The sequence below is a fragment of the Pectobacterium sp. IFB5596 genome (assembly GCF_021432585.1).
Lineage (GTDB): Bacteria > Pseudomonadota > Gammaproteobacteria > Enterobacterales > Enterobacteriaceae > Pectobacterium > Pectobacterium punjabense.
Genome location: NZ_LXFY01000001.1, coordinates 647,232 through 704,549, shown reverse-complemented (window position 1 = coordinate 704,549; position 57,318 = coordinate 647,232). Strand labels below are relative to the sequence as shown.

The 57,318-nt window shown below is 51.6% G+C and carries 56 protein-coding genes and 2 tRNA genes (1 of these 58 cut by a window edge); 36 read left to right on the top strand and 22 right to left on the bottom strand.

Annotated elements, in window-relative coordinates; translation table 11 throughout:
• Positions 1–109 precede the first annotated feature (109 nt).
• Together A6301_RS03350 and pykF are read right to left on the bottom strand one after the other, a co-directional pair.
• A complete protein-coding gene (locus A6301_RS03350; RefSeq protein WP_005970385.1) occupies positions 110–346 on the bottom strand; it encodes a major outer membrane lipoprotein in 237 nt (78 codons plus the stop codon).
• Between the two features lie 314 nt (positions 347–660).
• Positions 661–2,073, bottom strand: coding sequence for a pyruvate kinase PykF (gene pykF, locus A6301_RS03345; protein ID WP_107167649.1), 1,413 nt, complete (start codon positions 2,071–2,073; stop codon positions 661–663).
• Positions 2,074–2,724: 651 nt separating this feature from the next.
• Here pykF and licT point away from each other — a divergent pair.
• The 6 genes from licT (at position 2,725) to A6301_RS03315 (ending at position 11,914) form a co-directional block, all read left to right on the top strand.
• Positions 2,725–3,588 (top strand): BglG family transcription antiterminator LicT, encoded by an 864-nt coding sequence (gene licT, locus A6301_RS03340; RefSeq protein ID WP_234257099.1) that lies wholly within the window; start codon positions 2,725–2,727, stop codon positions 3,586–3,588.
• A 567-nt stretch (positions 3,589–4,155) separates the two neighbouring features.
• Complete coding sequence (gene bglF / locus A6301_RS03335; RefSeq protein ID WP_234257098.1) at positions 4,156–6,057, top strand: PTS beta-glucoside transporter subunit IIABC; 1,902 nt, start codon at positions 4,156–4,158, stop codon at positions 6,055–6,057.
• A gap of 35 nt (positions 6,058–6,092) precedes the next feature.
• Positions 6,093–7,487 carry a glycoside hydrolase family 1 protein gene (locus A6301_RS03330; RefSeq protein WP_215484148.1) on the top strand — a complete coding sequence of 465 codons (1,395 nt, stop codon included), beginning with the start codon at positions 6,093–6,095 and terminating at the stop codon, positions 7,485–7,487.
• Between the two features lie 389 nt (positions 7,488–7,876).
• Positions 7,877–9,517, top strand: a complete 1,641-nt coding sequence (locus A6301_RS03325; protein WP_234257097.1) for a carbohydrate porin — start codon at positions 7,877–7,879, stop codon at positions 9,515–9,517.
• 86 nt (positions 9,518–9,603) lie between these two features.
• Positions 9,604–10,794 carry an esterase family protein gene (locus tag A6301_RS03320; RefSeq protein ID WP_304622711.1) on the top strand — a complete coding sequence of 397 codons (1,191 nt, stop codon included), beginning with the start codon at positions 9,604–9,606 and terminating at the stop codon, positions 10,792–10,794.
• 106 nt (positions 10,795–10,900) lie between these two features.
• Positions 10,901–11,914, top strand: coding sequence for a nucleoside hydrolase (locus tag A6301_RS03315; RefSeq protein ID WP_234257096.1), 1,014 nt, complete (start codon positions 10,901–10,903; stop codon positions 11,912–11,914).
• 144 nt (positions 11,915–12,058) lie between these two features.
• Here the strand turns inward: A6301_RS03315 and A6301_RS03310 are convergent, their stop codons facing one another.
• Positions 12,059–12,355, bottom strand: a complete 297-nt coding sequence (locus tag A6301_RS03310) for a hypothetical protein (RefSeq protein ID WP_234257095.1) — start codon at positions 12,353–12,355, stop codon at positions 12,059–12,061.
• 486 nt (positions 12,356–12,841) lie between these two features.
• On the opposite strand from A6301_RS03310, the gene nrfA reads away from it, so the two are divergent.
• The 16 genes from nrfA to ccmI all read left to right on the top strand — a co-directional run bounded on the left by nrfA (position 12,842) and on the right by ccmI (position 26,564).
• Complete coding sequence (gene nrfA, locus A6301_RS03305) at positions 12,842–14,275, top strand: ammonia-forming nitrite reductase cytochrome c552 subunit (protein ID WP_304622710.1); 1,434 nt, start codon at positions 12,842–12,844, stop codon at positions 14,273–14,275.
• Positions 14,276–14,321: 46 nt separating this feature from the next.
• Positions 14,322–14,891: a cytochrome c nitrite reductase pentaheme subunit gene (gene nrfB / locus A6301_RS03300; protein ID WP_107167640.1), complete on the top strand. Its 570-nt coding sequence runs from the start codon at positions 14,322–14,324 to the stop codon at positions 14,889–14,891.
• Positions 14,888–15,559 carry a cytochrome c nitrite reductase Fe-S protein gene (nrfC, locus tag A6301_RS03295; RefSeq protein WP_107167639.1) on the top strand — a complete coding sequence of 224 codons (672 nt, stop codon included), beginning with the start codon at positions 14,888–14,890 and terminating at the stop codon, positions 15,557–15,559. Before nrfB ends, nrfC begins: the two co-directional genes overlap by 4 nt.
• Positions 15,556–16,518: a cytochrome c nitrite reductase subunit NrfD gene (gene nrfD / locus A6301_RS03290; RefSeq protein WP_234257094.1), complete on the top strand. Its 963-nt coding sequence runs from the start codon at positions 15,556–15,558 to the stop codon at positions 16,516–16,518. The genes nrfC and nrfD overlap by 4 nt, the downstream gene beginning before the upstream one ends.
• Positions 16,519–16,539: 21 nt before the next feature.
• Positions 16,540–18,414, top strand: coding sequence for a heme lyase CcmF/NrfE family subunit (locus A6301_RS03285; RefSeq protein ID WP_234257093.1), 1,875 nt, complete (start codon positions 16,540–16,542; stop codon positions 18,412–18,414).
• Entirely contained in the window at positions 18,407–18,808 is a 402-nt protein-coding gene (gene nrfF / locus A6301_RS03280) for a heme lyase NrfEFG subunit NrfF (protein WP_234257092.1), read from the top strand. Before A6301_RS03285 ends, nrfF begins: the two co-directional genes overlap by 8 nt.
• Positions 18,805–19,632 carry a heme lyase NrfEFG subunit NrfG gene (nrfG, locus tag A6301_RS03275; protein WP_234257091.1) on the top strand — a complete coding sequence of 276 codons (828 nt, stop codon included), beginning with the start codon at positions 18,805–18,807 and terminating at the stop codon, positions 19,630–19,632. The genes nrfF and nrfG overlap by 4 nt, the downstream gene beginning before the upstream one ends.
• 322 nt (positions 19,633–19,954) lie before the next feature.
• A complete protein-coding gene (ccmA, locus tag A6301_RS03270; RefSeq protein ID WP_205542744.1) occupies positions 19,955–20,575 on the top strand; it encodes a cytochrome c biogenesis heme-transporting ATPase CcmA in 621 nt (206 codons plus the stop codon).
• Positions 20,575–21,231: a heme exporter protein CcmB gene (gene ccmB / locus A6301_RS03265; protein WP_080641343.1), complete on the top strand. Its 657-nt coding sequence runs from the start codon at positions 20,575–20,577 to the stop codon at positions 21,229–21,231. The genes ccmA and ccmB overlap by 1 nt, the downstream gene beginning before the upstream one ends.
• 68 nt (positions 21,232–21,299) lie before the next feature.
• Positions 21,300–22,040 (top strand): heme ABC transporter permease, encoded by a 741-nt coding sequence (locus A6301_RS03260; RefSeq protein ID WP_205542743.1) that lies wholly within the window; start codon positions 21,300–21,302, stop codon positions 22,038–22,040.
• A complete protein-coding gene (ccmD, locus tag A6301_RS03255; protein WP_107167633.1) occupies positions 22,037–22,258 on the top strand; it encodes a heme exporter protein CcmD in 222 nt (73 codons plus the stop codon). Before A6301_RS03260 ends, ccmD begins: the two co-directional genes overlap by 4 nt.
• Positions 22,255–22,737 carry a cytochrome c maturation protein CcmE gene (gene ccmE / locus A6301_RS03250; RefSeq protein ID WP_107167632.1) on the top strand — a complete coding sequence of 161 codons (483 nt, stop codon included), beginning with the start codon at positions 22,255–22,257 and terminating at the stop codon, positions 22,735–22,737. Before ccmD ends, ccmE begins: the two co-directional genes overlap by 4 nt.
• Positions 22,734–24,689, top strand: a complete 1,956-nt coding sequence (locus A6301_RS03245) for a heme lyase CcmF/NrfE family subunit (RefSeq protein WP_234257090.1) — start codon at positions 22,734–22,736, stop codon at positions 24,687–24,689. The genes ccmE and A6301_RS03245 overlap by 4 nt, the downstream gene beginning before the upstream one ends.
• Positions 24,686–25,243, top strand: a complete 558-nt coding sequence (locus tag A6301_RS03240; protein WP_215483103.1) for a DsbE family thiol:disulfide interchange protein — start codon at positions 24,686–24,688, stop codon at positions 25,241–25,243. The genes A6301_RS03245 and A6301_RS03240 overlap by 4 nt, the downstream gene beginning before the upstream one ends.
• Complete coding sequence (locus A6301_RS03235; protein ID WP_107167629.1) at positions 25,240–25,698, top strand: cytochrome c-type biogenesis protein; 459 nt, start codon at positions 25,240–25,242, stop codon at positions 25,696–25,698. The genes A6301_RS03240 and A6301_RS03235 overlap by 4 nt, the downstream gene beginning before the upstream one ends.
• Positions 25,695–26,564, top strand: coding sequence for a c-type cytochrome biogenesis protein CcmI (gene ccmI / locus A6301_RS03230; protein WP_234257089.1), 870 nt, complete (start codon positions 25,695–25,697; stop codon positions 26,562–26,564). The genes A6301_RS03235 and ccmI overlap by 4 nt, the downstream gene beginning before the upstream one ends.
• Before the next feature lie 474 nt (positions 26,565–27,038).
• On the opposite strand, the gene napC is transcribed toward ccmI, so the two are convergent.
• From napC to napF, 7 genes are read right to left on the bottom strand one after another with little or no spacing between them, the layout of a single operon-like run.
• A complete protein-coding gene (napC, locus tag A6301_RS03225; protein ID WP_010276503.1) occupies positions 27,039–27,641 on the bottom strand; it encodes a cytochrome c-type protein NapC in 603 nt (200 codons plus the stop codon).
• A gap of 8 nt (positions 27,642–27,649) precedes the next feature.
• Positions 27,650–28,087, bottom strand: a complete 438-nt coding sequence (napB, locus tag A6301_RS03220; protein WP_107167626.1) for a nitrate reductase cytochrome c-type subunit — start codon at positions 28,085–28,087, stop codon at positions 27,650–27,652.
• Positions 28,084–28,947: a quinol dehydrogenase ferredoxin subunit NapH gene (napH, locus tag A6301_RS03215; RefSeq protein ID WP_205542734.1), complete on the bottom strand. Its 864-nt coding sequence runs from the start codon at positions 28,945–28,947 to the stop codon at positions 28,084–28,086. Before napH ends, napB begins: the two co-directional genes overlap by 4 nt.
• Entirely contained in the window at positions 28,934–29,626 is a 693-nt protein-coding gene (napG, locus tag A6301_RS03210) for a ferredoxin-type protein NapG (protein WP_107167624.1), read from the bottom strand. Before napG ends, napH begins: the two co-directional genes overlap by 14 nt.
• Positions 29,627–29,631: 5 nt before the next feature.
• Positions 29,632–32,118, bottom strand: coding sequence for a nitrate reductase catalytic subunit NapA (gene napA, locus A6301_RS03205; RefSeq protein ID WP_234257088.1), 2,487 nt, complete (start codon positions 32,116–32,118; stop codon positions 29,632–29,634).
• Positions 32,115–32,435 (bottom strand): chaperone NapD, encoded by a 321-nt coding sequence (gene napD / locus A6301_RS03200; RefSeq protein WP_107167622.1) that lies wholly within the window; start codon positions 32,433–32,435, stop codon positions 32,115–32,117. Before napD ends, napA begins: the two co-directional genes overlap by 4 nt.
• The gene (gene napF, locus A6301_RS03195) at positions 32,432–32,968 is read right to left on the bottom strand and encodes a ferredoxin-type protein NapF (protein WP_205542728.1); all 537 of its coding nucleotides are present in this window, start codon (positions 32,966–32,968) and stop codon (positions 32,432–32,434) included. Before napF ends, napD begins: the two co-directional genes overlap by 4 nt.
• 239 nt (positions 32,969–33,207) lie before the next feature.
• On the opposite strand from napF, the gene narQ reads away from it, so the two are divergent.
• Both narQ and narP read left to right on the top strand, forming a co-directional pair.
• Complete coding sequence (gene narQ / locus A6301_RS03190) at positions 33,208–34,926, top strand: nitrate/nitrite two-component system sensor histidine kinase NarQ (protein WP_234257184.1); 1,719 nt, start codon at positions 33,208–33,210, stop codon at positions 34,924–34,926.
• An 86-nt stretch (positions 34,927–35,012) separates the two neighbouring features.
• Positions 35,013–35,645 carry a nitrate/nitrite response regulator protein NarP gene (gene narP, locus A6301_RS03185; RefSeq protein ID WP_107167619.1) on the top strand — a complete coding sequence of 211 codons (633 nt, stop codon included), beginning with the start codon at positions 35,013–35,015 and terminating at the stop codon, positions 35,643–35,645.
• A 372-nt stretch (positions 35,646–36,017) separates the two neighbouring features.
• On the opposite strand, the gene A6301_RS03180 is transcribed toward narP, so the two are convergent.
• Positions 36,018–37,004 (bottom strand): LysR family transcriptional regulator, encoded by a 987-nt coding sequence (locus A6301_RS03180; RefSeq protein ID WP_205543366.1) that lies wholly within the window; start codon positions 37,002–37,004, stop codon positions 36,018–36,020.
• A gap of 85 nt (positions 37,005–37,089) precedes the next feature.
• Between A6301_RS03180 and A6301_RS03175 the strand changes: the two genes are divergently transcribed.
• From A6301_RS03175 to A6301_RS03165, 3 genes are all read left to right on the top strand, one after another.
• The gene (locus A6301_RS03175) at positions 37,090–37,752 is read left to right on the top strand and encodes an alanyl-tRNA editing protein (RefSeq protein ID WP_234257087.1); all 663 of its coding nucleotides are present in this window, start codon (positions 37,090–37,092) and stop codon (positions 37,750–37,752) included.
• Positions 37,753–37,815: 63 nt separating this feature from the next.
• A complete protein-coding gene (locus tag A6301_RS03170; RefSeq protein ID WP_107167616.1) occupies positions 37,816–38,586 on the top strand; it encodes a 2OG-Fe(II) oxygenase in 771 nt (256 codons plus the stop codon).
• A gap of 1 nt (position 38,587) precedes the next feature.
• Positions 38,588–39,238, top strand: coding sequence for a LysE family translocator (locus A6301_RS03165; RefSeq protein ID WP_107167615.1), 651 nt, complete (start codon positions 38,588–38,590; stop codon positions 39,236–39,238).
• A 366-nt stretch (positions 39,239–39,604) separates the two neighbouring features.
• Here A6301_RS03165 and A6301_RS03160 read toward each other — a convergent pair.
• Positions 39,605–39,681 (bottom strand) — tRNA-Val (locus A6301_RS03160).
• Between the two features lie 341 nt (positions 39,682–40,022).
• Between A6301_RS03160 and A6301_RS03155 the strand changes: the two genes are divergently transcribed.
• Both A6301_RS03155 and A6301_RS03150 read left to right on the top strand, forming a co-directional pair.
• Positions 40,023–40,337 (top strand): multidrug efflux SMR transporter, encoded by a 315-nt coding sequence (locus A6301_RS03155; RefSeq protein ID WP_205542724.1) that lies wholly within the window; start codon positions 40,023–40,025, stop codon positions 40,335–40,337.
• Between the two features lie 416 nt (positions 40,338–40,753).
• Positions 40,754–41,545, top strand: a complete 792-nt coding sequence (locus tag A6301_RS03150; protein ID WP_234257086.1) for an HAD-IIB family hydrolase — start codon at positions 40,754–40,756, stop codon at positions 41,543–41,545.
• 33 nt (positions 41,546–41,578) lie between these two features.
• Here the strand turns inward: A6301_RS03150 and A6301_RS03145 are convergent, their stop codons facing one another.
• Positions 41,579–42,352, bottom strand: a complete 774-nt coding sequence (locus tag A6301_RS03145; RefSeq protein ID WP_205542722.1) for a DeoR/GlpR family DNA-binding transcription regulator — start codon at positions 42,350–42,352, stop codon at positions 41,579–41,581.
• A gap of 253 nt (positions 42,353–42,605) precedes the next feature.
• On the opposite strand from A6301_RS03145, the gene A6301_RS03140 reads away from it, so the two are divergent.
• Positions 42,606–43,736, top strand: coding sequence for a metallophosphoesterase (locus tag A6301_RS03140; protein ID WP_234257085.1), 1,131 nt, complete (start codon positions 42,606–42,608; stop codon positions 43,734–43,736).
• Positions 43,737–44,173: 437 nt separating this feature from the next.
• Entirely contained in the window at positions 44,174–46,348 is a 2,175-nt protein-coding gene (gene katG / locus A6301_RS03135; RefSeq protein WP_107167610.1) for a catalase/peroxidase HPI, read from the top strand.
• A gap of 84 nt (positions 46,349–46,432) precedes the next feature.
• Here the strand turns inward: katG and A6301_RS03130 are convergent, their stop codons facing one another.
• The gene (locus A6301_RS03130; protein WP_234257084.1) at positions 46,433–46,696 is read right to left on the bottom strand and encodes a DUF3861 domain-containing protein; all 264 of its coding nucleotides are present in this window, start codon (positions 46,694–46,696) and stop codon (positions 46,433–46,435) included.
• Between the two features lie 81 nt (positions 46,697–46,777).
• Here A6301_RS03130 and A6301_RS03125 point away from each other — a divergent pair, with 81 nt between their 5' ends.
• Entirely contained in the window at positions 46,778–47,191 is a 414-nt protein-coding gene (locus tag A6301_RS03125) for a MarR family winged helix-turn-helix transcriptional regulator (RefSeq protein ID WP_234257083.1), read from the top strand.
• Between the two features lie 25 nt (positions 47,192–47,216).
• A complete protein-coding gene (locus A6301_RS03120) occupies positions 47,217–47,741 on the top strand; it encodes an AEC family transporter (RefSeq protein WP_234257082.1) in 525 nt (174 codons plus the stop codon).
• Between the two features lie 17 nt (positions 47,742–47,758).
• On the opposite strand, the gene A6301_RS03115 is transcribed toward A6301_RS03120, so the two are convergent.
• Complete coding sequence (locus A6301_RS03115; RefSeq protein ID WP_234257081.1) at positions 47,759–48,613, bottom strand: LysR family transcriptional regulator; 855 nt, start codon at positions 48,611–48,613, stop codon at positions 47,759–47,761.
• A 102-nt stretch (positions 48,614–48,715) separates the two neighbouring features.
• Here A6301_RS03115 and A6301_RS03110 point away from each other — a divergent pair, with 102 nt between their 5' ends.
• Both A6301_RS03110 and A6301_RS03105 read left to right on the top strand, forming a co-directional pair.
• Positions 48,716–48,922, top strand: a complete 207-nt coding sequence (locus tag A6301_RS03110; protein ID WP_234257080.1) for a 4-oxalocrotonate tautomerase family protein — start codon at positions 48,716–48,718, stop codon at positions 48,920–48,922.
• A 41-nt stretch (positions 48,923–48,963) separates the two neighbouring features.
• Positions 48,964–49,662, top strand: coding sequence for an aspartate/glutamate racemase family protein (locus A6301_RS03105; protein WP_234257079.1), 699 nt, complete (start codon positions 48,964–48,966; stop codon positions 49,660–49,662).
• 115 nt (positions 49,663–49,777) lie between these two features.
• Here the strand turns inward: A6301_RS03105 and A6301_RS03100 are convergent, their stop codons facing one another.
• From A6301_RS03100 to A6301_RS03075, 6 genes are all read right to left on the bottom strand, one after another.
• A complete protein-coding gene (locus tag A6301_RS03100) occupies positions 49,778–50,473 on the bottom strand; it encodes a lactate utilization protein C (RefSeq protein WP_107167601.1) in 696 nt (231 codons plus the stop codon).
• Complete coding sequence (locus A6301_RS03095; protein WP_234257078.1) at positions 50,473–51,894, bottom strand: LutB/LldF family L-lactate oxidation iron-sulfur protein; 1,422 nt, start codon at positions 51,892–51,894, stop codon at positions 50,473–50,475. The genes A6301_RS03100 and A6301_RS03095 overlap by 1 nt, the downstream gene beginning before the upstream one ends.
• A gap of 9 nt (positions 51,895–51,903) precedes the next feature.
• Positions 51,904–52,623, bottom strand: a complete 720-nt coding sequence (locus A6301_RS03090; RefSeq protein WP_205542708.1) for a (Fe-S)-binding protein — start codon at positions 52,621–52,623, stop codon at positions 51,904–51,906.
• Positions 52,624–52,668: 45 nt separating this feature from the next.
• The gene (locus A6301_RS03085; RefSeq protein ID WP_205542706.1) at positions 52,669–54,222 is read right to left on the bottom strand and encodes an L-lactate permease; all 1,554 of its coding nucleotides are present in this window, start codon (positions 54,220–54,222) and stop codon (positions 52,669–52,671) included.
• Between the two features lie 300 nt (positions 54,223–54,522).
• A tRNA-Val gene (locus A6301_RS03080) sits at positions 54,523–54,599 on the bottom strand.
• 302 nt (positions 54,600–54,901) lie between these two features.
• The gene (locus A6301_RS03075) at positions 54,902–56,275 is read right to left on the bottom strand and encodes an MATE family efflux transporter (protein ID WP_205542703.1); all 1,374 of its coding nucleotides are present in this window, start codon (positions 56,273–56,275) and stop codon (positions 54,902–54,904) included.
• Between the two features lie 248 nt (positions 56,276–56,523).
• Between A6301_RS03075 and A6301_RS03070 the strand changes: the two genes are divergently transcribed.
• Complete coding sequence (locus A6301_RS03070) at positions 56,524–57,159, top strand: riboflavin synthase subunit alpha (RefSeq protein WP_107167595.1); 636 nt, start codon at positions 56,524–56,526, stop codon at positions 57,157–57,159.
• Positions 57,160–57,220: 61 nt separating this feature from the next.
• On the opposite strand, the gene cfa is transcribed toward A6301_RS03070, so the two are convergent.
• Positions 57,221–57,318, bottom strand: partial view of a cyclopropane fatty acyl phospholipid synthase gene (gene cfa / locus A6301_RS03065; protein WP_234257183.1) — the final stretch only. The gene runs 1,054 nt beyond the window's last position; 98 of the gene's 1,152 nt are visible here — the last part of the coding sequence; its start codon lies off the right edge, out of view — the gene reads right to left on this strand; it ends in the stop codon at positions 57,221–57,223.

Genomic DNA, 57,318 nt, shown 5'->3' with positions numbered 1-57,318 from the left:
ACTTGGTAACGTGGGAAAGAAATGAACAGCGAAGGTTGATAAAACGAAAAACGAAGGCAAAAAAAATGGCGCACAATGTGCGCCATTTTCACTACTTAAACCAGCTCGATTACTTTTTGTAAGTACGAACTTGGTTGTCCAGACGCTGGTTAGCACGAGCTGCGTCATCTTTAGCAGCTTGTACGTCAGAGCGGATTGCGTTCACGTCGTTGCTCAGTTGGTCAACTTTAGCGTTCAGAGTCTGAACGTCAGAAGACAGCTGATCAATTTTAGCGTTGCTTGAACAACCAGCAAGCAGAGTAGAACCCAGAATTACCGCGCCCAGTACCAGTTTAGTACGATTCATTATTAATACCCTCTAGATTGAGTTAATCTCCATGTAGCGTTACAAGTATTACACAAACTATTTTCTAATGAGAATAAATTTTTGATGAGAACATGCTTAATTTTGATCGTTCGCTCAAAGAAACAGCGAGTTTTACCTGTTCATTAAAAAAGTAAGGAAAACAGCGCTATTTTTGTCAGATAACTCCGAAGCTTAAGGCTATTAAAACGGCGTGTTACGCAAAGGCATTAATTAGGTTATCGTGCTGTAGAAAGTCGTTTCAGAATATAAAAAAAGCGCCATTAAGGCGCTTTTTACCGATCTGATTGTTAGGATCAGATACGATGTACGGAAACGGTATTGGTTGTGCCGCTAGAAACCAGCGCACCAGATACCATCACTACAACATCGCCCGCTTGCGCGTAGCCGCTATTCAGCGCGGCTTCTTTACCGATGCGGTAGAAATCATCCGTAGAGGCAATTTCTTTCACCAGCAGCGTATCAATACCTTTGCTCAGCAGCAGTTGGCGTGCGGTGACATCGTTAGTCGTCAACGCCAGAATACGGGCATTTGGGAAGTATTTACGGATAGATTTGGCCGATTTACCGCCGCTGGTCGCAACCACAATCAGCGGTGCATCCAGTTTTTCTGCGGTTTCTACCGCACCGCGGCAGACCGCTTCAGTGATGCGCAGAATTCCAGGCGTCTTGATGGTATCCAGACGGCTTTTCATCACGGAATCGGTACGCTGACAGATCGTTGCCATGATGGTAACGGATTCCAGCGGGTATTTACCTTTCGCACTTTCGCCAGACAGCATAACGGCATCGGTGCCGTCGATGATGGCGTTAGCGACGTCGCCAGCTTCAGCGCGGGTAGGGCGCGGGTTCTTGATCATTGAATCCAGCATTTGCGTTGCGGTGATAACCACTTTGCGTGCCAGGTTACATTTTTCGATCATCATCTTCTGCGCGAAGATCACTTCTTCAACGGGGATCTCAACACCCAGGTCACCACGGGCAACCATGATGCCGTCAGAGGCTTCCAGAATCTCGTCGAAGTTGTTCAGACCTTCCTGATTTTCGATTTTGGAGATGATCTGAATTTGCTCGCCACCGTGTGCTTTCAGGTGAGCGCGAATTTCTTCAACGTCGGAACGCTTACGAATAAAAGAGGCAGCAACGAAATCGACGCCTTGTTCGCAACCGAAAATCAGGTCGCGTTTGTCTTTTTCAGCCAGAGCAGGCAATTGGATGGAAACGCCTGGCAGGTTAACGCCTTTGTTCTCGCCCAGATCGCCATTGTTCAGCACTTTACAGACGACATCGTTGCCGCTGATCGCCGTAACCTGCATACCGATCAGGCCGTCATCAACCAGAACGGTGTTACCGACGCTGAGGTCTTCGGTGAAACCTGCGTAGGTGACAGCAACGCGATCCTTGTTACCCACGATGCTTTGATCGGTGGTGAACGTGAAGGTTTGACCTGCGGTCAGCGTGACATCCGCACCGTTTTCCAGCTTCATGGTACGAATTTCTGGACCCTTGGTGTCAAGCAGGATAGCGGCTTTCTGACCGGTTTTTTCCATGACGGCACGCAGGTTCTTGATGCGTTGGCCATGTTCTGCGTAATCCCCGTGAGAGAAATTCAGGCGCATAACATTCATGCCGGCAGACAGCAGGTTGCCAAGCACTTCTTCTGACTCTGTTTTCGGCCCGATGGTACAAACAATTTTTGTCTTTTTCATACGATAGTTTCTACAAGTTGTGATGGATAAAAAAACGAGTGAACCAGTGGCTGTGGCCGTGTGAGGCAAGCCGCTGGAAAGAATGCATGAGGGAACGGTGTAAAAGAGGTAAGTATAGAGGGTCGTAGCGAATGGGTGATGAAGTGCGCAACCGCTCGTCGCATGGGATTCGCGGGGGCTAGCGTTGGCGATGCCGTTGATAATAATGTTATTGATAGTGGCACGTTGTTTAGCTGAAACCATTCAATTGAAACGACGTTTCGTATTATAGTTATTAAGCGACGAGAAACAAGGTGGTAAAAGGTCAGAAATTGAATATTTCAGTGCGTTTACGCAAAAAATTGAGCGATTTGGTGTTTTTACCTAACTTTGTTGCGCAACTGCCTAAGAAATCCGTTGTATAAATACGCTATTACGGTGAGTCATGGCAAGTCGTTGATTCTTGTAACAGCCGACAATAAATAAAGAAAGTGCGTGTAAGCAACATGCTTTTCTATCGATCCGTATCACGTTTTTGTGTCATGCTCCTTGAGAAGATGAATGCAAATGGTAGTTTACCAGCCATTGCGGATTGTTACTGCGTAAGCAGGCAAAACCAGATGCTCGTTCTTGCTACGGGTGTCTGGTTTTTTTGTTTCCAGGGTTTGAAAAATGAAGATTGCCAAAATACTCAACAATAATGTCGTCACCGTAATCGACGAAAACAATAATGAGTCGGTTGTGATGGGACGCGGGCTGGGCTTCAAAAAGCACTCTGGCGATCTGCTGGATGAAACGCTGATTGAACGCGTGTTTGTGATGAAGTCAGGAGAACTGACCTCACGCCTACAGGAGCTGCTGTCAGAGATTCCGATGGATGTCATCACAACGGCAGACAAGATCATTCTGCTGGCAAAAGCGCGGTTGCCCGGAAAACTGCAAAACAGCGTCTATATCTCGTTAACGGATCACTGCCATTTTGCGATAGAGCGCCACAAGCAAGGCGTGGATATCCGCAATGTGCTGTTATGGGAAATCAAGCGCCTGTATCCAAAGGAATTTGATATTGGGTTGGAAGCGCTGGATATTATTGAGCAGCGTTTGTCCGTACGGTTACCGGAAGATGAGGCGGGGTTTATTGCTCTGCATTTGGTGAACGCGCAACTTGACAGCGAAATGCCAGAAGTCTTGCAAATTACCAAAATCATGCAGGAAATACTAAATATCGTAAAATATCAGCTTAACCTGGATTATAACGAACAAGCGTTAAGCTATCATCGTTTTGTTACGCATTTAAAGTTTTTCGCGCAACGATTAATAGGGAAAAGCACCGTATTTAGTGATGATGAATCACTGCATGATGTCGTGAAAGAAAGATATCAATTGTCTTATCGCTGTGCGGAAAAAATACAAGCACATATTGTGCAAAAATACGTTTACACGTTAACGAAAGAAGAATTAATGTTCTTAACGATTCATATTGAACGCGTGCGTACGGAAGGTCAGGAGAAAATAGAACCAGGCGATGGAGAATAATTTCTGCTAATTTGCTTTTCGTCACAAAATAGCAGTGTAGCAAGATAAATACCTTGCTTACGATGAAAGTGAAAGAATAGAGTATGTGGAAAGTAAGTTATCAAATGAAGTAAAGTTTTATTGTCAGGGCATGAGTTGTGCTGGCATAGACCCTAAATAATTCAAGTAGCGTAGCCAACGCACAGGCAACTTGAAGTATGACGGGCATACAAGCAGGATTGTTACTGTCAGGCTAGTCTAGGCGGGCAGGCAAAACCTAAATCGTTTTCTCAATGTTTATTGGGAAAAGCGATTTAGGTTTTTTTTTGTCTCAAACAGAGCTGGCAATCTTAAATTATTGATATTTAAGTCTGTTTATATCCTAAGTAATTCGAGTTACAGGACAAAACGTTAACGTTTTGAACAACGCGAAGCGTTAGCCCTTTAGGGCGATGCTCAGTGATGAGCATCGTAACGCGGCAAGAAAGTGAATCCGATGAGCTTACTCGGGTAAGTGATTCGGGTGAGCGAACGCAGCCAACGCACATGTAGCTTGAAGTATGACGGATATAGCATTAAGGATAGACGATGGAATACAAAGCATTAGCAAGTGAGATACTCGATGGTGTCGGTGGACGTAGCAACGTCATTAGCGTGATGCACTGTGCAACCAGACTGCGTTTTAAACTAAAAGACAGTAAAAAGGCGGATGCCGCTGCGCTGAAGAATAATTCAGGCGTGATCATGGTGGTTGAAAGTGGCGGACAATTTCAGGTCGTCGTAGGAAATCATGTCAGTGATGTATATCGCAGTTTACTGAATGTTTCTGGATTGACCGACCACAGTGATTCCGAAAATAACGGGGGAGATGATGAGAAAAAAGGAAATGTTTTCTCTCGCTTCATTGATATTATTTCTGGAATATTTACGCCATTAATTGGTGTGATGGCGGCTTCCGGTATTTTAAAAGGTTTTCTGGCGCTCAGTCTGGCCTGTGGCTGGATGGTCGACACCAGCGGAACATATAAAGTGTTATTCGCCGCGAGCGACGCACTCTTCTTTTTCTTCCCTATTGTTTTAGGTTATACCGCAGGGAAAAAATTTGGCGGAAATCCATTTGTTACCATGGTGATTGGTGCAACGCTGGTTCATCCATCAATGATTGCTGAATTTAGTGCGATGCAGAACGCCGGTTATCAACAGCTTTATTTCCTCGGCATTCCGATTACCTTCATTAATTATGCCTCTTCGGTCATTCCGATTATTTTCTCGGCCTGGCTAGCTTCACGTCTGGAAAGACCGCTGAATGCCATCTTGCATATTAATATCCGTAATTTCTTCACGCCGCTGTTCTGCCTCTGTATCACCGTTCCGGTCACGTTCCTGCTGATTGGCCCGGCTGCAACCTGGCTTGGACACATGCTGGCTAGCGGTTATCAACTGATTTATGGGTTGAACTCCATGATTGCGGGCGCATTGATGGGGGCGTTGTGGCAGGTGTTTGTTATTTTTGGTCTTCACTGGGGGTTAACGCCGCTGATGATCAACAATCTCAGCGTGTTGGGACATGACACCATGATGCCTCTGCTGGTTCCGGCGGTATTAGGACAGGCGGGTGCGGTACTGGGCGTATTGCTGCGTACTCGCGACATGAAGTTGAAAGGTATTTCCGGTTCAGCTTTCTCAGCGGCAATCTTTGGTATTACGGAACCTGCGGTGTATGGCGTTACGCTGCCTCTGAAACGTCCTTTCATCTTTGGCTGTGTTGGTGGCGCAATGGGCGCCGCCATTCTGGGGTATTTCCATACCACCATTTATTCCTTCGGCTTCCCGAGTATCTTTACCTTTACTCAGGTTATCCCACCGACAGGTGTCGATAACACGGTCTGGGCTGCCATTATTGGTACAGCAATCGCCTTTACCTTCGCGGCGGTGGCTACCTGGGCCTTTGGGATTCCAGCGCAAGAAGATACGACAGCAGTAAACGCGGCTACTGCGGCACCGCAAGCCACGCAGAACCCGAGCGATGCAACGCGTAAACAAGCAATAAACAGCCCGATTGAGGGAACAGTGCTGCCGCTTGAGCAGGTCGGTGATGAAACGTTTGCTAGTGGATTAATGGGAAAAGGTATCGCGATTAAACCGCTGGCCGGGCGTGTGGTTTCTCCTGTCAATGGCACGGTTGCTTCGCTGTTTAAGACCAATCATGCCATTGGCCTCGAATCGGAAGACGGTGCCGAGGTGCTCATCCATGTCGGTATCGATACGGTGAAGTTGGATGGTCAGCATTTCACTGCACACATTAAGACGGGGGATGTTGTGAAGCAGGGCGATCTTCTGGTGGAGTTTGATTATCAGGCGATCGAAAAAGCCGGTTATGACACGACAACGCCCGTCATTATCACCAATAGCGAAGATTACGTTGATGTTCTGCCTACCGCCGGAAACACCGTGCAGGAACAGGGCGCACTATTGACGTTAATCCGCTGAAATTGACCTTTACGACCCAATTGGGAGGAGAAAAAATGAGCCATCAGTTTCCGAAAGAATTCTTATGGGGCGGCGCGATTGCAGCCAATCAGGTTGAAGGTGCGTATTTAACGGACGGCAAAGGGCTATCAACGTCTGATTTACAGCCACAGGGTATTTTTGGCGAGATCGTTACGCGTACCCCGGGCGACAGCGGAATTAAAGATACGGCGATCGATTTTTATCACCGTTATCCCGAAGATATCGCGCTCTTTGCTGAAATGGGCTTCAAATGTCTGAGAACCTCAATCGCCTGGACGCGCATTTTCCCGCAGGGCGATGAAACCCAGCCGAATGAAGCAGGACTGGCATTTTACGATCGCCTGTTTGATGAAATGGCAAAATACGGCATTCAGCCGCTGGTGACGCTGTCGCATTATGAAATGCCGTTCGGCCTGGTGAAGAATTACGGCGGCTGGGGAAATCGTGAAACGATTACGTTCTTCGAGCGCTACGCTCGTACGGTATTCCAGCGCTATAAAGATAAAGTGAAATATTGGCTGACGTTTAACGAAATTAACTGCGCATTACATGCACCATTTACAGGCATTGGTTTACCTACCGAGAGTAGTAAGCAGGATATTTATCAGGCGATTCATCACCAGCTTGTTGCCAGCGCTAAAGCGGTGAAGGCGTGCCATGACATCATCCCTGATGCCAAAATTGGCAATATGATGTTGGGTTCCATGTTCTATCCATTAACCTGCAAGCCTGCGGATGTACTGGAAACGATGCAGCAGAATCGCGACTGGTTGTTCTTTGGTGATGTACAAACCCGAGGATATTACCCGGCGTACATGAAGCGCTTCTTCGCACAGCACGGCATTACGCTGTCGGTAACCGAAGACGATCGCCAGTCTCTGAAGGAAACCATCGATTTCATCTCGTTCAGCTACTACATGACGGGCTGCGTAACCACCGATGAAGAAGTGAACCAGAAAGCCCGTGGCAATATTCTGAATATGGTGCCGAACCCGCATCTGGAAAGCTCGGAATGGGGCTGGCAGATCGACCCAGAAGGGCTGCGCTATATCCTGAACTACCTCTATGACCGCTATCAAAAACCGCTGTTCATTGTGGAAAATGGGTTGGGAGCGAAAGATACACTCGAAAGTGATGGCAGCATTAACGATGACTATCGCATCAAATACCTGAACGATCACCTGTATCAAGTGGGCGAAGCGCTGGAAGATGGCGTTGAGGTGATGGGTTACACCTGCTGGGGGCCTATCGATCTGGTCAGTGCGTCGAAAGCTGAAATGTCAAAACGCTACGGTTTCATTTATGTCGATCGTGATGATGAAGGGAACGGCACATTAGAACGTCGGCGTAAAAAAAGTTTCTATTGGTATAAAGATGTTATTTCCTCTAATGGAGAAACGTTGAAATAAATCGGCGTATCAATATACCCTAAATAATTCGAGTTTCAGGACAAAACGTTAACGTTTTGAACAACGCGAAGCGTTAGCCCTTCAGGGCGAGGCCCACGACGGGCCGAGTATTTGAACGCAGCCAACGCACATGCAACTTGAAATATGACGGGTATAAACTCTTTACGCATTCATTCTCAGAGAGATTATCTCTGGAATGAATGCGGTATCATTTTTTACTCTTTATAAGAAAGAAGATGAGGAGTCAATAATGAGAGGTCGGAATAACCATTAAATTCTAATAGACGATTATTTTTTACAAATAGCTGTTCATAAATAGACGAGCCCTCGGCTGGCGTCGAAAGGGCTTCGTTTTAAATTTAATAATGTACCCTACTCGGATAATAATCATGCGTAAAAAATTCCCTGTAAAGATGATGGTATTACTGATGTCGTCAGTGTTTTTGTCTAATGGTGCTATGGCCGCAAAATTGACCGTAGAAGAAAGGCTAGAGCTATTGGAGAAGGAGCTGGCAGCAAATAAAGCTGAATTGCAGTCAACCAAAAAAGAGTTTCGTGAATATAAGACAAATGCAGAAAATAAAGCACGTCTGGCAGCGAACTCTGTGGCAAAGGATAAACCACTGGTTGTTGCCTCTTCTGGTACATCATCGGTTAATCAGGTTGTTCTTGCGTCTGCCGCTCAACCAGCCGTAAATACGGCTGATGATGCTACGAATGCACCACAAAAACCATTAACGCTAGCTGAAGTGAGTAAGTTCGTTAAAGATGATATTGGCTTTAGCTATACAGGGTATTTCCGTTCTGGATGGGCAACGGCCGATCATGGCGCACCAAAATCGTATGCGATTGGTTCATTAGGGCGTTTTGGTAATGAGCACAGTGGTTGGTTCGATCTCATACTGAGTCAAAAAGTTTATGCAGAAGGGAATAAGCGTGTCGATGCTGTCATCCAATTGGATGGCAACGTGGGTATGCAGTATAACAGCGCCTGGTTTGGCGAAGACGCCGATAATGAAAATAAACTGCAATTCTCCCAGATGTACGTCAATACAAAAGGGTTCTTACCCTTCGCCCCAGAGGCTGATTTTTGGGTAGGTAAAAATACCCTGCCAGTCTATGAAATCCAGATGCTGGACTGGAAAAGCCACCGTTCAGAAGCGGCGGGCGGTGTCGGTATTGAGAACTGGCAGTTGGGTGTGGGTAAACTTGATGTCTCTTTGAACCGTGAAGACGTTAACGCGCGCCGATTCGTATATAATGACCCGAAAAAAGATAAAAATCAGGTCAATACCAATGCGGTTGATGTTCGCTATAAAGGTATTCCGCTGTGGGATGATGCAACACTGTCTCTGATTGGTAAATATGCGCAAGCCAATAAGAGTAATGTACAGAATAATAATGAAATTGATGGTTTATCGTATAAATTGAAAGATGCCTGGACTGCGGGTGTCATTTTACGCCAAGGATTATATAATGGTGGATTTAATGAATTCACCGTGCAAGGCGCGAGTAATTCTATTGCCAGCGGTTTTGCTAATATATCTGATGCTAACCCGACGTATAGCCGTAATGGTGACTACTATGGCAATCATTCAGGCAATGCCTTCCGCGCGATCTCGCAAGGTGAAATGTATTTGCGTGATGATGTCATTATGGCGAATGCGCTGGTTTATTCACAAGGTAATGATATATACAGTTATGACATGGGAGCGCATACCGATTTCAACAGCATCCGTGCGGTATTACGTCCTGCTTATATTTGGGATAAATTCAATCAGACCGGGGTCGAATTGGCGTATTTTAACCAAACCAATAAAGCCAATGGTGTGAATTATCACGAGTCAGGTTATAAAACCACGCTGTACCATGCGCTTAAAGTTGACACGAGTATCTTGAATTCTCGTCCAGAGATTCGGTTCTATGGTTCTTACCTGAAAATTGAAGATAACGATATCAGTCAGGCTACATTTAACGACAGCAAGAGCGATCAATTCTCCTTGGGTATTCAGGCGGAAGTCTGGTGGTAATACCTGTCATCACGTCGGCACCGCTGAGGCGGTGCTGTCACATTTAGCAAAAACAGACTCGATTACGTGATAGTCGGGATGGGATTATGCGAATGAACATGAAGAAAATATCTTTATCATTATTGACCCTGAGTATGCTGGCTGGCGTTTCTATCAATGCGTCTGCGCTACCGGCCGATTTCCCTGTTATGCCAGCGGCAACCGTTCCTGTAAGCCAGTATGTCACCGCAGTTAATGCCGATAGCAGTATCTCTTTCCGCCTGTTTGCACCCACGGCGAAGCAGGTCAGTGTTTTTACCGGTTCGACGCCCGATAGCATCGTGTCCCACGCGATGACGAAAGACGAATCCGGTGTGTGGTCGTTCAAAACGCCGGTGCTGGCACCGAACCTGTATGAATATTTCTTCAGCGTCGATGGTTTTCGTACCATCGATACCGGCACGGCGTTTACCAAGCCACAGCGTCAGGTGAATACCAGCCTGATTCTGGTGCCAGGGAGCATTCTGGATGTGCGCCAGGTACCGCACGGTGAACTGAGAACGCTAACCTATCACTCCAACGCATTGAAATCAGAGCGTCAGATGTATGTCTGGACGCCGCCGGGCTATAGCGAATCGTCAAAACCGTTACCCGTGCTCTATTTCTATCATGGCTTTGGCGACACGGGCGCGTCTGCTGTGGTGCAGGGGCGGATACCGCAGATGATGGATAACCTGCTGGCGGAGAAAAAAATTGAGCCGATGCTGGTTGTCATTCCTGATACGGAAACCGACGTTCCCGGGATTATCCCAGAAGAATATCCACCGCAGGAGCGGCGCAAGGTGTTCTATCCGCGTAACGCGTTAGCAGCGGACAGGGAACTGATTCATGACATTATCCCTGAGATCGGCAAACGCTTTAACGTTCGTCAGGATGCCAATGGCAGGGCGCTGGCTGGGTTGTCTCAGGGCGGCTATCAGGCACTGGTATCGGGTATGAGCCATCTGGATCATTTCGGTTGGCTGGCGACGTTCAGCGGCGTTACTACCGAAACGGTGCCAAACTCGGCCGTTGCTGCACAGCTTGGTCGACCTGAGCAGATTAATCGGCAACTGAAGAACTTCACGGTGGTGATTGGCGAAACTGACAACATCACGGGTAAGGACATCGCGGGTTTGAAAGCGGTACTGGAGCAGAAAAACATCCAGTTTGATTATCGCCATTATCCGAATCTCGGTCATGAAATGGATGTCTGGCGGCCGGCCTACAGCGAATTTGTCCAGAAGCTTTTTAAATAGTGTCTGCATGCTGCGGGTTGAAGGTTCGTAGGCCCGCTTTCTCTGATGGCAGCTTGAGTCATCGGGCTGCCATATCAACGACTGCCCATCATAGTTAAGGATAATCATGTCTATTCACAGATATTTTTCCCGATGTGCCATGCTGATCGTGGCATTGCCCTTCCTCAGCGCGCTCACTGCGCAGGCGCAAACGTCACCTTTCGATGTTGCCGATCATAAACAGATTCGTGTCATTATTAGCGCCGATGCGAAAAACGAAGCTGACGATGATTTTGCCGTTGCGCATGCGGTACTGACACCAACGATGCAGGTGAAAGGGTTGATTGCCGCCCATTATTCGCGTACCGAACCGTTGATGAAACGCGATGGCGAAAACAGCATGATGGAAAGCTATCATGAGCTCCAGCGTCTAATGAATGTAATGGGAAAGACGGACATTCCCGTTTATCGCGGTGCGACGCAGGCGCTGAAGGCTGACGGTGGCGTGCCTGTGTTGAGTGAAGGCGCGCAAATGCTGATCAAAGAGGCGTTAAAAGACGATTCTCACCCCCTGTTTGTGTTAGTTATGGGGCCGATTACGGATATTGCTGCTGCGTTGCAGGCTGAACCGAAGATCGCCAACAAAATGACGGTGGTGTGGATTGGCGGCATGCCTTACCCGAAAGGCGGCTGGGAATACAATATGTTCAACGATCCGGTTGCGGCGAACACCGTATTCAAGTCCCAGGTGCCATTGTGGCAAGTCCCACATAATGTCTATATGTCCGTACGCGTTTCGCTGTCTGAACTTGCCGTGCGCGTTAAGCCGCAGGGGAAAGTCGGAGAGTATCTGTGGCAACAGCTAATTGAGTTTAATCGTGCAATTTCTGAAACCATCAAAGAGGTTCCCTGGCCGAAAAGCGAAGTCTGGGTATTGGGTGATAACCCCTCGGTTTCTCTGCTGTTGGACGATCACGAATACCATTACACGCTGGTCAACGCCCCACAGTTAAACGACGATCTGACCTATGCGCCTCAGGAAAATGCGCGCCAGATTCGGGTGTATAACGCTGTTGATGCCCGCTTCACGCTGGAAGATTTCTACGCCAAGCTGGCGTTGGCCTATGGAAATAAAAAATAGGATCGCGACGGAGTAGTGCGGAGAGCAAACCGATCGGCCACTCCACGGGGTGGCTTGCTACGGCGAATACGTTTCCTGTGATGACCTCAGGATGAGTAAAGTGACAGGCATCAATATGGTGCCTATTGCTGAGTCCATCTGGCGTTATTGCTGTTTAGTGGTCGGGCGGGTGACGTCCCTATAACGCTTAATACCCAATGCCACCGCTAGCAAGGTTAGGATGATAAAAAATACGGTGGGGCAAAGGAACGTACTGGCTGATTCATGGTAGACGACATTATCTTCCTCATCAAAATACCGACCCAATTCATTGAATTGATTGCGATATGGCCAGTAAAGCATAAAGTAAAGCGCACCGAACAGGCTGGCCATCATGGCTGAAAAAATGGCTGCGATGGCAAGCAAAATTTGTGAAAAACGCGGCATTCCCTTTTTGCGCACAACAGACTCCTTAATGCGCCCAATTGGGCTACAGTCGTACAGTAAAAACGCGTAATCTATCAATCGATTAAATTGGTCTTCCCCCCTTCCTTTACCGTGGGAGAGGAAAACAATGCCTTCCTCTGAGGCGATTGACAAGTCCTTAGCTCTGCATTTCAAACCATGTGCTGAAAGTTTGTTCTTTTGATGGTATCCCGATGAAAAATAGTCAATTAACTCTTTAGTGTGATCTGACGTGCTCCGATGTTGGGATCTTGTTAAGGCACTAAAGAGTCATGATCTAACCATTAGTGGGAAAATGGGACAGCCTTCATACATTCTTCGATACGAATCATTACTTTTCTTTACCTTTGATCAAAAACAATATTTTGAATGCATCTTTTTGCTATTTATAGCACCGAGCAATGTCACGACAGTTGGTGTGGTTTCTGTCGAATGGATAACGAAAATGACCGCCAGTAGGCGGCTTAATGTGGACACAAACGCATGGTCAGGATAAGCATGTCAGTCTCCTATCTGTGGGGCATGGTAGCCAGTCTCTTTTTACTGATGCCAGCCTACTCCGCTGATGTTCCGGCGCCTTCTTCTCCCGCCCCAATAGAAGCAAAAAATTCAACCTTCATCAATCAACACCCCGATCAGTTCAACTCGTGGAAAGCGACCAGCGAACAGTCTGAACGTCATGACGCGCTGGCAGAAGATCCGTATATGGTCATTCTTTGGGCCGGTTACCCCTTTTCCAGAGACTATAACAAGCCGCGCGGCCACGCTTACGCAATAACGGACGTGCGTGAAACGCTGCGCACCGGTGCCCCGAAGACGGCAGAAGATGGCCCGCTGCCAATGGCGTGCTGGAGCTGTAAAAGCCCGGACGTCGCCCGATTGATCCAACAGGAGGGCGAGGAAGGCTACTTCAAAGGCAAGTGGGCGCGAGGTGGACCGGAGATTACTAACGATCTCGGCTGTGCAGATTGCCATGATACCGCATCACCGGATTTTGCTCAGGGCAAGCCCGCGTTGACGCTGTCCCGTCCCTACGCGGAACGTGCAATGGAGGCGATTGGCAAGCCGTTTGATCAAGCCAGTCGGTTCGGACAGCAGTCCATGGTCTGTGGACAATGCCACGTTGAGTATTATTTTTCCGGCAAAGATAAAGCGGTGAAATTCCCGTGGGATAACGGTACGAAAGTCGAAGATATGGAGAAATACTATGATGCTATTTCTTTCTCCGACTGGACCAACACCCTTTCCCGCGCACCGATGCTGAAAGCTCAACATCCAGAGTATGAAACCTGGAGCATTGGTATCCACGGTAAAAACAACGTGACCTGTATCGACTGCCATATGCCGAAAGTGAAAAACGCAGATGGCAAGCTGTACACCGATCACAAAATAGGTAACCCCTTCGATAACTACGGCGAAACCTGTACCAATTGCCACACGCAGGATAAAGCGGCGATGCAGGCGGTGGTTGCTGAACGCAAAACAGCGATTCAGGAATTAAAACTGAAAGCAGAAGAGCAACTGGTTCATGCGCATTTTGAGGCTAAAGCAGCCTGGGATGCTGGTGCAACCGAAGCAGACATGCAGCCGATTCTTATGGATATCCGCCATGCGCAGTGGCGTTGGGATCTGGCGGTCGCGTCTCACGGTATTCACATGCATGCGCCGGATGAAGGCTTACGGATGCTCGGCACTTCGCTGAGTAAATCCGCCGAAGCGAGAACCAAGCTGGTGCGTTTGCTGGCACAGAAAGGGGTGACTGGCGAAGTCAAACTGCCGGATATCTCGACAAAAGAGAAAGCGCAGCAGGCGATTGGGCTCAACATGCAGCAAATAAAAGCCGAGAAACAGGATTTCCTGAATACGGTGGTGCCGCAGTGGGATGAGCAAGCGCGTAAAGCTGGACGACTGAACTAATAACCCCATCGCCCGTGGACGCGGGCGATCATAGAGTGGAGTGGATATGAGCGTATTACGTTCGTTATTGACTGCCGGGGTGCTGGTATCAGGCATGCTTTGGGCCTTGCCAGGGCTGACGCAGCCCGCACCTCAGGCGGAAAAAGGAGAGCGGTGGGAAGTAATACCACAGCGCAATCCCGATGAGGCTTGTCTACAGTGCCATAAACCGGACGAGGATGGCATGAAAGGCAAACATGCCTCCGCAGTCAATCCGCATAATCAAAAGCAGGTGACCTGTACGAACTGTCATGGCAAGCCGTCGCTGCTGCACCGCGAAGGCGTTAAAGATGTCATGCGCTTTAACTTCCCGATGTATAAGGTGGAAGAGCAAAACAGCGTCTGTATGTCATGCCATACGCCGGAGCAGTTGCAGAAATCGTTTTGGCCACATGATGTACATGTGGCCAAAGTGGCCTGTGCCAGCTGTCATCAACTGCATCCTACGCAGGACAGTATGCAGACGCTGAACGATAAAAGCCGCATCAAGCTGTGTGTGGATTGCCATAGCGATCAGCGCAATAACCCCGATTTCAACCCAGCCTCAGTGCATCTGGGTAATAAGAGGCAGCCATGAGTTGCTCTCGTCGTCAATTTATTGCCCGTATGGGCGGGCTGATCGCCATCACCAGCACGGCGGGGCAGGTTGTCGCACAGACGCTGAATATCAACGGCGTCCGCTACGGCATGATCCACGATGAATCGCTCTGTATCGGCTGTACGGCGTGCATGGATGCCTGTCGTGACGTCAATCAGGTGCCGGAAGGCGTATCGCGCCTGACGATCATTCGCAGCGAACCGATTGGGACCTTCCCTGACGTGAAATACCGTTTTTTCCGTCACTCCTGTCAGCACTGCGATCATGCGCCCTGTGTTGACGTGTGTCCTACCGGGGCGTCATATCGCGATGCGGCAAGCGGCATTGTCGATGTCAATCCCGATCTGTGCGTAGGCTGCCAATACTGTATTGCTGCCTGCCCTTATCAGGTGCGCTTTATTCATCCGCAGACGAAAACGGCGGACAAGTGTGATTTTTGCCGCAAGACCAACCTGAAAGCAGGAAAACTACCCGCCTGTGTGTTGTCTTGTCCCACTCAGGCGCTGACATTCGGTAACCTTGACGATCCTGACAGCGAGATTTCCCGCCTGCTTCGTCAACAGCCGACGTATCGTTACAAAATTGCGCTCGGCACCCGGCCTAAGGTCTATCGCGTACCGTTTAAATACGGGGAGGTTCATCAATGACGCCCGTGTCTTCAAGCGCATTCCATTTTGATTCGTTAGTCTGGGACTGGCCGATTGCGATTTACCTGTTTTTGGTAGGCATCTCTGCGGGGCTGGTCACGCTGTCGGCCTTGCTGCGACGCTACCATCCCGAGCAGGCAACCGCAGACAGTACGCTAATGCGCACCACGTTGGTTCTCGCGCCGTGCACCATTATCCTGGGATTGCTGATTCTGGTCTTCCACCTGACGCGGCCCTGGACGTTCTGGAAGCTGATGTTCCATTACAGCTTTACCTCGGTGATGTCTGTTGGGGTCATGCTGTTTCAGGTTTACATGGCGGCGCTGGCGGTCTGGTTAGTCAACATTTTTAGCGAGCAGGCTATCGTACTGCAACAGCGCTGGCTGCCGAAGCTGAGTATTCTACCCAAGGTGCTTGGTTGGCTGGCACCGATGCAAAAATCGCTGGATATCGTGATGTTGCTGCTGGCGGTGATGTTAGGGGCTTACACCGGGTTTTTACTCTCCGCGCTGAAGACCTGTCCGCTGCTGAATAACCCGATTCTCCCCGCGTTATTCCTGTTTTCGGGGATATCCTCCGGCGCGGCAGTGGCGCTGATCGCCATGGCCTGCCGTTATCGTCGCAATCCGCATAGCGAAGAGGCGCACTTTATCCATCGCGTCGAAACGCCTGTTGTGTGGTTGGAGATCTTCTTGCTGTTCGCGTTCTTTATTGGCCTCGCGTTAGGGGACGATGGGAAGCAGCGAGCGCTGGCGGCGGCGTTGGGCGGTGGATTTTGGGCCGTGTGGTTCTGGCTGGGTGTTGTAGGGGTTGGATTAGTCATTCCCTTGCTGCTCAAGTCATGGGCTAACCGCTTGCATTCACCTTATGGCGTGCTGGCGGTTTGTGGCATGAGTCTGGTGGGGGTCTTGCTGCTGCGTTTCTTTATCCTCTATGCGGGGCAGTTAACCGTTGTCTAATTCCCCGCAAGAGGCCCGTTGATGTTGTTATTGCCAGAATTCGGGTATGTGGCGCTGTCGCTGGCGGGGTGTGTTGGCGTGGCGACAGCGTTGCTGACTTTTTCAGGCTACTCCTTGCGCTGGTCGGGTACTTACCGACTGGCGCGGTGTTGGACGCTGGTGCTATTTGGTCTTGTGCTGTTCGCGTTCGGCGCGCTGACGCTGAGCGTGGTGCTGGATGATTTCTCCGTTAATTATGTCGCACAGCATAGCCACTGTGATTTACCCCTTGGGCTAAAAATAGCCGCGGTTTGGGGCGGGCATGAAGGGTCGCTGCTGCTGTGGCTGTTGTGTTTGTCCGGCTGGAGCGCGGCGTTTGCCTGCCGCTATCGCAAAGCGACGAGTGCACTGTTTCCGCTGACGCTGGCGATGCTGGCCGTGATAGCGACCGCGCTGCTGGTGTTCATTGTGTTTTTTTCCGATCCTTTTGTGCGTCTCTTCCCGCCAGCGGTGGCGGGAAGAGATCTCAACCCGATGTTGCAACATATTGGCCTTATTCTCCATCCGCCGTTGCTCTATCTGGGCTATGGCGGGTTAACCGTGAGTGCGGCACTGGCATTAGCCTCCCTGATTCACGGCGAGTTTACGGCTCCGACCGCCTGGATTTGCTGGCGCTGGACGCTGCCTGCCTGGAGCCTGTTAACGCTGGGCATCATCCTGGGATCGTGGTGGGCCTATAACGAACTGGGCTGGGGGGGATGGTGGTTCTGGGACCCGGTAGAAAATGCCTCATTGCTCCCGTGGTTAACGGCGAGCGCACTACTCCACAGTCTGTCTGTCACACGCATGCGCGGTATCTTCCGCCATTGGTCGCTGATATTGGCGCTGTTGACCTTCATTTTATGCCTGCTGGGTACGCTGATCGTGCGCTCTGGGATACTGGTTTCGGTTCACGCTTTCGCCCTCGAACATGACCGCGCAGTGCCTTTATTTATCCTGTTTTCTTGTTTAAGCATGGCAGCGCTAGCCGTTTATGGCTGGCGCGCCCAGTTTGTTCATTCTGCTGCCCGTTTCTCTGGCTGGTCGCGGGAAATGGCGATACTGTTGGTGCTGCTGTTATTCAGCGCTGTCGCACTGGTGGTACTGCTCGGCACGCTTTACCCGATGATCTATGGGCTGTCGGGCTGGGGGAAAATCTCCGTCGGCGCGCCTTACTTTAACCGCGTGCTTTTGCCTTTCGGTGGCCTGATGCTGCTGCTGATTGGGATTGCTGCCGGAGGTTACTGGAAGCGCAATACGCGGTGGCCTTCCCGGCGTTTAGCCATAACGCTGGCAATTGGTGTTGTCACCACTCTGGCCTTATGGCCGTATGGGTACGCTGTTGCACTGGCTACAGGCCTGATCGGCTGGGTGATGGCGGCACAATGGCTACAGCCGCTGTCGGCGATACGCCAGCAGCTTCCTGCGCTACTAGCACATACGGGCGTGGCACTGTTTGCTTTGGGCATCGTGTTTTCTGCGGGCAGCAAGCAGGAAATCAGCGTCAATGTCGGTCAGGGAGAACAGGTCACGTTGGGCGACTATCATTTTCGATTTTTACAGCTGGATTTAGTGGCAGAGCAGAATTACACCGCAGAACAGGCTGTGATTGCGATCTATCGTGGTGATTCGCCAATCGCCCACGTCATGCCGGAACGCCGTTATTACAACGCACGCAAGCAGCAGATGATTGAGCCGGGCATTGCCTGGGGACCGATCAGAGAATGGTATGCCGTGATGGGCGAGAAAACCGGCGAAAACCGCTATGCGATGCGTTTCTATGTGCAGACCGGCGTTCGCTGGGTATGGGGTGGTGGCATGTTAATGGTCGCGGGCGCACTGCTGGGGTGGTTCCGAGGGAGAAGGGTCTATGACTAAACCCCTTGCGCTGCTTCTCATGCTACTGGTTTTTTCTGTGCAGGCTCAGGTGGTTGATACCTGGGTATTTTCGAGTCAGGCGCAGCGTCAGGACGCGCTGGCGATTGCTGGAGAATTACGCTGTCCGCAATGCCAGAACCAAAGTCTGCTGGAATCAAACTCACCTGTAGCAGTCAGCATGCGCCATGAGGTCTTTTCCATGGTGGAGCAGGGCAAGGACAAGTCAGAAATTATCGCGTTTATGAATCAGCGCTATGGCGATTTTGTTCAGTACAACCCACCGATGAAAATACAAACCGGCATACTTTGGTTAACACCGTTGCTCTTGCTGTTAGCGATTGTGGTTATTGCGTGGCGAGTGATACGGCGACAGAATCGAGGGGCACGCCCATGAGCCTGTTAGAAGTATTGATCGCCGCTGTCGCCATTATCCTGATTGCCGGGCTGCTGTGGCCGCTCTTGCCCCAGCACAAGCCGGAGGACGATGGCAAGTTACAACGCTTAGCGAAGCGCATCTGGCATTTTCAGTGTGAACAAGCCAGGAAGCATCTATCCGAGCATGAGGCAAAGATGCTGGGGCGCGAACTGTCTCACGACCTGCCACTAACGTCACTTCCTTCTTTCACGCAGCGTCCGATACCAACCCTTGCCGTTGTGGCTGCGGTCATCGTTATTTTCTTGAGTAGCGCGGTGCTCTACGCGCTAAGCCCGCGCAGTGAGCTCGTTCAAGCGGAGCGCCAGCGGCTTGCCGATCCGTTACACGATTTTAGCGATGTACAACAGCAGGAAAAACAGCTTGCTACCTTGCAGGGTAACATTCGTAAAACGCCGGGCAACAGCGTCCTCTGGGCTGAGTTAGGTGAATATTATCTTTACCGTAACGCCTATGACAATGCGTTGCGCGCTTATCGGCAGGCGATCGTACTGAAGGGTGACAGTGCAGAGCTGTATTCGGCGCTGGCAACGGTGCTGTATTACCAGGCAGGCCAAACCGTCACGCCTACGATGCAGGAAATGATCGATAAAGCGCTGGCGCTGGATGCCAATGAAGTGACGGCGCTAATGCTGCTGGCGTCTGATGCGTTCTTGAAAGCGGACTATGCGCGCGCGATTGCGATTTGGCAGCGCCTGCTGGATACGTACAGCCCACGGGTGAATCGCGTCCAGTTGATCGAAGCAATCAACACGGCAACGTTGCTAAAGAACAGCCAGAAATAGTGCGTGATACGTTTTGCTTTAGTGCCTTTGGGGAGTGCTTGTTGTCCGGCGCGTGCTAAGCGGTTGCATAAAATGACGGTCTTGTGGCGCACGAAACGCTCTCGGCGGCTGCATAAAAATATGCCCAATAGATTTCCGGTGTAGGCGTGTCGGCGTGGTTTTCGATACGACTCGATGATAGGGATAACCGGAATCGCCGACTTTATTGATCTCAATAAAAAAGATTAACTCTTTATGGTTACGCCCCCCGAGAGGGGGAGTAAAGGCGCCATGTTATTCTATACCCAGGGTATATGGCATTAGAAAGTAGGAGTACACCCCGATGTTAGAAGCGCGCGATGTGGTTTGCATACGCGATGAGCATGTGCTGTTCAGCGCGTTGTCGTTTACCGCCAGCCCGGGAGAAATGGTGCAGATTGCCGGTGCCAACGGGGTAGGAAAAACATCGCTATTGCGCATCTTAAGCGGTCTGGCGACGCCTGAGTCGGGAGACGTCTGCTGGCAAGGGCAGCGAATTAACCGCATACGTGAACATTTTAATCAGCAGCTTCTGTGGCTAGGCCATCAGCCGGGCATCAAGAGCGTTTTGACTGGTGAAGAAAATCTGCGCTTTTTCTCTCCGCAGCAGCATCAGGATGCCCATTGGCAGGCACTCGCTGCCGTCGGGCTGGCTGGATATGAAGACGTGCCCGTGGCGCGCCTTTCGGCGGGGCAGCAACGCCGTGTCGCACTGGCTCGTTTGTGGCTCACCGACGTGCCGCTGTGGATTCTGGATGAACCGCTTACCGCGCTTGACGTGGCGGGCGTTGAAATGCTGACGCAGCGTATGGAACACCATATTGCGCGCGGCGGCATCATTATTTTAACCACGCATCAGCCGCTACGCCCGTTCGCTCAACGCATCCGCTGTATTCAGCTCACACCGACTGAGGAAGCACCATAATGCGGCGCCTGATTGCTAGGGAATTACGCGTCGCGTTACGCAATAACGCGGAGATTCTTAACCCGCTGTGGTTTTTCCTTATCGTCATCATCTTATTTCCTCTGGCTATTGGACCTGAGCCGCAACTATTGATGCGTGTGGCACCGGGCGTGGTGTGGGTGGCGGCATTGCTGGCTTCTCTACTGGCGATGGATCGTCTTTTCCGTGATGACTATCAGGATGGTTCGCTGGAACAGCTGACGCTGCTGCCGTTGCCGCTGCCGTTAGTGGTGCTGGCGAAAGTGGTGGTGCATTGGATGGTTAGCGGACTGCCGCTGCTACTGCTTTCGCCGCTGGCGGCGTTGCTGTTTGGGTTGGACAGTCACGGTTGGTGGGTGATGGCGTTAACGCTGTTACTTTGCACGCCAACGCTCAGTTTTCTTGGCGCCATTGGTGCGGGATTAACGGTTGGGCTGCGCCGCAGCGGCGTGCTGTTAAGCCTATTGGTATTGCCGCTGACCATACCGCTGCTGATTTTTGCAACGGCGGCAGTAGAGGCCGCGATGATGCAACTGCCGGTAGGCGGGTATCTGGCGATCCTCGGTGCCTTTCTGGTGGGCAGCGCGACCCTAAGCCCGTTTGCCACGGCGGCCGCGTTGCGGGTGAGTATTCAATAATTTTCCGATCTTAGGATCGCCTTTATCGTCCCGTTGGGATGAGTTTTACGCAGAGTGAGCACACGATTATGTTGAGAAAAAACTATCAGCTTACGCAGCCGGATCGCCTTTATGGCCTTTGCGGCAGGCTTATCCCTTGGGTTGCCCTGATCAGCGTAGCGCTGCTGATTGGCGGTTGCCTGTTAGGGTTTGGGTTTGCGCCTGCGGATTACCAGCAAGGGCAAGGATATCGCATCATGTACCTACACGTGCCAGCCGCCGTGTGGTCGATGGGTGTCTATGCCGTAATGGCAATATTTGCACTGATCGGGATGATTCGGCAGTCAAAAACAGCGGAGCTTGCCGTGGCGGCGATGGCACCGGTCGGCGCGGTGTTTACCTTTATTGCGCTGACGACGGGAGCCACCTGGGGCAAACCGATGTGGGGGACCTGGTGGGTGTGGGATGCGCGCCTGACGTCCGAACTCGTTCTGCTGTTTCTGTACGTCGGTATCATCGCGCTCTACAACGCATTTGACGATCGCCGTCTTGCTGGCCGTGCGGCAGCCATTCTGGTGCTGGTTGGCGTGGTGAATTTACCCATCATCCATTTCTCGGTCGAGTGGTGGAATACCCTACATCAGGCATCGACAAAAATGCAGAAAACTATCGATCCCGCTATGCGCCTGCCGCTACGCATTATGATGCTAGGGTTTATGAGTTTGTTCGTGACGTTGTCACTCATGCGGTTGCGTAATCTGATACTGGTGCAACAGCGTCGCGCCCCTTGGGTTGCTGCGCTGGTCAATAAAGGAGGAATAGCACGATGAACATCGCCTTCACAAGCTGGCAGGATTTTTTTGCGATGGGTGGCTATGCCTTGTATGTCTGGCTGGCAGTGGTGTTAACACTGTTACCGCTTAGCGCGTTGATCGGACATACCTTCTGGCGTCGCCGTGCTTTATTAAACGACATCCGCCGCCAGCAGGCACGCGAGCAGCGTAAGAGCACGGCGCGTCAGCCGGCAGCAATGGAGGTGGTGCAATGAGTGCCCCGCGTAAAACCCGCCTCTATGCCATTCTGGCCGTTGTTTGCGGCACGGTGTTGACGGTAGCACTGACGCTCTATGCATTGAGTTCAAATATCGATCTCTTTTATACGCCCAGTGAAATTCTTTATGGCAAGAATGAAACGCAGGAAAAACCTGCCATCGGGCAGCGCCTGCGCGTGGGTGGCATGGTGATGCCGGGCAGCGTGCGCCGTGACAGCCAAAGTCTGGAAGTCCGCTTCACCGTTTATGATGCACAGGGTTCAGTTGATGTGACTTACAACGGGATGTTGCCCGATCTCTTCCGTGAAGGGCAAGGGGTTGTGGCGCAGGGTATTCTGGATAGCGACGATCATATTGCCGCGAAAGAAGTGCTTGCCCGCCATGACGAAAATTACACGCCACCGGAAATTAAAGCGGCGATGGAAGGGCAGAACGGCCATGCCTCTGCGGTAGCGACAGAGGGTAAACCGTTATGATGCCTGAAGTAGGCAACTATCTGCTGTGTCTGGCGCTGGGTGTTGCGCTGTTGCTCAGCGTGTATCCACTATGGGGGGCGTCGCGTCAGGATGCACGACTGATGGCACTGGCTCGTCCCCTTTCCTGGGTACTGTTCGCATGCATTTTGGCTTCCTTCCTCGTGTTGGTACATGCGCTGGTGATCAATGATTTCACCGTCCTTTATGTCGCAAACAACTCAAACCGTGCACTGCCGGTGTGGTATCGCGTGGCGGCGGCATGGGGTGCACATGAAGGATCGCTGCTGCTCTGGGTGCTGCTGATGAGTGGCTGGACCTTCGCCGTGGCGGTCTTCAGCCGGGGAATGTCGCTGGATGCGGTCGCCCGCGTGTTAGCCGTTATGGGGATGATTAATGTCGGCTTCCTGCTATTTATCATCCTGACGTCGAATCCCTTTACGCGTACGCTACCGGACTATCCGATTGATGGACGCGATCTCAATCCGCTGTTGCAGGATGTCGGGCTTATCTTCCACCCACCGCTGCTTTACATGGGTTATGTCGGGTTTTCCGTGGCGTTTGCGTTTGCGGTTGCCTCGTTGCTGGCGGAACGACTGGACAGCGCGTGGGCTCGTTGGTCTCGGCCGTGGACACAGGCGGCCTGGTCGTTCCTGACGCTGGGTATCGTGCTGGGTTCAGGTTGGGCCTATTACGAACTGGGTTGGGGCGGCTGGTGGTTCTGGGACCCGGTGGAAAATGCCTCATTGATGCCGTGGCTGGTGGGTACGGCGCTGCTGCATTCGCTGTCGGTTACCGAGAAACGCGGCAGCTTCAAGGCCTGGACGGTACTGCTGGCTATCGGCGCATTCTCGCTCTGCCTGCTGGGAACGTTTTTGGTGCGCTCCGGCGTACTGGTGTCGGTGCACGCGTTTGCCTCCGATCCGGCGCGTGGCATGTTTATTCTCGCATTTTTGGTCATTGTTATCGGTGGTTCGTTGCTGCTGTTCGCCATCAAAGGCAATCGGGTGCGGGCGCGGGTCACGAATTCGCTCTGGTCGCGTGAAACGTTCCTGCTCGGTAATAACCTGATCCTGATGGCGGCCACATTGGTTGTGCTGCTGGGAACGCTGTTGCCGCTGGTGCATAAGCAGTTGGGGTTGGGCAGCATTTCGATTGGCGCTCCGTTCTTCAACATCATGTTTACTCTATTAATGGCTCCTTTCGCCCTGCTGCTGGGCGTGGGGCCGCTGGTTCGCTGGCGGCGTGACGAGCCGCAAAAGCTGCGTAAGCTGTTACTGGTAGCAATGGCCGTCACTGCTGTGTTGTCGCTGCTGCTTCCCTGGCTGTTGCAGGATTCCCTTGTTGCCATGACGGTGGTCGGTCTGTCGATGGCGCTGTGGGTATTTTTCTTAACGGTGTACGAACTGCACACCAATTCCACTCGACGTCACGGCCTGCTGCGTGGTTTGGCCACACTCTCACTGAGCCAGTGGGGCATGGTGTGCGGCCATATAGGGTTGGCGGTGACGGTGGTGGGTATCGCCTTCAGTCAGAATTATAGCGTTGAGCGAGATGTGCGGATGCGGGCAGGCGACAGCATACAGATCCATGATTACCGCTTTACGTTTCAAGGCGTGCAGGATGTGGTGGGGCCGAACTGGCACAGCGGTAAAGGGACGATCGAGGTCACGCGTAACGGCAAGCCGGAGGCGATCCTGACGGCGGAAAAGCGCTTCTATAACACCAGCGGTGCGATCATGACGGAAGCGGCGATTGATGCGGGTGTGACGCGCGATCTCTATGCGGCTTTGGGTGAAGAGTTGGATGACGATAGCTGGGCGGTACGACTGTATTACAAACCCTTTATCCGCTGGATTTGGTATGGCGGTGGGCTGATGGCGTTGGGTGGCATTCTGTGTATGTTCGACCCGCGCTATCGTCTGCGTCGGGCTGTGAGGGAGACATCGTCATGAGTCGTAAGATTTTGTTAATCCCGTTAGTGCTGTTTTTACTGCTGGCTGTTGCCTTGCTGTGGCAACTGGTGCGGAACAGCGGCGGCGACGATCCGATGCGGCTGGAATCTGCCTTGATTGGTAAGCCAATCCCTGAATTTCGTCTCGAATCTCTGGATCAGGCGGGAAAGGTGTATAGCCAATCTGAGTTGAGCGATGGCAAACCGCTGTTGCTAAATGTCTGGGCGACCTGGTGCCCAACGTGTCGGGCGGAGCACCAGTTCCTCAACACGCTGGCGGCGCAGGGAATCCGCGTCGTGGGCATGAATTATAAAGATGAGCGCCCCAAAGCGGTTGAATGGTTGAAGACGTTAGGCAATCCCTATGCGATGAGCTTGTTTGATGGCGACGGTATGTTGGGGCTGGATCTGGGCGTGTATGGTGCGCCGGAAACCTTCCTGATCGACGGGAAAGGCATCATTCGCTATCGCCATGCGGGCGATCTCAATATGCAGGTGTGGCAAGAAACGCTGCAACCGCTGTGGGAAAAATACAGCAAGGAGGGCGGCGCATGAGAGTGTTTAGCTTACTTGGTGCATTGCTGCTGTCGTTCGGCGTCCTGGCGTCATCCGAGGTATTGCGTTTTGACAACGACACACAGGAGCAACAGTTCCGCGAGTTGACCATGCAACTGCGCTGCCCGAAATGCCAGAACAACAGTATCGCTGATTCCAATTCGATGATTGCCTCAGATATGCGGCAGAAAGTGTATGAACTGATGCAGCAGGGGCAAACGAAAGAGCAGGTTGTCGATTACATGGTGGATCGTTACGGCTACTTTGTGACATATGAACCACCGATCACGCCTTTCACGATCTTATTATGGCTACTGCCTGGGCTGTTTCTGGCGGCGGGGGCAGTGATAATTATTCGGCGCGCGCGTCGTATCAAGAGTGCCAAAGAACCGATGAGCGAACAGGATAAAAAGCGTTTGCAGACGTTGTTGGGACATGAGGGGAAATCGGAATGATGTTACTGACAACCATCATTGTTTTATCACTGATTGCATTGTCTGCGCTGCTGCTTGCGCCATGGTCGTCACGAGGCGAATACGATCGCGATACGATCAATCAGGCGTTGTATCGCGATCGTCTGCGCGAGCTGAATGGCGATGTTGTCAACGAGCGTGAACGAGCGCAACTGGTTGAAGAGCTCCAGCATACGCTGTTGCAGGATATTCCTGGCGGGGCGAAGGCCGTGCAGCGTCCGCTGAGCCGTTGGGTTTTGCTGCCGGGGGGCCTGCTGCTGGTCATCGTCAGCCTCGGCGTGTTTTGGAAGACTTCTGCGGTTAATCGGGTGCAAGAGTTACAGCAGGTCGTTGCATTAACGCCGGACCTGATGACGCGAGCGCTAGATGCGGATGCAGAACCACTGACCATCGAAGAGGTGGCACGCCTCGGATTGGGGTTGCGCAGCCAGTTGGAGGCACAGCCAGACAATGCACAAGACTGGTGGATGTTGGGACGCATTGCGGGCTTGCTGAGTAACTACGACATGTCTGTACAGGCCTTTGCCAGAGCGTTTCAGCTCGATCCGAAAAATACGGATCTGGCGCTGGATTATGCCGATCTGCTGTCTCGATCCACCGATCCTCGTGATAGCCAACGCGGTGGAGAAATGCTGCGTGAACTAATGAACTCCGGCTCGACCAATGTGCGCGTGCTGAGCCTGCTGGCTTTTAATGCCTATGAAGCCCAGCGTTATCAGGACGCGATTGACGCCTGGCAAACGATGCTAAAACTGTTACCGCAAAACGACACGCGCCGTGCGGTCATCGAGCGCAGCGTGGCGCAGGCGAAAGCGTCACTGTCGGTGCAGGCGACCACGGGGAAGTAGATCCTTTTTATCTTCATCATCAATAACAAAAGGGCGATATATCGCCCTTTTTTCGTTTCTGTTGTTACGGTGAAGGTTTCGTGCGCAATAAGCAGGGTAACTCTTTGCAATTGTTGCAGTGAAGATTTCGAGCGTAAAGAATTGCGCTGAGGTGAGCGTGGCCGCCGGATGAGCGGCATGGACGCCGCGAAAGTCTGCGCCGTGCTGGGAGCACGTCGCAGGCGGTTCGATCAGCGGATACGAGCGCCGAAGGCACCGCGAAGCGGCGTAATTCCCCGCGAAAAGCCAGGGGTCGCGGGGCGACGGTAATTGAGCCGCCCCGCGTCGGGCGCGTGCGACGCGAGTTGCAGAAAATCACGTGGCTTACTGCGCACGAAACCTTCGCTGTAATTACAAAATTATTTGAGAGGAACGGATACTTCCGCTTGTGTTGAGGACGGCATACGCCGTCCCGAGTGTTACGAAGGGGGCGGGTTATAACCCGCTTTTGACGCCGTGCATGTCCGGCAGTTTGTGTGCGATGCCCTTGTGGCAATCGATACAGGTTTGGCCGAGTTTTATCGCTTCGCTGTGTTTTTCCGCCGCGACTGTTTTTTGCCCTGAAAAATCCATGTAGTCAAAGTTGTGGCAGTTGCGGCATTCCTGAGAATTGTTATTTTTCATGCGCCGCCATTCGCTTTGCGCCATCGTCAGTCGGTGTGCTTCGAACTTTTGTGGCGTATCAATGGTACCCATTATTTTGCCGTACAGCTCTTTGCTGGCTTGAATCTTACGTACCATTTTGGGCACAAATTCATGCGGAACGTGGCAATCCGGGCAGGTGGCGCGCACGCCGCTGCGGTTGCTGTAGTGTGCGGTTTCCATATATTCCTGATAAACGGTATTGCGCATTTCATGACAGCTGATGCAGAACGCCTCGCTGTTGCTCATTTCCATGCCTTTCTGGGACGTCGCCAGAAAGAAAATACCGCCTGCGAAGCCGATAATCAGCAGCGTTCCCAATGCTAACCGACTTGGGCGGCGCCACCATTGCCACAGTTGGCGCAACAACCGTCCTACTTTTCCTGGTTGTTTCATAGCAAACCTCACTGTCCAAAGCCTTTAGAAGGGGTGAACGTGTTGCCGGTAATCGGCGAACTATCCGCCTGTGGCACGTGGCATTGCAGGCAGAAATGGCGTGCAGGCGCCACATTGCTCAGCACTTTGCCATCTCTATCGACAAAATGGGTTGGGCTGACGCGGGGAGCGCTGGTGGAACGGTAGCTCTCTACGCCGTGGCACTGTAAACAGCGGTTAAAAGTTGGAGTGACCTGATAACCATCCACGCTATGCGGGATCATCGGCGGTTGGTTGACATAGTTGAGCGCCATACGCTCCTGCTGCTTCGGCATTCGGCTATTTCCCGGCTGTGTCGCGGCGACTTCCGGCGATTGGCTTAAATCGACCTGTGCAGTGGCTATCGCACTGCACATTATCGCTAGGGCGGTGATCCAACGAAACCATCCCATTCTCAGGCTTTTCATGACTTTGCTCCCGATTTCCATCTAAGGGTTATTTTAAAAACGTCTTCAGCGCAGACATCAATACAGCGTCCGCATGTTATGCAGTCACGGTCAGCGATCTGTACCGGACTGTGTTTATCGAGCAAGGGCGCGCGCAGCACCTGCGGCTCTGGACAGACATGAAAGCAGTCCATGCAGCGCGTACAGCGTTCACGCTCTGCGGCATCCACAACCAGTGCGCCTTTCGCACCAAGCGCACCATACAGCGCGCCAGTCGGACAGAGGTGCCCGCACCAGCCGTGTTCCACGACCAATAAATCAAACAGAAACAGCGCCAGCAGCAGCCAGATACCCGCACCAAATCCGAAAATTAGCCCACGACCCGCCAGTGAGACGGGGTTGACCCATTCCCACAGCAGCCCACCCGTCAGTGCACTCCCTGCCAGAATAAATATCAGCAGCAGGTAGCGCAGGTTGCGGGGGAGTGTTGCCGAGGCGGTGATGCCGAAACGACGACGTAGCCAGGCGGCTAAATCGGTGAGTGGATTCACAGGGCAGACCCAGCTACAGAACAGACGCTTACCCGCCAGCGCATAGCTCAGGGCAATAATCAGCGCCCCGATCAGCGCAAGAGCGGCGGGCAGATGACCGCTAGCCAGACTTTGCAGCACCATTAGCGGATCGCTAAGTGGCACGGTATCGAACAATCGGCTGGCGCTGTAGTTACCGCGCAAAATCCAGAACCCTAACAGTGGGCCACTGAGGAACATGAGCAGCACAAGAGATTGGATCAGGCGGCGCAGTACCAGCCATTGATGGCTGCGCCACCAGCCTTTTTTCGCCCGAGCTTCTTGTCCGGCGTCTTGCTTACGATTTGCCATCGCGTGCCTCCAGCCAACTGAAACGGTAGTGGTGTCCGAGTTCGCCTTTTGCCAACGCACGCGGCAAGACCTTTATCGCAGGTTGTTCCAGCACGCAGGCCTTTTCACACTTTCCACAACCTGTACAGATATTGCTATGTACCGTGGGTAGAAAACGGGCATGTTTTCCGGTTCGGGCATTGCGCTCTGGTTCCAGTGTGATGGCGCTGTCGATGAGAGGGCAGACGCGATAACACACATCGCAGCGTAACCCCTGATAGTTCAGGCAGTTTTCCTGATCTAACAACACCGCCAATCCCATGCGGGCATCATCGATAGTATCCAGCGGCTGTAACGCACCGCTGGGGCAGGCGACGACGCAGGGAATGTCCTCGCACATCTCACACGGGATATCGCGAGCGACAAAATAAGGGCTACCGGCTGCGGGGCCGGAGACCAGCGTCGCCAGCTTCAGCGTATCGTAGGGGCAGACCTGAACACATTGCCCACAGCGGATGCAGGCACCGGAAAACGCCGCTTCAGGCAGCGCACCCGGCGGCCGCAGCCGGAGTACGTCAGCCTGAGCGCGTCGCTGCTGAATGCCGAGTATCGTCACCGCTGCGGATAAACCCGCTACGGCACGAACAGCGTCACGCAGAAAACGACGGCGAGCGGGTGGTGAATTCTCCGGGCGTGCCATGTTCTCTACACCTTAGCCAGCTTGACGGCGCATTTCTTAAAGTCCGTTTCTTTCGACAGCGGATCGGTGGCATCCAGCGTCAGAACGTTGGTCATCTGCGCGGCGTCGAAGAACGGCATATACACCAATCCGCGCGGCGGTTTGTTACGGCCACGCGTTTCAACAACGGAAACGACTTCACCACGGCGCGAGATAATGCGGACTTTTTCACCGCGACGCAGATCGCGCGCTTTGGCATCCTGCGGGTGGATAAACAGCACGGCCTCGGGAAAGGCGCGGTGCAGTTCCGGTACGCGACGCGTCATGCTGCCAGTATGCCAGTGCTCCAGCACGCGGCCAGTGGAGAGCCAGAGATCGTACTCTTCATTTGGCGCTTCGGCGGCAGGTTCGTACGGCAGCGCGAAAATCACCGCCTTGCCATCTGGCTTACCGTAAAAACGGTAGGCTTCTCCTGCTTTCACGTAAGGATCGTGTCCTTCGCTGTAGCGCCACTGCGTTTCCTTACCGTCAACCACCGGCCAGCGTAGCCCGCGAACCTTGTGATAGGCATCGAACGGCGCCAAGTCGTGGCCGTGTCCACGGCCAAACGCGGCATATTCTTCAAACAGGCCTTTTTGCAAATAAAAACCAAATTCGCGCGATTCATCGTTCAACTGATTTTCCGCTAATTCACTAAGCGGGAAGCGCGTGGTGACATCGTTCGCAAACAGCACGTCGTAGAGCGTCTTGCCGCGATAGGCGGGTTTCTGCGCCAGCAATTCTTCCGGCCATACTTCCTCTACGGCGAAACGCTTGGCAAAGCTCACGACCTGCCACAGATCCGATTTTGACTCACCCGGCGCTTTAACCTGCTGACGCCAGAACTGCGTCCGACGTTCGGCGTTGCCATAGGCACCCTCTTTTTCCACCCACATCGCGGTAGGTAAAATCAGGTCGGCTGCCAGCGCACTGACGGTCGGATAGGGGTCGGAAACCACGATGAAGTTACGCGGATCGCGCCAGCCCGGCATACGTTCCTGATTGATGTTCGGGCCTGCCTGCATGTTGTTGTTACACATCACCCAGTAGGCATTCAGCGTACCGTCTTTCAGCGCCCGATCTTGTGCGACGGCGTGCAGACCAATTTTCTCAGGGATCGTGCCTGTCGGTAATTGCCACAGTTTTTCCGCTATCGCGCGGTGTTTCTCGTTGGTGACCACCATGTCGGCTGGCAGGCGGTGGGCAAAGGTGCCGACCTCACGCGCGGTGCCGCAGGCAGAAGGTTGACCGGTCAACGAGAACGGCCCACAGCCCGGCTGAGAGATCTTGCCGGTCAACAGGTGGATGTTATAAACCAGATTGTTCGCCCAGACGCCGCGCGTGTGCTGGTTAAAGCCCATCGTCCAGTAGGAGATCACTTTCTTCTTCGGATCGGCATAGAGTTTTGCCAACGCTTCCAACTGGTCAGCAGGAACGCCGCTGATCGCGACTGTTTTTTCCAGCGTATAGTCTGCGACAAAAGCTTTGTATTCTTCAAAACTCATCGGTTCGGACGCATCGGAACCGGGATTTTTCGCCGCTTTTTCCAACGGATGCGTCGGACGCAGCCCGTAACCGATATCGGTCGCGCCTCTGCGTAGGTTCACGTGGCGGGTAAAGAACGCCTCGTTTACCGCATTGTTTTGAATAATGTAGTTGGCGATGTAGTTGAGAATGGCCAGATCGGTTTGCGGCGTAAACACCATACCGTTATCCGCCAGCTCAAAACTGCGGTGCTGGTAGGTAGACAGCACGGCGACCGTGACGTTGTTGTTCGACAGGCGGCGGTCGGTAATACGTGACCAGAGAATCGGGTGCATCTCCGCCATGTTGGAGCCCCACAGCACAAACGCATCGGTCTGCTCGATATCGTCGTAGCAGCCCATGGGCTCATCCATACCGAAGGTGCGCATAAAGCCCACCACCGCCGATGCCATACAGTGGCGCGCGTTCGGGTCGATATTGTTGGAACGGAAGCCCGCTTTGAACAGTTTGGCAGAGGCATAACCTTCCCAAATCGTCGATTGCCCAGAGCCGAACATGCCTATCGCGTTCGGACCTTTCTCCTTCAGCGCGGTTTTGAATTTTTCCGCCATAATGTCAAAGGCGCTGTCCCAAGAGATCGGAGTAAATTCGCCTTCTTTATCGAATTTACCATCACGCATACGCAGCAAAGGCTGAGTCAGGCGATCCTGCCCGTACATGATTTTAGGCAGGAAATAGCCTTTGATACAGTTTAGTCCGCGGTTAACCGGCGCTTCGGGATCGCCCTGGCTGGCGACAATGCGCCCATTTTGTGTCCCGACCAGCACACCGCACCCTACGCCACAGAAGCGGCAGGGCGCTTTATCCCAGTGAATAGCGTCCGATTGCTCGGTCGCGGCGCGAACCGCGATAGGAATGGTGATGCCTGCGACCGCGGCGGCCGCAGCAACCGCGTTCGCCTTCATAAAGTGTCGTCGACTGAGTTTCATGGTATTTCCTCACCCTGAGCTTGTTGATCAAGAGGTTGTTCATCGAAAGCAAAAGATTGTTCATCAAAAGACGGTTCATCAAGCTGGTGATAAACCAGCGAAACCGCCAATACGCCTGCAAGTTCGCGTATTGACGCTATGTGTTTTAATAGCGTGTCTTCTGAATCTGACTCCAGCACTACGGCCATTTTTCCGGTATCACTATCGCTGGCGGCAACGTCCACATTGGGTAATTTTTCCAATGCGTCGTTCACTGCGGCCATACGCTCTGTGTTGACGTGTACCACTACACTGCAAACATGCCAGACTGTGTTCATCGGTTTTCCTGTTGCGTCGTGAGACGCGCTGGCGCGGTGTGATGCCCCGCTGTTATTTTTTTCATCGACATGGCACCGACGGGGCACCCTGAGATGCAGGCGCCACAGGTGGTACAGGCGTCATCCTCGATCGACGGTGCAGCAACGCGCCCGATGGTGGGGCGAAACCGTATCGCACCGGTTTCACAGGCATCCTGACAGCTGCGACATTCCACCTGGTGTAGCGATAAACAGGCATCCTGAACCGTCAGGTGATATTCCCACGGTGTGGTGTGACTCTCCGCGAACAGCGCTTGTGGACACGCGCGAGCACAGTCGTAGCAGAACGTGCATTCGCCGCGCTGAAAATCGATGGTGGGAAAGCCCCCCGAACCACGCTGAATGATCCGCGTTCCGCAGGCCTCAACACAGGCGTTACAACGCGTGCACTGGCTCAGAAAATGGCTTTCAACACCACTCCACGGCGGACGCAGCGCGTTATCTGCCCGCTGTAGGCCACCGGTCAGTAAGGAACGTCGGGAGAGATTAGTCATGGCAGTTTGTCGCTCTGGCACTCGATAAAATATCCAATAAAAAACACGTTGTTTTTATAGGGGTTACACTATGCTCCCTAGGCTGTATGCGATAATCACCCTTTAGAGGTAAATGGGGGTGCCGGATCAAGCTTATGTAGGATTCGTGCCTTATCGGCTTGCCTGAGCTCGCGGGGATCGTGATAGTGACGCCAGAAGCCACTTCACTCGTATGACGTCAAAGGGGATTATTCGTCGTGATGGTCAAACGTCCTGTTTCTACCAGTCTGGCTCGCGCCTTTTTTTATATCGCGCTGCTTTCATTCCTGACGACGGGCATTGCGCTGCTGACGTTAGCCAGCGGTTTACGTGATGCAGAAGCGATCAACGTTGCTGGCTCCATGCGTATGCAAAGCTATCGCATGGGGTATGACCTACAGGGCGACCGCGCAGCGTTGGAATCGCATCGTCACCTCTATGCGCAAACGCTGGATTCCCCGGTTTTTCACCTGTTGGATCGCTGGTATGTGCCGCGTGATGTCCACGATCGCTATACCGCACTGTTACAGAGCTGGAAAATGATGGATGAGCGCCTGAGCGCAGGGGATAGAGGGTGGTATCAGGACAATATTGTTCGCTATGTCACACAGATCGATCTCTTTGTGCTGGCGTTGCAACATTATTCCGAGCGCAAGATGATGATAGTGGTTGTGACATCAATAATTGGTTCGATCACTATCTATATACTGATCTTCTTTACGCTGCGCCGTATTCGTCGTCAGGTGGTTGTGCCGTTGAATAAGCTGATGGCGGCCTGTGCATCCATTGAGAAAGGACGTTTTACCCATTCGCGGCTGGATATCAATCTACCTAACGAATTGGGATTACTGGCGCAAACCTTCAGCAGCATGACTGACGAATTGCAAAAGCTCTATCGCTCTTTGGAAGACAAGGTACGGCAGAAAACGCTGCGTTTGCAGGAAGTGAACCGCATGTTGAAGGTGCTGTACAACTGTTCTCAGGCGATGAATGTTAGTACGATCGACAGGCATTGCTTTCAGCAGATTTTGCAAATTGTTCGTCGCTATGAAACGGTCGGCTGCCTGGAAATGCGGGTAGGGGAGAACTGGCTGTTATGTGAGGGGCAATCGGACGCGCAGATTGCGTGGCAGGCGTTACCCATCCGTTTGCAAGAGGTTGAATTTGGGCAGTTACGGTGGCAGGCATCAACGCAGCAGCCGTCGGCACAGTTGATGGAAAGCGTCGCCAATATGCTGGGGCGCGGCCTCTATTTTAATCAGGCGCAGAAGCACTACCAGCAGCTGTTACTGATGGAAGAACGTGCCACCATCGCGCGTGAACTGCACGACTCACTGGCCCAGGTGCTGTCTTACTTGAATATCCAGATGACGTTATTAAAGCGTGCGGTCGCGGAAGAAAATGCGCAGGCTCGGCAGATCATCACCGATTTTGAACAGGCGTTGAGCGATGCTTACCGCCAACTGAGAGAGTTGCTGGGAACGTTCCGGCTGACGCTGCAACAGGCTGATTTGCCTGCGGCGATGCAGGAAATGATTGAACCGCTAAGAGCGCAGACCCAGGCGACGATTCATATCGATTGCCGTATCCCTACGCAGGCTCTGGATGCATCACAGCAGGTTCACCTGCTGCAAATCATTCGTGAAGCGGTACTGAACGCGATTAAACATGCGCAGGCGGCGGCAATTACCGTCAACTGTCGTACGCAGCCCGACGGCAGCCATTGTGTCGATATTCGTGATGACGGCTGCGGCATTGTCAATCAAGAGGAACCCGCTGGGCATTACGGTTTAAATATTATGCAGGAACGCGCCGAACGCTTAGGTGGCCGGTTATCTATTGGTCGCCATCCTGAAGGAGGAACGCAGGTTAGCGTCCGTTTTTCGACGCCGACCACAGCGCGTGAACGCGACAATACGAATAATCTCTACCCTGAATAATTCGAGCTGTGCACATGCCGCTTGAAAGATAACAGGGATAAATCATAAATAAAAAATAATAGATCTATATTACATTGGGGCTGGGCATGTCAGAAAAACCATCTTATCGCGTGTTGATCGTCGACGATCATCCGCTTATGCGTCGGGGAATTCGTCAGTTACTGGCAACGGATGCCATCTTTAACGTGATTGGGGAAGCCAGCAATGGTATGGAGGCGCTGAGCCTCGCGAATCGGGATTCTCCCGATATCATCTTGCTCGATCTCAACATGAAAGGATTAAGCGGGTTGGATACGCTGCACGCGCTGCGGCGTGATGGGATCTGCGCTCGTGTGATTGTGCTGACGGTTTCGGATGCGCCGAGCGATATTTATGCGCTGATGGACGCGGGTGCTGATGGTTACCTGCTTAAAGACAGCGCCCCGGAACATTTATTGGATTCCATCCGTAGCAGTGATGCATTTAGTGAACAGGTGCGTGACGTGTTGCGCCACCGTATCGCCATAAAAGAAACGCCGTCACCTTTTACCGTATTGACGGAGCGTGAACTGGATGTGCTTCAGGAAGTGGCATCAGGGCTATCCAACAAGCAAATCGCCGCGGTGCTGTATATCTCAGAAGAGACGGTAAAAGTGCATATCCGCAACATGCTGCGCAAACTCAACGTACGTTCCCGCGTTGCTGCCACGGTGCTGTATCTGGAAACTCGCGGCCAGTAGCCTACCTGCACGTTAAACAGGCGTGGTAAATAGGGCTTCTGGATTGCTTCCAGAAGCCCGGACGCTTATTCACGAAGGAGGGAAAAGACTCATTATTATAGGGATCGTGACGAGAGCGAGCAGTAGCGAGGCGATGATCGATAACGCGATCCTATCCGGCTGATAGTTATACTTCCTGGCAAAAACAGACACACCAGCGCCAATTGGCTGAGCGGCCATGGCTACCGCAGTGGCTAGCCAGATCTCCTGAGAATGACCCATCCCAAAGAGATAGACGGCTATCGAGAACGTGATGGCGGGCTGTATCGAAAGGCGTTGGCACAATACAAGGTATTGGTGTCCAGTGTTGTCTCCAAGCCCGTTCAGCCGATGCTACCTTGCAGCTTCTGGCGATTCGTACGGTGGTATCTGGGGCTGTGTCGATTTGCTGGGCTGATCCAGGGTTGGCTCTTGGTCTAGGCGTTCGGCCATAAAGCTGATGAATGCACTAAGCTTTGGAGCCAGATGCCGCGTTGGTGGATAGAGCACCCAGGCCGCACCACAGTAGTTAGTCTCGAATTCCCAATCGGGAAGCACTTGCACGATCTGACCTTGTTGCAGCGCATACCGTGCTGTGAAATACGGCAAACTGCCAATTCCTAGGTGGCTTAGCACTGCATCAAGTCTCGCTCCTGTGTGATTCACTGCATAGCGTCCATGCACTTTGATACGCACAGATTTTCCATTGCGTTGGAATTTCCATCTGGAATCGCCTGGCTCTTCGCCCAAAAAAATGCAGTTGTGTGTTTTTAAATCATGGGGATGGGAAGGCGTTCCGTAGCGAGACAGGTACTCAGGCGTTGCGCAAATCATGTGGCTGATGTCAATTAACCGCCTCCCCATCAATCCAGGAGATGGGCGATCCGTAATACGAATAGCTAAATCTACATGTTCGTCGATCAAATCCACGTAGCGGTCATCTAGTTGTAGTTGCACGTTAATCTTGGGATAGCGAGCCAGGAAGTCTGCGATATGTGGATGGATCACGAAACGCCCCACAGCTTTCGGAACGCTAACCCGAAGCAGCCCCTGTGGCTCGGAATTGATTTGCCCAGAAATGGCCATCACCGCTTGTGCGGCGTTGACCATATCGACACAGCGGGCATGGACCTCATGCCCGTTTTCGCTTAGCCGTAATTTACGCGTCGTGCGCTGCAAGAGACGTGTGCCCAGCGCTTTTTCCAGGCGAGCGACCGAACGACTGATCGCTGAGGGAGTCGCACCCAACTGGCGAGCTGTCTCGGAAAAACTGCCTGTTTCGACCACTTTGACGAAGACTGCCATTTCACCCATCAGGGCGATCATTTGATTTGTGCTCATGAGGCAAAAATTATTTGATTTTACGGCGGATTGTGTCATTCAAAGCATATAAATACAATCGGGTTTTATTTAAAGGAATAACCATATGACGCGAAAGTTGTATTGGAAAAATGACATAACAGAGGCGGAAGTTGACGTTCTGGAGTGTAAGCAATGTGCTGACGGTCGCTATGGTTTGCTCTTAGACGCCACACCTTTTCACCCGCAAGGCGGAGGGCAACCAGCAGACATTGGCAAGATTGGAGATGCAGATGTTTTTGGTGTGGAAATCGTCGATGGTGAGATCATCCATTACACCCAACAGAGGGTTGCTCTAGGGCTCGCGTTGGCCAGAATTGATCCAGCTCGGAGAAGGCACCACTCCAGACTGCATTCAGCAGGTCATCTTATCGGCCATGCTCTGGAATCTTTGGCTTGGCAACCAGTGAAAGCTCACCACTGGCCGGACGAAGCTCATGTTGTCTTCAAGCCCCTCGACGACGCTAAAGCAGTCGATATGCAAATTGTCCAGCGTCATTGCGATGAAATGATTGCGCGTAATTTGCCATGTAAGGTTCAAATCAGCGAACAACAATACCGGCAAGTGGGTTTTGGTGATCTGAAACCTTACGGCTGTGGCGGTACGCATGTTACGGCAACAGCGGAGTTACAAGGCCTGCAAATACTGTCAGTTAATTCGAAGAAAGGCCAATTGATTATTCAATATCACGTTAAAGATGCAGAAAACTCGAATGGGATAAGCGCTTAGATTGCCATCAATAATCTGGTTCTCTGGCTGAAGGAAGTATGATCAAAAGGAAAAGGATGAGATATGTTAATAGAGCTTGAGCGCTTGGAGTGTGGTGCGATCGAGAGGCTTGTGCGCGAGGATGTCTTAGCAATCTGTGTAAGAAATTTCATCGCTGAAAACGTTGCCGAGAAACTCTCTGAGCAAATTATGGGGTATGGATTTCAAAAGTATCTGAACGCCCCGAGTATCGGCAGAATTGGAATGGCTTTTTATGAGGCAGATAATCAGCCGCCGCTGATGGCGAATTACTTTGAAAATGCCTTTGACAACATTGATGAATTGAGAAAACGCTGCACTCCTTATGTATCGCCGATTGATTTGCTCAGGTGTATGTTGGATGAAGTGTGGCCGGCAGGTGCCCAACTTGAGACATTGTATGGGCGTAAGATGTATGTTGGACTGTCACGTGTCGTCAATCCTGGGGTGACATTCTTGGCGCACCACGACATCTTTGCCAAGGATGCGCCAGACAGTTTTCAAGCGCATAGCCTTCAGGCACAGATGGCTGCAAATGTCTACTTATCCATGCCTAGTGAAGGCGGATCTTTGCAGATATGGGATCAACCGCTATCTCCAGAAGCTTTTGACGAATTGCGTGGCGATAGCTATGGCATTGAACCCGCAATCTTGGGTGACGCTACATTGGAGATATGCCCTCAAGCAGGCGACCTTATTCTTTTTAACTCACGCCGCATGCATGCGGTCACGCCTGGTACCGATAGTATTCGCCTCAGCTTGTCGTGCTTTGTCGGCTACCGTGGTCCTGCAATGCCGCTAACTTTCTGGAGCTGAGATGGCATTTAACTACCTGGGGGAATTTCTTTCGCTTGCTGCCATACACTTTCTTGCTGTTGTCGCTCCAGGCCCTGATTTCGCTGTGACAATCCGTCAGAGCATACGTTATGGTCATCAAGCTGGAATGGCGACCGCAATCGGTATCGGTGCGGGCATCTCGGTACATGTCATCTATACCTTGTTGGGTATGGGGGCATTGATGCATGCCACACCTTGGCTGCTGCTTACCGCCGAGTTGGTCGGTGCTAGCTATTTATTTTACCTCGGTGTTGCTTTCATCCGGCAGGCGGGCCAACAAACGCAAGAACCGTCTCCAGATACTGAAACTGGAACCAAGAGTTTTCGTGAGTCTTTTATGTTGGGGTTCCTGACAAATGCCACTAATCCAAAAGCAACCTTGTTTTTTCTGGCCGTATTTACCACTGTGGTCAGTGCATCTACGCCCTTGCGCATTCAGGTGCTTTATGGCGGCTGGATGTGCCTTGTCAATGCAAGTTGGTTTGTACTGGTTAGCTTGATATTTGCCAATGAGAGCATGCGCCAGAGATTTTGGCGTATCGGGCATTGGTTTGAACGTCTCATGGGGCTATTGCTTCTCGGATTTTCGATACGTCTTTATTGGGTGGCATTTAGTGAGGTTATGGGGTGACGAGTTAAAAGATTAATCACAGTTCTTGATTGTCGTTATAAAATAAAAGGGCAATACGATGTCCAGTGCGTAAACCACTTCAGTTGAAAACGCCGCTTTTTGAACTGCACCCCAAAAGTTGAAGACTCAACTGATTAAGGTGCATTTTTTATGAATAGTCCTTTGACGCGCCTGATTAGACACAGGGCTGCATTTGGGTTCTCACTTGTACTGGTTAGCCGAAATAATCTGAACCCGAATCAATCAGTAGAGGAAATAGGTGAAAATATTGAGTTTATTTTGATGATTTAACAAGACGCGAGTAGGGGAAATTCAATTCACATCCATTAGCCTACGGGCGTAGGATAACATTTACAGAACATGAATTGGTACGACCGAGTGGACTCGAACCACCGACCCCCACCATGTCAAGGTGGTGCTCTAACCAACTGAGCTACGGTCGTACAGGAGATAACATTTTAATCAGTAACGTTTTGATTAGAATGCTTTTCTTCATTCCAGCGTTTGGAATGGGCGCTATTATGGACGGCTCTGTGGCTGGTGGCAAGCGCTTTGTTTATCATCTTCTTTCAAGTGCCGAATGTTTAGCCTAATTCGTCGAGTGAAACCGCTGTGTCAGCAAAATATATCACTTTGGCTGATTGGCGTACCGTTTGTGCCAAGGCTTTACTCCCTGATAGCGCGACGCTATCGTATCGCGGTACATCATCCTGACAGGGGACGGCCCCTGACGCGAAAAGGACTCACGGGACGACCCTTATTCGATGTTTAAGGAGAACTGGGTATGGCCTGGTTTCTATTAGCGCTTGCTGGTCTATTTGAGATTGTCTGGTCTTACAGCATGAAGCTTTCTGATGGATTCACGAAAATGGGCGCGTCAGTTGTCACGATCGTTGCCATGATTATTAGCTTCGCGCTGTTATCAATGGCGATGAAATCCCTCCCTTTGGGCACGGCCTACACCATCTGGACAGGAATTGGTGCAGTAGGCGCGTTTGTTGTGGGATTAGTATTCCTCAATGAACCTGCGAGTGTGATGAGAATTATCGCTGCGTTGTTGATCGTCAGCGGCCTGATTCTGATGAAGCTGTCTTCATAGCGTGAATTTTCTGAATAACGTATTGCATTTAAACGTCAGGTTCATCTGAGCGCGAGTTTCGCTCAGCGTAAACTCCGCTTTAACATTTGGCGTGTGGCAGAGCCATCACTATCGTGGCTCTGTTACTGAGCCTTTCTTCCTTTGCTCACTATTGATTGATTTTGCTTCTTGTTGCGAATTATCAATAAATGCTATGCTGCATTTCGCGTAAAATTTCAATAAACCCGGCGTAAATTAATCTTTATTGTATATTTAATGCTCATTGTCCGTGGTGAATTCATTACCGAGCTATATCGAGCATTGCTGTTAAATCGCCATGTCAGTTATCTAACACACCGCGCAAAAGTTGTTCAGATGGGCTGTTCCCAGCCTGAAACGCGGCTGTCTGTGTACGTACAATCTGAAAGGGGAGTGGAATGATCAAGTTGGTAATTACCGATCTGGATGGCACGTTTCTTCACAGCGATGGCGATTACAACAGAGTCTTATTTGCCGAAGTCTATGCATTAATGAAAGCGAAGGGCATACAGTTTGCTGCCTGCACGGGTAAGCAGTGCGAGCGGGTGGAAGCGCTTTTTGGTGATGATGCAAAAGATATCTGGATTTTGGGAGACAGTGCCACGCGTATCAAGCATCAGGGAGACTATGTTTACCAATCGCTCATCAAAAACTGCCTTGCTTTAAGCCTGATTGGCGTGCTGGAAAGCATAGACGACCAGCATGTGGTCATTGGATGTACCCCAAACGGGGCGATGGTAAAAGAGACAATCAGTCCTGATTTATTGGAAAAGATAAAAAAATCCTACACTAACGTGACGTTGATACCCAGTTTTTCTGCCGTCACCGATGACTTTGTGAAAATCACGGTTTATGACCCAGCAGGACACTGCCACGAGACGGCAAAGTATCTCGATGCGTTTCACGATCATGTTTATATCGTGGTTTCCGAAGCCGCCTGGATCGATATTGCCAATGTCGGTGTACACAAAGGACACACCGTAGAAATCCTTCAGGATAAATTGGCGATTATGCCAGAGGAAACGATGGTGTTCGGCGACGGTTACAATGATATTGAGCTGATGAGCCGCGCAGCCTACAGCTTTGCCATGCGCAATGCGTTTGAGGAAACTAAAGCCGCAGCGAATTTTATCGCCCGCAGCAATGACGACGACGGGGTACTCAAAACGATAAAGCTGCTACTGTCGTGAGTTGAGTCGGCAGTCGCAGGGGCTACCGCTATATTATTTGGCAATAATCAGATCCAGATTTTTTTCGCTTAATGCGCTCTGGCTAGCAGGGGCGATTTCGTCATCGGTCACTAGCGTGGCGATCTCATTACACTCTGCGACGCGATAGCGTGCCAGAGCGGAGATCTTATTGGCGGTCAAAGCCACGATAACCTCGCTGCTGCGGGTGACCAGACATTTTTTGAATTCAGCATCGTCATATTCAAAAACGGTCAGGCCTTCATTGGCATCAAATGCACAGCCTCCTAACAGGCATTGATCGAAATACATCTTCTCTAACTGCCTGAGCGTATCGATCCCAATTGCGCCACCGACCTCTTTATGGATTCTTCCGCCAAGAAAAATCACTTCCACATCCTGATGCCGTAGTAATTCTGTCGCGATAATGGGCGAATTGCACACGGCGGTAAATTTTAGCCCCAGTGGAAGTTGTTTCGCCACTGCCAGATTAGTGGTGCCAGTGTCAAAGAAGACGCAGCTGTTAGGTTTTATCAGCGGGATAACGGCCTGAGCAATGCGATCTTTTTGAGCAGCATCAATACTTGCCCGACTGGCAAAATCGATAGCCTCTGGCGGCATGATGACGGCACCGCCGTAGACGCGCTTGCAGGCACCGGACTGTGCCAGCTCTTTCAGATCGCGCCGTATGGTGTGCTCAGATACATTTAACTCGCGTGAGAGCTGTGTGCAAACGACTTTGCCTTCCTCACAGAGGATCTGCCTGATTTTGGCCTGCCGTTGTTCGGGAAAGTCGGTGTAATCGAACATAAATGTCCTTGGTTAATCAATATCATGCACAACCTGCTGCCAGATAGCCGGTTTTGCTTTATATACCGAATAGAATCGCGTCATGTTAATCCGCCCCCTTTGGCAACACAACACCTCTACCACGTAGATCCACAATATGTGAACCTCGCTGTAAACGGTTTGACACAATATATTGCGATCACTATAAAACGTGCTGTGGGATATCACGTCAGCGCGACCATATCGGCGCACCAATTAAGAGAGAAAAACATCCGTGTTTCATGTCATTACTGGGCTTATCGCCCTCTATGTTATCTGGCGTCTGGTCTGGCGCTTACGTGTCGGCGTGCCTGTTAAACGCACGCTGGCGGTGTTATTGATGCTGGTTTCGCAACATCATCTGATTACGCGCACTTTTTTTGGCACGATGGCGTCGCCTGAAGTGCCCGCGTTTGTCCTGATGCTGCTGGGATGGGCTTTTAGCGCACTGCTGATATCTGCATTCCTGCTGTTGGCCACCGATCTTCTCGGCATGGTGGGGCGCTTTTTATCCCAGTCAGTTGGACAGGTTCTGCTGAACAATATGGCGCTGCGTGGCGGAATGGCCGTTGTGGCGATGGGGCTGGCGGCTATTGGCGTGTGGGAAGCGGTGCGTGTGCCTGAAGTGCGCACGGTTGAAGTCGAGTTGAAACAATTGCCGCCTGCGCTGGGTGGTTTCCGGTTGGTGCAGCTAACGGATTTACATGCTAGCCGTTTGTTGCAGCGCCCCTGGATGGAAGCCGTGGTGGCAAAAACCAACGCGCTTAAGCCCGACCTGACGGTGATTACTGGCGATCTGGCTGATGGTACTGTCAACGCCCGTCACGATGATATGGAGCCGCTGCGTAACCTGACCGCGCCACACGGCGTGTTTGCCATCGTGGGTAACCATGAGTATTACGTGGAATATACGCAATGGGTGCAACGGCTGAATGCGCTGGGGTTACGTATGTTGCTCAACGAACATGTGTCGATTAGCCGTGATAATGCAGCGTTTGTACTGGCGGGTATCACCGATCGCACTGCCGCTGATTTTAAACAACGCCTGCCGGATACTCGTGCTGCGCTTGAAGGAATATCGCCGGATACCGCTGTCGTTCTGCTGAGCCATCGACCCACGGGGGCGAAAGAGAATGCGCGTGCTGGTGCTGATTTACAGCTCTCCGGCCATACGCATGGCGGCCAGATACTAGGCATGCATTGGGTGACGCAGTTGGCGAATGAAGGCTATGTCTCCGGTAGCTATGACGTCGATGGCATGCATCTGTATGTCAGTAATGGCGCGGGTCTATGGAACGGTTTTCCGGTTCGATTAGGGAAACGCGCCGAAATTACCCAGTTCATACTCCGTTCGCCTGCGCCGTAGTTTTTTGCGGTAGCTGAATCAGTGGCTTCCTGAAAGAGGTCACGATCACAAGCAGGCTCATTATCGCAAACTGTTTTATCGGCGAGATTATTGATGCATACCCTAAATAATTCGAGTTTCAGGCAGGCGGCAAGCGAGGGAGTCCCGATGAGCTTACTCAAGTAAGTGATTCGGCTGACTGAGTGAAGCCAACGCACATGCAACTTGAAGTATGACGAGTATAGATAGGAAAAATGTGCGATTGAACTGCTTTTCATCAGCTTAAGCTATCGCAGAAGTTAGCATATACAATTATAAATTATAGGGAGACTCTGGCACTGTCTTGCATCAAGAAGAAGGAATAGGGGAAGGCTCCGTTGCCTATGGCAAGGCTATCGGAGAACGACTCCGCCTTCTGGCGCAGCGATTAAGGCAATGCAACATACTGGGAGATAATGATGGACGAGAATAAAACGAAACCAGCCGGCAAGTGTCCGGTCATGCACGGCGGAAACACTTCTACTGGCTCATCAAATACTGACTGGTGGCCAAATGCCCTCAATCTCGACATTCTTCATCAGCACGACACCAAAACCAACCCGTTAGGCAGCGATTTCAGCTACCGTGAAGCCCTGAAAACCCTCGATGTCGATGCCCTTAAAAAAGACCTGCATGCGTTGATGACCGACAGTCAGGAGTGGTGGCCTGCGGACTGGGGCCACTACGGCGGCCTGATGATTCGTATGGCTTGGCACTCGGCCGGCTCCTACCGCACAACCGACGGTCGTGGCGGCGGTGGAACCGGTAACCAGCGTTTCGCACCGCTCAACTCTTGGCCGGATAACGTCAGCCTTGATAAAGCGCGTCGTTTACTGTGGCCAATCAAGAGAAAATACGGCAATAAACTCAGTTGGGCAGACTTGATTATTCTGGCAGGTAATATCGCTTACGAATCTATGGGGTTGAAAACCTTCGGCTTCGCTTTTGGTCGTGAAGACATCTGGCATCCAGAAAAAGACACCTACTGGGGCTCGGAAAAAGAGTGGCTGGCGAAGAGCACGGGGCGTTATGGTAGCGATGACCGTACCTCGCTGGAAAACCCGTTGGCGGCCGTACAGATGGGGCTGATTTACGTTAACCCAGAAGGCGTCGATGGTAATCCCGATCCGCTGCGTACGGCACAGGATATGCGCGTTACGTTTTCTCGTATGGCGATGAATGATGAAGAAACTGTTGCCTTGACGGCGGGCGGACACACGGTAGGTAAAACCCACGGCAACGGTGATGCCAGTCTGCTGGGGGCGGCACCAGAAAGTGCGGATGTGGAAGAACAGGGACTCGGCTGGCATAACCCGACGGGATCGGGCAAAGGTCGCTATACCGTGACCAGTGGGCTAGAAGGAGCCTGGACTACACATCCGACGCAATGGGATAACGGTTTCTTCCACATGCTGTTAAATCATGAGTGGGAACTGAGAAAGAGTCCAGCGGGCGCGTCACAGTGGGAGCCTGTCAGTATTAAAGAAGAAGACAAGCCGGTTGACGTTGAAGACCCATCGATCCGTTATAACCCGATGATGACTGATGCCGACATGGCACTGAAAGTTGACCCAGAATACCGCAAGATTTCTGAGCGCTTCTATCAGGATCAGGCTTACTTCTCCGAAGTGTTTGCCCGCGCGTGGTTCAAACTGACGCACCGTGATATGGGGCCGAAAGCGCGCTACATTGGCCCTGATGTGCCGCAGGAAGATTTACTGTGGCAGGACCCGGTTCCGGCTGGTCGTACCGATTATGATGTGGATGTTGTCAAAGCACGTATTGCAGAAAGTAGCCTTTCCATTAGCGAGCTGGTGGCGACCGCTTGGGACAGCGCCCGTACGTTCCGCGGTTCCGATATGCGCGGTGGTGCCAACGGTGCGCGTATTCGCCTTGCCCCGCAGAAAGACTGGGTAGGCAATGAGCCAGATCGCCTGGCGCGCGTGTTAGTCGTACTGGAAAGTATTGCGGCTGCAACGGGAGCCAGCGTGGCGGATACCATTGTGCTGGCGGGTAATGTGGGGATTGAGAAAGCGGCGAAAGCGGCTGGCGTGCATGTGACCGTGCCTTTTGTGCCGGGACGTGGCGATACTACTGATGCGCTGACCGATGCTGATTCTTTTGACGTCCTCGAACCGATCCACGATGGCTATCGTAACTGGTTGAAGAAGGATTATGCCGTTAGCGTGGAGGAGTTGATGCTCGATCGCACGCAGTTGATGGGGCTGACCGCGAAGGAAATGACGGTGCTGGTCGGTGGTCTGCGCGTGCTGGGCACCAACTACGGTGGCACAAAACACGGCGTATTTACCCATCGTGAAGGGGCGCTGACGAATGATTTCTTCGTCAATCTGACCGACATGAAATACACGTGGAAGCCTTACCGTAAAGACCTGTATGAAATCCGCGATCGTAAAACGGGTGAAGTCAAATGGACGGCGACGCGTCTGGATCTGGTCTTTGGTTCCAATTCCATTCTGCGCGCTTACGCCGAGGTTTATGCACAGGACGACAGTAAAGAGAAGTTTGTGAATGACTTTGTTGCTGCCTGGGTGAAAGTGATGAATGCCGATCGCTTCGATCTGGCAGACTAAGAGGCCATGCTCTCCGCGCTGGTGTTTATGCCGCGCGGGGAGCCTTATTTTCCGCTGTAACACATGTTGAATATCCTGAGTCGATCACTGTTTCTTCAGGTTCATCATAAATTCCCTGAACGGGGTGGAAAATTCCTTAAACAGCGGGTGTTTTCTTTGTTGCATCATCACTTCACCAAATAGCTTCAGCCCCACCATAAAGGCCTGAGTTTGCTCCGGCGTCATGTCCATCTTGCCATCGACTTTTTCCAGTAACTTGAACAGGTCATCGTGAAGCGAGAATTCAAACGACAGCGTGCGTTGCTGCTCGTCTTTTTCTTCCACCGTAATCTGATAGAGGTTTCCCATCGTAGCCTCGCTAAATTGAACTCATGATAGATAGTTGATAAAATCAACTATACGATCATTGGTTGACTGAGTCAATAAAGCATGATGAAAGCCCTTTTTGCCTTATTAGAACGCTATAAGGCACAGATGCAGGAACAGATGAAAGCGCACGACATTAATCTGGATGTTGTGCATATCCGGCTATGTAAGATCATCGCGATGGAAGGGCGAATTACGCCTCAGTCGCTGGCGAAAACTGTCGGGCGGGATAAGGCGCAGATCACCCGCATGGTCGCAGAACTGGTCAAACGCGATTATGTTCGCAAGATTGATAACCCGGATGATGGCCGTAGCGTGTGGCTCAGTTTGTCCGATAAGGGCGTCGCGTTTACACAGGTTTTTATGCATCAGGAAAAGCAGATAGAGGCACAGATGCTTCAGGCACTGTCCCAGGATGAACAAGCGATGTTTAGTGCGCTGCTGGAAAAAATAGCGGCGAACGGTTCGGCACGCTAGATCCTGCATCACCTGCCTTTTTGCTGTGGCAATTGTGTTTGTTGAAGTCGGGATTCAGACGGAAACGCGCAAAACGGCGCTGTTGCTGAAGGTGGTGGGCGCGCTGGCACGTAATCCGTTCTTGATTGCGCCAACCGTAGCGCTGTTTTTCCCGTTAAGCGGCCTGAGCGTTCCTGAACCAGTAGACGTCTTTCTGAAACTGTTGGGCAACACGGCATCGCCTTGTGCACTGATTGCGCTAGGGCTTTTTCTGGCTAATACCTCGCGCGATACGCCTTTTCAACCGAATGTCATCGTGGGTTTGCTAGTCACGCTAAAGCTGGTGTTGCATCCCGCCATTACCTGGTTGATAGCCGTAAAAGTCTTTGGTTTACCTCCGCTGCTGACTCATACCGCCGTACTGTTGGCTGCGCTGCCAACAGGAACTGGACCGTTCATGCTGGCGGAGTTTTATCGCCGTGAAGCGCATATCACCTCCCGCACGGTGCTGTGCTCGACGATTGTGTCTATCCTGACGATAACGGCTTACCTGTCCTGGATTAACCCGTGATTGAGTATCGGCTTATCCTATTTTTCCAGACAGGCAAGCAGGGCGGAAAGGTTGGCAGAACGCATACCTTTACGCCAGAGTAGCTCGGTGATAATTCGGCTTTCGATGCCGCTAATGACGTGTGTACTAATCAGCGAACGATCGGGAAATAGGGGGAGCAGCACAGCAGGTACGATGCCGACGCCCATACCTGCCGCGACACCGCTGAGTATAGCGTGGTATGACGTCATCTCGACGACGCGCTGCGGTTTGCTGTGGTGTGCTTGATACCAGTTAAGTAAACGATCGCGGTACGAACAGCCATCGCTGAAAGCGAGCACAGTGCTGTTGCGAATATCATCCGGCGTATGAATCGCTTTCTGTCTGGCGGGCGCAATAATGAACAATTCTTCTTCAAAAACGGCTAGACGTTCCAGGCGGTCGTCCCGCGGCGTATCGGCGAGAAATGCCGCATCAAGGCGATTGTCGAGTAGCGCGTCATGCAGCCATTTGCTGATCCCCGTGGAAAGTTCCAATTCTAGTGTCGGGTTTTGGGCATGGAGCTGGGCAAGCGGAGCGGGAAGGCGTGTTGCTGCCATGCTGTCGAGCGCACCAAGCCGGAATTTTCCACCCGGAATGCTGTGCCTAATGTGGCATTCGGCTTCATCGACCAGTTCGACAATCCGTTTTGCGTAGTCATACAACGAGCGACCTTCCGGTGTAAGGATAAAACGCTTTTTCTCGCGAAGGAAAAGTGCAACGTTCAGAGAACTTTCAAGCTGCTGGATACGCGTGGTAATGGCGGACGGTACACGATTTAGCGTCTTGGCTGCTTGCGTAATCCCACCGTGCTCGACCAGTGCGATAAGCGTTTTCAGATCGACAATTTCCACATTTTCTCCAAATTAGAATTATATGTTATTTATTTTTCAATTTTAAAGAATATCGCTTTTCTCTAACATGGCTCAACCCTATTGATGAGCCAGGAGAGAAACATGCCTTATGTGAATATCAAAGTGACCGGTGGGGCAGAAGCTCCGACAGCAGAACAGAAAAGCGAACTCATTCGCGAAGTGACGCAACTGCTTGCCAGAGTGTTAAATAAGAATCCAGCGACGACGGTTGTCATCATTGATGAAGTCGATATGGATAACTGGGGCGTTGGCGGTGAAACCACAACACAGCGCCGGAAACCGCAGTAGCACAGGCGCAGAATGGTGATGCGGGTTGCTAAGGAGGAAGGATGAAAAAGCTGGGACTCATTGGTGGCATCGGGCCAGAATCTACGCTGCTCTACTATCGTAAACTGGTGTATGAAGCGCAACGTCGGGTCGGTGCTCACTTTTTCCCGAACCTGGCGATAGAAAGCCTGAACGTGTTTGACGTACTGGCGCTATGCCGTAACAAAGATTATGCGGCACTGGTCGATTACCTGATGGTTGGCATAAACAATCTGGCCGCTGCGGGTGCTGATATCGTCGCATTAACCGGAAATACGCCACACATTGTATTTGATGAATTACAAAAGCAGGCCACCATTCCGCTGATCAGCATCATTGAATCCACCCGCGATGATGCACTGCGGTTGGGGGTAACGAAGGTGGGTCTACTGGGCACGCGTTTCACGATGGAGGAAGATTTTTTCAAGAAACCGTTCCGTGAGAGCGGAATGACGGTGATCACACCCGATACCGCGACGATAGCGCTGATTGATGAAAAAATAACGACTGAATTAGAGCACGGCGTCATCAAACCCACGACACAGGCTGATTTCGTCAATATTGTGCTGCGTATGAAAAAAGAAAGCGGGATTGATGCGGTAGCTCTGGGTTGTACTGAGCTACCGCTACTGTTCAGTGGCGTCACATTGCCAGTGGCAAGCCTGGATACTATGCAAAGCCATATTGATACGTTGCTGGCAATCATACTTGCAGAGGATTGATAAAATTTTCTATACCGCCAGGTAATTTACGCCTGCGTAAGGTCATTTTGTCACGACAAATATGCCTTGTCGATGAAGGTGGCAGGCGGTGAAATGATGCCGCCTGCCTGATAGCTCAACAGTCCTCAACGATCAGATAGGCGGCGTTAATTGGTCCGTGTACGCCGACCACTTTGATTAGTTCAATATCAGCGGTGGAGCTCGGGCCGCCAATAATATTAATGCACGATGGCATGCGCTCGCCTTGTTGCGCCATGTGATGCAGGTGCTGTGCTAACTGGGCGATACGGGGCAACAATGTGCTTTTGCGTAGCACAAAGAGAGAGGATTCCGGCAACAGGCTGACGGCGCGCCCTCGTTGTGGTGCGGAAAATAACACCACACCGCCTGATTCGGTTAGGCCATATTCCGCGTAAACCACGCCGACTTTGGCTTGCTCCGCCAGCCGCAGATTCTCTTCCCCCACGCGCGGGTCCCATAGGGTGGCCTGACATTCACGCTGCAAACACGCGGTGATCCCTAATGCCTCTAAACGCCGATCGTCACTGACAATCACGGGGGCATGGCCGTATTTATCGCACAATCGCAGCGCTGCCTGCGCTGCGTCGGCTTCACTGACGATTTCGCAGTGTGCCAGCATGACGTTAGTTGCGACATCGATAAAGGCATCACAACGCTGTTGCACGGTTAGATCGGTTAATCGGGTGCGAGCATGGTGGCTCGCTGGTCTGGGGAGCGGCGCTGGAATGTGGCGCACCTGGCGTCCAAACTGGCGGGCAATCTCGGCCAGAAAACTATCGCGATTTTCCATTATTTCCTTCCTCTTGCCTGATGTTTCTTAAACCAACTGCGGAAGCTTTCACCGTCAGCATCGGGCAGGTCGCGCGCTTCAGTCCATTCGCTGATGGCACCCATCTCAATGGGCGTTTTACCGTTTTTAATAAACCAACCTGCGGCATGGGCTCCGGCGATCATTCCAACCTTCCATAGCCTCGGATGACTATTGACGTAGCTGAAGAGTTTCGTCACGCGCTGTTCTGCTTTTGGCGTGATTCCGCTTTCCGCCATGACGCGCCGGTGTTTGAGAATCAGCGATGATAAGGGGATGCGGACCGGACACACGGTGTCGCAGGCGGTACAGAGCGAACAGGCATAGGGCAATTCCTTGAAATCCTGATAGCCGCCCAGCAAGGGGGAAATGACCGCACCGATCGGACCTGGATAAATGGAGCCGTAGCCGTGTCCACCGATGTGACGATAGGCCGGGCAGGTGTTGATGCAGGCACCGCAGCGGATACAGCGCAGAATATCGCGAAATGCGGAGCCGAGAATCTGTGAGCGGCCGTTATCGACGATGACCAGATGAAATTCCTGCGGCCCGTCAACGTGTCCCGCTTCCCGTGGCCCCGTTAGCCAGGTGTTGTAACCGGTCAGACGCGCGCCAACTGCGCTACGCGCCAGCATGGTGATCAAGACGTCCACTTCCTCAAAGGTCGGCGCAATGCGCTCCATGCCCATCACCGCAATATGCGTTTTTGGCAACGTGGTACACATCCGTGCATTGCCTTCGTTGGTGACCAGACACACCGAGCCCGTTTCCGCCACCGCGAAGTTACAGCCGGTTACGCCGACTTCCGCACTGAGAAAATCCTCACGTATCTTCTTACGAATAAACAGGGTCATAGCTTCTGGGGTTTCTGGCCCGTCATAGCCCAGTTTTTCGTGTAGTACCTTGCGGATCTGGTAGCGATCTTTGTGGATAGCAGGAACGACGACATGCGAAGGCGGATCTTGATCCAGTTGCAGAATATACTCGCCCAGATCGGTTTCGATCACCTCAATTCCCGCCTGCTGCAAGACGTGGTTCATGCCGATTTCTTCGGTGACCATCGATTTCGCTTTGACGACTTTTTTGGCCTGCTTGGCCTGAGCAACCTGAAGGATATAGCGGGTGGCATCCTCTTTGGTTTTGGCGAAATAGACGTTCCCACCGTTGGCCGTCACTTTCTCTGAGAGCTGGTAGAGGTAAGCATCGAGATTGTTAAGTACGTGCTCGCGGATCTGAGCGGCATGGTCGCGCCATGCTTCCCAATGGCCTAGCTCGTCGACCATTTTTTGACGATTCGCACCGATACGTTCCTGCGCATTGGCCACCGCCTTACGCATGATGGGATCGTGAATCTGGGTTTGAATACGATCCTTGAATTTAACATTACTGGTTTTTAGGCTCATATCCTCTCCTTAGCGGCTCATCAGGACTTCGGCGATGTGCATCACCTTGACCGGGTGGCCTTCACGCTGCATGCGGCCACCGATATTGAGCAGGCAACTGACATCGGCACCAATCAGGTAGTCGGGTTTGACCTCCATCATGTGGCTGACTTTTTCTTTCACCATTTCGCCGGAAATTTCTGCCATCTTCACCGAAAATGTGCCGCCGAAGCCGCAACAGGTTTCTTCTGCTTTAAACGGCAGTAAGTGCAAATCCTGAACGTGATTGAGTAGCGCGATAGGTTCTTCGCGCACACCTAACTTGCGAAACAGGCTACAGGAGGGGTGGTAAACCGCCGTTCCTGACAGACGTGCACCGACGTCCGTCACGCCAAGCGTATTGACGATGAACGATGTCAGGTCTTTCATGCGTTCGGCAACACGTTCGGCACGCAGTACCCATTCAGGTTCATCAGCCAGATAGTCGGGATAGTGGCGGATGGCGTTCATGCATGAACCGGCTGGAGAAATGATCGGGTCGTCATTGTCTTCCAGCGCGGCAATCACGCTTTTCATTCCGGGAATGGCGCTGTTGATATAACCGCCGTTGATGGCAGGCTGCCCGCAGCACGACTGTTTTTCGGGAAAGTGCACGTTGCAGCCCAACTGCTCTAATAGCAGCACGGAATCACGCGCCATACGGGATTTAAGCGCGTCACCAATACAGGTAACAAAAAAATTAACATTCACGACAGACTCCCATTACTCAATGTAGATGGATTTTTTATTGTGATATCAGGCCATAAACAGGTAGTAGACCAGGCCGACCTTGAGCCCAAGAATGATGATGTAGACGCCGCAATACTTCAGCGTACCGGACATGATTGCGCTACCTTGCCCTTCCATGCGCGTTGCCGACACCGCGATCGCAATACTTTGCGGTGATATCATCTTGCCGCCGGTTGCTCCTGCGGTGTTCGCCGCAGCCAGCCAGACGGGGTCGACATGCAGCTTTTCCGCCGCCATGGTTTGCAATTTGCCAAACAGCACGTTGGAGTTGGTGTCGCTGCCGGTAACGAATGTACCTAATGCCCCAATCACGGGAGCAATAAACAGGTAGCCTCCACCGGTCACGTCCACCATAGTTTGTGCCAGCGAGGCGATCAGCCCGCTGACATCCATCACCGTCGCCATTGCGACGATGGCGGTAATCGCGATAATCGAATTTTTGAGCTGTTTTACCGTGCTGACGAAGACATTCAACATCGTTCCCAGCTTTGCTCCCTGTATAAAACCGCCTAACAGACTGGCGATAATGATCAGAACACCAGGCGTGGCAATCCAGTCGATCTTCAACTTCAGCACCTGTGTATCCGTCAGATAAAACGGAATGACAGAAGCGATTTGAGAGACGACGCCTTTGATGGTGGGGAACAGCGGCGAACACAGCAGAATAAAGGTAAAAATCAGGATATAAATCGCACAGGCGCGCAGCAGTTGACTGGCGGAATAACCTGATAGGGAAGCGCGTTGCGTGCTGTCGATAAGGTAGGCGGTATCGGTTTCTTTCTTGCGGCATTTTGCCATTGCTGTAACAGCAATCAGGCTGACTAAACTGCCGGCGAAGGCGGGCAATTCGGCGCCGAGGTGGACGGCCACAATATACTGTGGCACCAGCGTGGTCATGCCGCACACCAACGTAATAGCAAACACGCCGCGAATGGCCTTAATGCCACCGCCAATAATCGCGATGATGACAAAGGGTAGAAGGATATTGAATAACGCCAGTTGTAGCACAACCGTAGCGCTTAATGTGGTGACTGGAAGGTGAACCTGCTCCGCTAAAATAGAAACGGGAATACCGACGGCACCAAAGGCGGTGGGGACAGTATTGGCGACCAGTGATGCAATCGCCGCTTTCATCGGGTTGAATCCCAGAGCGATAAGGATGCCGATGGGGATCGCAACGGCGGTGCCATAACCCGCAGCCGCCTCGAGAAAACCACCAAAACACCATGAAATCAGCAATACCTGGATACGTTTATCATCGCTGATACTGGCAAGTACGTCCCGCAGTACATCCATGCTGCGTGTTTTTTGCATCAGGTTATAACTGTATATGGCACCTAGAATAACGATAATTATTGGCCATAGACCTTTTAGCGCGCCATAGCTTGCTGCTAATCCCAACGTTTTGAGTGGTGTGTGCCAGAATAGGGCAGCGATCGCGACGGTTAGCGTCAGCGTAATCAGTACAGCATGGTGGATAGGCATTTTTATTTTGAGAATAAGAACAATCATGACCAACAGTGGGAAGCTACCCAGCAAAAAATATAAATAATCGTGCATAGCGGTGTCCTGACATCCTGATTTTAAGAAGTAAAAAAACAAGGAATACCAACGTGGTGCTATATACACTTATATAATGCATGGTTATTAAATAGTTTTAGCTGAATCGGGTCAGATGAAACAAAAAAGTGCACAATGGGTGTGAAATTAGTTACTTAAAGGTTAATTTAGTTACTTAATTGGGTGTGATAGAAAACATGAGCTAATAAACTACCAAGAATAACGGCGCTTTTTGTATTACAGGACGAAGAAAAAACGACAACGTAAAAGGAATAGAATAAAGGAAGGAAAAACAAGAAATGGTGCGTTCAATTGGACTCGAACCAACGACCCCCACCATGTCAAGGTGGTGCTCTAACCAACTGAGCTATGAACGCATTGAGATACCGCGCTGCCTGTCTGACAGCGGGACGAATAGTAGCGAGCAAGGGGAAATCTGGCAAGAAGAAAAATGCAATTTTGTGCGTTTGCCGGTGCGATTGCTGAGCTTGTATCCATCCCGCCGTTTTTTTCGACGATACCCGTCATTCTTCAAGCGGCTTGTGCGTTGGCTGCCTTTAAATACTTGACCCGTCGTGGGCCTCGCCCTAAAGGGTCAACGCCTTGGCGTTGTTCAAAACGCCAGCGTTTTATCTCGCAACTCGAATTATTTAGGGTAGAGCACAGAGTGAAACGTTATCTAACGAGCGGCTCGCGCTAAAATTTGCGCTGCCGGCTGGCGCTGAAGAAAGCGAATCCGCGTCACCATCATCACGGCTGCTGCTGTCAGACCAATGATGAAACCACACCAAAATCCCGCTGGGCCCATGCGCGGTACGATGACATCGGTTAACGCCAGCAGATAGCCGCTCGGTAATCCCAATACCCAATATGCCGTAAACGTAATATAAAAAATTGAGCGAGTATCTTTATAACCGCGCAGTACACCGCTGCCGATAGCCTGAACTGCATCGGATATTTGATAAACGGCGGCTAAAAGCATGAGCTGAGAAGCCATTGCGACCACCAGAGGGTCCTGATTGTAGAGCAGGGCGATAGGCTCACGCAGTAGCGTGGTAAAAATTGCCGTACAGCTGGCTAACGCCACACCGGCCATGATGCCGGTGTGCGCGGCAATGCGGGCGTTTTCAACCGATCCTTCCCCTAAACGGTGTCCGACGCGAATGGTCGTGGCGACGCCAACCGAAAGTGGGAGAACGAACATCAGTGAACTAAAATTCAGGGCAATCTGGTGACCGGCCACATCAACGACACCTAGCGGTAACACCAACAACGCCACCACCGCAAACAGGGTAACTTCAAAAAGCAGTGCTAGCGCGATGGGTAAACCGAGGCCAAACAGTCGTTTGAGTACGGTAAAATCCGGCCGGAATGTCGGGCGATGAAGGCGGATATCGCGTAGCCAGGCGGCGCGTCGGGTATAAAACATCATCAACAGCATCATGATCCAGTAAACCGATGCAGTAGCTACACCGCAGCCTACGCCACCCAGTTCGGGCATGCCAAATTTACCGTGGATAAAGATATAGTTAATCGGGATATTGATTAACAGCCCAATGAATCCAATCATCATGCCAGGATAGGTTTTTGATAGCCCCTCACACTGGCAGCGCAACACCTGGTAGAACAGATAGCCAGGAACGCCCCACAGCAATGCATGCAGATAGCCGATGGCTTTTGCTGCGAGTTCCGGCGAATCGTCGCTCATCAGATTGATAGCATATTCCCCCTGATACAACACCAACATTGTCAGCAGAGAAATAATGGCGGCCAGGAAAAAAGATTGTCGTACCTGATGAGAGATGCGATCGCGACGGCCGGAACCGTTGAGCTGTGCAACAACAGGCGTTAACGCCAACAGCAGACCGTGGCCGAAAAGAATGGCGGGTAGCCAAATCGACGTCCCGACTGCGACGGCGGCCATATCGGTGGCGCTATAAGCACCTGCCATGATGGTGTCAACCACCCCCATTGATGTTTGGGACACTTGCGCAATAATGACAGGAACAGCAAGCGCCGATAATTTACGCGCTTCTGTCAGATACTGTTGCACGGATACCTTCCTTGAATGACTTAATTTTGCTAGCGGGATGAATAATTTGGATATGAAAAACGTCAAGAACAAAATGAGCGTGTTATTGTAACGACTTAATAAAAGTAAACCAGCATGAAAGAGAATATATTCTTTTTGTTACGCTGCGGTTTCGATAGCGTTTGACGTTCGGTATTCCGGTTTGGTTTTCCGTGGAATATCGTGCACACTGCACAGCGTCATTTCTTTGTTTTTAAGAGGCAAACCGCATGTTTACCGGTATTGTTCAGGGCACCGCACCTGTGGTGTCAATTGAAGAAAAATCCAATTTTCGTACTCACGTTATTCAACTTCCTCCCGACCTGTTGCCAGGGCTCGCGCTCGGTGCATCGGTGGCGCACAACGGCTGTTGCCTGACGGTGACAGCTATTGATGGCGATCGTGTCAGTTTTGATCTCATGAAAGAAACGCTGCGGCTAACGAATCTGGGTGATATTCATGAAGGCGATGTCGTGAATATTGAGCGAGCGGCGAAATTCGGTGATGAGATCGGTGGACATGTGATGTCGGGCCATATTATGTGTACGGCGGAAGTGGTCAAGATTCAAGTTTCAGAGAACAACCATCAGATTTGGTTCCGTCTGGCAGATGAAGCGCTGATGAAATACGTGCTGCATAAAGGTTTCGTCGGGATTGACGGTATCAGCCTGACGGTGGGCGAGGTGACCCGCGGGCGCTTCTGTGTGCATTTAATTCCAGAAACGCTGAACCGCACAACGTTGGGGCTGAAGCGTTTGGGCAATCGCATCAATATTGAGATCGACCCGCAAACACAGGCCGTGGTGGATACCGTCGAGCGCGTGTTAGCCAGTAAACAGGTGAACGACCTCGGTAAAGAAGAGTAATGCTGTATTCCCTATTTTTTGTAAACCGGACGAGCAACATCGTCCGGTTTTTTCTTTTCTGTTAGCGAGAAACACGCAACCCGCCGTCTATTCCATCCCTGCTGAAGACGATCTGCCAGAGCTGAAGTTCTCTTGCTCTGAATGCTCCGGCACACGCAT

What these genes read in the sequence shown, in the direction of transcription:
- napH (WP_205542734.1), bottom strand. Translation starts at nt 28,947, where the DNA reads ATGGCAAATCGTAAGCAAGACGCCGGACAAGAAGCTCGGGCGAAAAAA.
- A6301_RS03330 (WP_215484148.1), top strand. Translation starts at nt 6,093, where the DNA reads ATGAGCCATCAGTTTCCGAAAGAATTCTTATGGGGCGGCGCGATTGCA.
- A6301_RS03100 (WP_107167601.1), bottom strand. Translation starts at nt 50,473, where the DNA reads ATGGAAAATCGCGATAGTTTTCTGGCCGAGATTGCCCGCCAGTTTGGA.
- napA (WP_234257088.1), bottom strand. Translation starts at nt 32,118, where the DNA reads ATGAAACTCAGTCGACGACACTTTATGAAGGCGAACGCGGTTGCTGCG.
- A6301_RS03165 (WP_107167615.1), top strand. Translation starts at nt 38,588, where the DNA reads ATGGCATTTAACTACCTGGGGGAATTTCTTTCGCTTGCTGCCATACAC.
- nrfB (WP_107167640.1), top strand. Translation starts at nt 14,322, where the DNA reads ATGAGCGTATTACGTTCGTTATTGACTGCCGGGGTGCTGGTATCAGGC.
- narP (WP_107167619.1), top strand. Translation starts at nt 35,013, where the DNA reads ATGTCAGAAAAACCATCTTATCGCGTGTTGATCGTCGACGATCATCCG.
- napC (WP_010276503.1), bottom strand. Translation starts at nt 27,641, where the DNA reads ATGAAACAACCAGGAAAAGTAGGACGGTTGTTGCGCCAACTGTGGCAA.
- A6301_RS03260 (WP_205542743.1), top strand. Translation starts at nt 21,300, where the DNA reads ATGTTGAGAAAAAACTATCAGCTTACGCAGCCGGATCGCCTTTATGGC.
- A6301_RS03315 (WP_234257096.1), top strand. Translation starts at nt 10,901, where the DNA reads ATGTCTATTCACAGATATTTTTCCCGATGTGCCATGCTGATCGTGGCA.
- pykF (WP_107167649.1), bottom strand. Translation starts at nt 2,073, where the DNA reads ATGAAAAAGACAAAAATTGTTTGTACCATCGGGCCGAAAACAGAGTCA.
- nrfG (WP_234257091.1), top strand. Translation starts at nt 18,805, where the DNA reads ATGAGCCTGTTAGAAGTATTGATCGCCGCTGTCGCCATTATCCTGATT.
- A6301_RS03235 (WP_107167629.1), top strand. Translation starts at nt 25,240, where the DNA reads ATGAGAGTGTTTAGCTTACTTGGTGCATTGCTGCTGTCGTTCGGCGTC.
- ccmD (WP_107167633.1), top strand. Translation starts at nt 22,037, where the DNA reads ATGAACATCGCCTTCACAAGCTGGCAGGATTTTTTTGCGATGGGTGGC.
- A6301_RS03125 (WP_234257083.1), top strand. Translation starts at nt 46,778, where the DNA reads ATGATGAAAGCCCTTTTTGCCTTATTAGAACGCTATAAGGCACAGATG.
- A6301_RS03245 (WP_234257090.1), top strand. Translation starts at nt 22,734, where the DNA reads ATGATGCCTGAAGTAGGCAACTATCTGCTGTGTCTGGCGCTGGGTGTT.
- A6301_RS03180 (WP_205543366.1), bottom strand. Translation starts at nt 37,004, where the DNA reads ATGAGCACAAATCAAATGATCGCCCTGATGGGTGAAATGGCAGTCTTC.
- A6301_RS03145 (WP_205542722.1), bottom strand. Translation starts at nt 42,352, where the DNA reads ATGTTCGATTACACCGACTTTCCCGAACAACGGCAGGCCAAAATCAGG.
- A6301_RS03105 (WP_234257079.1), top strand. Translation starts at nt 48,964, where the DNA reads ATGAAAAAGCTGGGACTCATTGGTGGCATCGGGCCAGAATCTACGCTG.
- A6301_RS03085 (WP_205542706.1), bottom strand. Translation starts at nt 54,222, where the DNA reads ATGCACGATTATTTATATTTTTTGCTGGGTAGCTTCCCACTGTTGGTC.
- ccmA (WP_205542744.1), top strand. Translation starts at nt 19,955, where the DNA reads ATGTTAGAAGCGCGCGATGTGGTTTGCATACGCGATGAGCATGTGCTG.
- napF (WP_205542728.1), bottom strand. Translation starts at nt 32,968, where the DNA reads ATGACTAATCTCTCCCGACGTTCCTTACTGACCGGTGGCCTACAGCGG.
- katG (WP_107167610.1), top strand. Translation starts at nt 44,174, where the DNA reads ATGGACGAGAATAAAACGAAACCAGCCGGCAAGTGTCCGGTCATGCAC.
- bglF (WP_234257098.1), top strand. Translation starts at nt 4,156, where the DNA reads ATGGAATACAAAGCATTAGCAAGTGAGATACTCGATGGTGTCGGTGGA.
- narQ (WP_234257184.1), top strand. Translation starts at nt 33,208, where the DNA reads ATGGTCAAACGTCCTGTTTCTACCAGTCTGGCTCGCGCCTTTTTTTAT.
- A6301_RS03175 (WP_234257087.1), top strand. Translation starts at nt 37,090, where the DNA reads ATGACGCGAAAGTTGTATTGGAAAAATGACATAACAGAGGCGGAAGTT.
- A6301_RS03320 (WP_304622711.1), top strand. Translation starts at nt 9,604, where the DNA reads ATGCGAATGAACATGAAGAAAATATCTTTATCATTATTGACCCTGAGT.
- nrfD (WP_234257094.1), top strand. Translation starts at nt 15,556, where the DNA reads ATGACGCCCGTGTCTTCAAGCGCATTCCATTTTGATTCGTTAGTCTGG.
- A6301_RS03095 (WP_234257078.1), bottom strand. Translation starts at nt 51,894, where the DNA reads ATGAGCCTAAAAACCAGTAATGTTAAATTCAAGGATCGTATTCAAACC.
- A6301_RS03170 (WP_107167616.1), top strand. Translation starts at nt 37,816, where the DNA reads ATGTTAATAGAGCTTGAGCGCTTGGAGTGTGGTGCGATCGAGAGGCTT.
- nrfA (WP_304622710.1), top strand. Translation starts at nt 12,842, where the DNA reads ATGGTCAGGATAAGCATGTCAGTCTCCTATCTGTGGGGCATGGTAGCC.
- napD (WP_107167622.1), bottom strand. Translation starts at nt 32,435, where the DNA reads ATGAACACAGTCTGGCATGTTTGCAGTGTAGTGGTACACGTCAACACA.
- A6301_RS03325 (WP_234257097.1), top strand. Translation starts at nt 7,877, where the DNA reads ATGCGTAAAAAATTCCCTGTAAAGATGATGGTATTACTGATGTCGTCA.
- A6301_RS03285 (WP_234257093.1), top strand. Translation starts at nt 16,540, where the DNA reads ATGTTGTTATTGCCAGAATTCGGGTATGTGGCGCTGTCGCTGGCGGGG.
- A6301_RS03070 (WP_107167595.1), top strand. Translation starts at nt 56,524, where the DNA reads ATGTTTACCGGTATTGTTCAGGGCACCGCACCTGTGGTGTCAATTGAA.
- napB (WP_107167626.1), bottom strand. Translation starts at nt 28,087, where the DNA reads ATGAAAAGCCTGAGAATGGGATGGTTTCGTTGGATCACCGCCCTAGCG.
- ccmE (WP_107167632.1), top strand. Translation starts at nt 22,255, where the DNA reads ATGAGTGCCCCGCGTAAAACCCGCCTCTATGCCATTCTGGCCGTTGTT.
- licT (WP_234257099.1), top strand. Translation starts at nt 2,725, where the DNA reads ATGAAGATTGCCAAAATACTCAACAATAATGTCGTCACCGTAATCGAC.
- napG (WP_107167624.1), bottom strand. Translation starts at nt 29,626, where the DNA reads ATGGCACGCCCGGAGAATTCACCACCCGCTCGCCGTCGTTTTCTGCGT.
- ccmI (WP_234257089.1), top strand. Translation starts at nt 25,695, where the DNA reads ATGATGTTACTGACAACCATCATTGTTTTATCACTGATTGCATTGTCT.
- A6301_RS03150 (WP_234257086.1), top strand. Translation starts at nt 40,754, where the DNA reads ATGATCAAGTTGGTAATTACCGATCTGGATGGCACGTTTCTTCACAGC.
- ccmB (WP_080641343.1), top strand. Translation starts at nt 20,575, where the DNA reads ATGCGGCGCCTGATTGCTAGGGAATTACGCGTCGCGTTACGCAATAAC.
- A6301_RS03130 (WP_234257084.1), bottom strand. Translation starts at nt 46,696, where the DNA reads ATGGGAAACCTCTATCAGATTACGGTGGAAGAAAAAGACGAGCAGCAA.
- A6301_RS03350 (WP_005970385.1), bottom strand. Translation starts at nt 346, where the DNA reads ATGAATCGTACTAAACTGGTACTGGGCGCGGTAATTCTGGGTTCTACT.
- nrfC (WP_107167639.1), top strand. Translation starts at nt 14,888, where the DNA reads ATGAGTTGCTCTCGTCGTCAATTTATTGCCCGTATGGGCGGGCTGATC.
- A6301_RS03155 (WP_205542724.1), top strand. Translation starts at nt 40,023, where the DNA reads ATGGCCTGGTTTCTATTAGCGCTTGCTGGTCTATTTGAGATTGTCTGG.
- A6301_RS03240 (WP_215483103.1), top strand. Translation starts at nt 24,686, where the DNA reads ATGAGTCGTAAGATTTTGTTAATCCCGTTAGTGCTGTTTTTACTGCTG.
- A6301_RS03110 (WP_234257080.1), top strand. Translation starts at nt 48,716, where the DNA reads ATGCCTTATGTGAATATCAAAGTGACCGGTGGGGCAGAAGCTCCGACA.
- nrfF (WP_234257092.1), top strand. Translation starts at nt 18,407, where the DNA reads ATGACTAAACCCCTTGCGCTGCTTCTCATGCTACTGGTTTTTTCTGTG.